At 73.6% G+C, this 55379-nt stretch carries 60 protein-coding genes (2 of these 60 running past the window's edge); 41 read left to right on the forward strand and 19 right to left on the reverse strand.

Features of this window, described 5'->3' with window-relative positions; genetic code table 11:
* The 5 genes from B5D80_RS05225 to B5D80_RS05245 form a co-directional block, all read left to right on the forward strand.
* Positions 1–593: the 3' portion of an FAD-dependent monooxygenase gene (locus B5D80_RS05225; protein WP_281253437.1), read on the forward strand. 823 nt of this gene lie to the left of the window's left edge; 593 of the gene's 1416 nt are visible here — the last part of the coding sequence; the start codon falls outside the window, past its left edge; the stop codon is at positions 591–593.
* 132 nt (positions 594–725) lie between these two features.
* Positions 726–2303, forward strand: coding sequence for a phenylacetate--CoA ligase family protein (locus B5D80_RS05230; protein ID WP_088642690.1), 1578 nt, complete (start codon positions 726–728; stop codon positions 2301–2303).
* A gap of 2 nt (positions 2304–2305) precedes the next feature.
* The gene (locus tag B5D80_RS05235) at positions 2306–2746 is read left to right on the forward strand and encodes a DUF4188 domain-containing protein (protein WP_088642613.1); all 441 of its coding nucleotides are present in this window, start codon (positions 2306–2308) and stop codon (positions 2744–2746) included.
* Positions 2743–3831, forward strand: a complete 1089-nt coding sequence (locus tag B5D80_RS05240) for a GNAT family N-acetyltransferase (protein WP_088642614.1) — start codon at positions 2743–2745, stop codon at positions 3829–3831. Before B5D80_RS05235 ends, B5D80_RS05240 begins: the two co-directional genes overlap by 4 nt.
* Positions 3831–4805 (forward strand): nitroreductase family protein, encoded by a 975-nt coding sequence (locus B5D80_RS05245; protein WP_088642615.1) that lies wholly within the window; start codon positions 3831–3833, stop codon positions 4803–4805. The genes B5D80_RS05240 and B5D80_RS05245 overlap by 1 nt, the downstream gene beginning before the upstream one ends.
* Positions 4806–4837: 32 nt before the next feature.
* Here the strand turns inward: B5D80_RS05245 and B5D80_RS05250 are convergent, their stop codons facing one another.
* Complete coding sequence (locus B5D80_RS05250) at positions 4838–5626, reverse strand: class I SAM-dependent methyltransferase (protein WP_158224139.1); 789 nt, start codon at positions 5624–5626, stop codon at positions 4838–4840.
* Positions 5627–5807: 181 nt separating this feature from the next.
* Between B5D80_RS05250 and B5D80_RS05255 the strand changes: the two genes are divergently transcribed.
* Genes B5D80_RS05255 through B5D80_RS05270 form a run of 4 tightly spaced genes read left to right on the forward strand, consistent with a single transcriptional unit; the run spans position 5808 to position 8784 of the window.
* Positions 5808–6851, forward strand: coding sequence for an aromatic ring-hydroxylating oxygenase subunit alpha (locus B5D80_RS05255; protein WP_088642617.1), 1044 nt, complete (start codon positions 5808–5810; stop codon positions 6849–6851).
* Positions 6848–7066 (forward strand): hypothetical protein, encoded by a 219-nt coding sequence (locus B5D80_RS05260; protein WP_088642618.1) that lies wholly within the window; start codon positions 6848–6850, stop codon positions 7064–7066. The genes B5D80_RS05255 and B5D80_RS05260 overlap by 4 nt, the downstream gene beginning before the upstream one ends.
* A complete protein-coding gene (locus B5D80_RS05265) occupies positions 7063–8001 on the forward strand; it encodes a PDR/VanB family oxidoreductase (RefSeq protein ID WP_088642619.1) in 939 nt (312 codons plus the stop codon). The genes B5D80_RS05260 and B5D80_RS05265 overlap by 4 nt, the downstream gene beginning before the upstream one ends.
* Positions 8002–8031: 30 nt before the next feature.
* Entirely contained in the window at positions 8032–8784 is a 753-nt protein-coding gene (locus tag B5D80_RS05270) for an IclR family transcriptional regulator (protein WP_088642620.1), read from the forward strand.
* Positions 8785–8789: 5 nt separating this feature from the next.
* On the opposite strand, the gene B5D80_RS05275 is transcribed toward B5D80_RS05270, so the two are convergent.
* Complete coding sequence (locus tag B5D80_RS05275; protein ID WP_088642621.1) at positions 8790–9254, reverse strand: MarR family winged helix-turn-helix transcriptional regulator; 465 nt, start codon at positions 9252–9254, stop codon at positions 8790–8792.
* Positions 9255–9336: 82 nt separating this feature from the next.
* Here B5D80_RS05275 and B5D80_RS05280 point away from each other — a divergent pair, with 82 nt between their 5' ends.
* The 4 genes from B5D80_RS05280 (at position 9337) to B5D80_RS05295 (ending at position 13258) form a co-directional block, all read left to right on the forward strand.
* On the forward strand, positions 9337–10263 hold the full coding sequence (locus B5D80_RS05280; RefSeq protein ID WP_088642622.1) for an SDR family oxidoreductase: 927 nt from the start codon (positions 9337–9339) through the stop codon (positions 10261–10263).
* A 61-nt stretch (positions 10264–10324) separates the two neighbouring features.
* Complete coding sequence (locus B5D80_RS05285; protein WP_088642623.1) at positions 10325–11227, forward strand: amidohydrolase family protein; 903 nt, start codon at positions 10325–10327, stop codon at positions 11225–11227.
* Positions 11224–11676 carry a MaoC family dehydratase gene (locus B5D80_RS05290; RefSeq protein WP_088642624.1) on the forward strand — a complete coding sequence of 151 codons (453 nt, stop codon included), beginning with the start codon at positions 11224–11226 and terminating at the stop codon, positions 11674–11676. The genes B5D80_RS05285 and B5D80_RS05290 overlap by 4 nt, the downstream gene beginning before the upstream one ends.
* 55 nt (positions 11677–11731) lie before the next feature.
* Positions 11732–13258, forward strand: coding sequence for an acyl-CoA synthetase (locus B5D80_RS05295; RefSeq protein ID WP_088642625.1), 1527 nt, complete (start codon positions 11732–11734; stop codon positions 13256–13258).
* Here the strand turns inward: B5D80_RS05295 and B5D80_RS05300 are convergent.
* From B5D80_RS05300 to B5D80_RS05325, 6 genes are all read right to left on the reverse strand, one after another.
* Positions 13221–14075, reverse strand: coding sequence for a PaaX family transcriptional regulator (locus B5D80_RS05300; protein ID WP_088642626.1), 855 nt, complete (start codon positions 14073–14075; stop codon positions 13221–13223). The genes B5D80_RS05295 and B5D80_RS05300 overlap by 38 nt on opposite strands.
* 30 nt (positions 14076–14105) lie before the next feature.
* Positions 14106–14918, reverse strand: coding sequence for an ABC transporter ATP-binding protein (locus B5D80_RS05305; RefSeq protein WP_204926584.1), 813 nt, complete (start codon positions 14916–14918; stop codon positions 14106–14108).
* Entirely contained in the window at positions 14911–15735 is an 825-nt protein-coding gene (locus tag B5D80_RS05310) for an ABC transporter permease (RefSeq protein WP_245854252.1), read from the reverse strand. Before B5D80_RS05310 ends, B5D80_RS05305 begins: the two co-directional genes overlap by 8 nt.
* Positions 15732–16532 carry an ABC transporter permease gene (locus B5D80_RS05315; RefSeq protein WP_425437164.1) on the reverse strand — a complete coding sequence of 267 codons (801 nt, stop codon included), beginning with the start codon at positions 16530–16532 and terminating at the stop codon, positions 15732–15734. The genes B5D80_RS05310 and B5D80_RS05315 overlap by 4 nt, the downstream gene beginning before the upstream one ends.
* A 63-nt stretch (positions 16533–16595) precedes the next feature.
* Complete coding sequence (locus tag B5D80_RS05320; RefSeq protein ID WP_245854256.1) at positions 16596–17558, reverse strand: ABC transporter substrate-binding protein; 963 nt, start codon at positions 17556–17558, stop codon at positions 16596–16598.
* A gap of 212 nt (positions 17559–17770) precedes the next feature.
* Positions 17771–18943: a 4-hydroxybenzoate 3-monooxygenase gene (locus tag B5D80_RS05325; protein ID WP_088642628.1), complete on the reverse strand. Its 1173-nt coding sequence runs from the start codon at positions 18941–18943 to the stop codon at positions 17771–17773.
* A 258-nt stretch (positions 18944–19201) separates the two neighbouring features.
* Here B5D80_RS05325 and B5D80_RS05330 point away from each other — a divergent pair, with 258 nt between their 5' ends.
* Genes B5D80_RS05330 through B5D80_RS05365 form a run of 8 tightly spaced genes read left to right on the forward strand, consistent with a single transcriptional unit; the run spans position 19202 to position 25388 of the window.
* Entirely contained in the window at positions 19202–20020 is an 819-nt protein-coding gene (locus B5D80_RS05330) for a CoA transferase subunit A (RefSeq protein ID WP_088642629.1), read from the forward strand.
* 34 nt (positions 20021–20054) lie between these two features.
* The gene (locus B5D80_RS05335; protein ID WP_245854258.1) at positions 20055–20840 is read left to right on the forward strand and encodes a CoA-transferase subunit beta; all 786 of its coding nucleotides are present in this window, start codon (positions 20055–20057) and stop codon (positions 20838–20840) included.
* Complete coding sequence (gene pcaH, locus B5D80_RS05340) at positions 20837–21580, forward strand: protocatechuate 3,4-dioxygenase subunit beta (protein ID WP_088642630.1); 744 nt, start codon at positions 20837–20839, stop codon at positions 21578–21580. Before B5D80_RS05335 ends, pcaH begins: the two co-directional genes overlap by 4 nt.
* Positions 21573–22145, forward strand: a complete 573-nt coding sequence (pcaG, locus tag B5D80_RS05345; RefSeq protein ID WP_088642631.1) for a protocatechuate 3,4-dioxygenase subunit alpha — start codon at positions 21573–21575, stop codon at positions 22143–22145. Before pcaH ends, pcaG begins: the two co-directional genes overlap by 8 nt.
* Positions 22120–23460: a 3-carboxy-cis,cis-muconate cycloisomerase gene (gene pcaB, locus B5D80_RS05350; RefSeq protein WP_088642632.1), complete on the forward strand. Its 1341-nt coding sequence runs from the start codon at positions 22120–22122 to the stop codon at positions 23458–23460. The genes pcaG and pcaB overlap by 26 nt, the downstream gene beginning before the upstream one ends.
* The gene (gene pcaD, locus B5D80_RS05355; protein WP_169733037.1) at positions 23457–24230 is read left to right on the forward strand and encodes a 3-oxoadipate enol-lactonase; all 774 of its coding nucleotides are present in this window, start codon (positions 23457–23459) and stop codon (positions 24228–24230) included. Before pcaB ends, pcaD begins: the two co-directional genes overlap by 4 nt.
* Positions 24230–24610: a 4-carboxymuconolactone decarboxylase gene (pcaC, locus tag B5D80_RS05360; protein ID WP_088642633.1), complete on the forward strand. Its 381-nt coding sequence runs from the start codon at positions 24230–24232 to the stop codon at positions 24608–24610. The genes pcaD and pcaC overlap by 1 nt, the downstream gene beginning before the upstream one ends.
* Before the next feature lies 1 nt (position 24611).
* Positions 24612–25388 carry an IclR family transcriptional regulator gene (locus tag B5D80_RS05365; RefSeq protein ID WP_088642634.1) on the forward strand — a complete coding sequence of 259 codons (777 nt, stop codon included), beginning with the start codon at positions 24612–24614 and terminating at the stop codon, positions 25386–25388.
* Positions 25389–25401: 13 nt separating this feature from the next.
* On the opposite strand, the gene B5D80_RS05370 is transcribed toward B5D80_RS05365, so the two are convergent.
* The 7 genes from B5D80_RS05370 to B5D80_RS05400 form a co-directional block, all read right to left on the reverse strand.
* Complete coding sequence (locus B5D80_RS05370) at positions 25402–25872, reverse strand: hypothetical protein (protein ID WP_088642635.1); 471 nt, start codon at positions 25870–25872, stop codon at positions 25402–25404.
* 85 nt (positions 25873–25957) lie between these two features.
* Positions 25958–27217, reverse strand: a complete 1260-nt coding sequence (locus B5D80_RS05375; protein ID WP_088642636.1) for a cellulose binding domain-containing protein — start codon at positions 27215–27217, stop codon at positions 25958–25960.
* A 229-nt stretch (positions 27218–27446) separates the two neighbouring features.
* A complete protein-coding gene (locus B5D80_RS05380; protein WP_088642637.1) occupies positions 27447–28406 on the reverse strand; it encodes a PaaX family transcriptional regulator in 960 nt (319 codons plus the stop codon).
* Between the two features lie 108 nt (positions 28407–28514).
* Entirely contained in the window at positions 28515–29306 is a 792-nt protein-coding gene (locus tag B5D80_RS05385; protein WP_088642638.1) for an ABC transporter ATP-binding protein, read from the reverse strand.
* Positions 29303–30097: an ABC transporter permease gene (locus tag B5D80_RS05390; protein ID WP_144081588.1), complete on the reverse strand. Its 795-nt coding sequence runs from the start codon at positions 30095–30097 to the stop codon at positions 29303–29305. The genes B5D80_RS05385 and B5D80_RS05390 overlap by 4 nt, the downstream gene beginning before the upstream one ends.
* 3 nt (positions 30098–30100) lie before the next feature.
* Entirely contained in the window at positions 30101–30886 is a 786-nt protein-coding gene (locus B5D80_RS05395; protein ID WP_088642640.1) for an ABC transporter permease, read from the reverse strand.
* Complete coding sequence (locus B5D80_RS05400; protein ID WP_158224140.1) at positions 30886–31983, reverse strand: ABC transporter substrate-binding protein; 1098 nt, start codon at positions 31981–31983, stop codon at positions 30886–30888. The genes B5D80_RS05395 and B5D80_RS05400 overlap by 1 nt, the downstream gene beginning before the upstream one ends.
* 576 nt (positions 31984–32559) lie before the next feature.
* Between B5D80_RS05400 and aceB the strand changes: the two genes are divergently transcribed.
* The 4 genes from aceB (at position 32560) to B5D80_RS05420 (ending at position 36995) form a co-directional block, all read left to right on the forward strand.
* Complete coding sequence (aceB, locus tag B5D80_RS05405) at positions 32560–34143, forward strand: malate synthase A (protein ID WP_088642696.1); 1584 nt, start codon at positions 32560–32562, stop codon at positions 34141–34143.
* Between the two features lie 73 nt (positions 34144–34216).
* Positions 34217–35161, forward strand: a complete 945-nt coding sequence (locus B5D80_RS05410; protein ID WP_144081589.1) for a TauD/TfdA family dioxygenase — start codon at positions 34217–34219, stop codon at positions 35159–35161.
* Positions 35162–35298: 137 nt separating this feature from the next.
* Positions 35299–36201: a hypothetical protein gene (locus B5D80_RS05415; protein ID WP_088642643.1), complete on the forward strand. Its 903-nt coding sequence runs from the start codon at positions 35299–35301 to the stop codon at positions 36199–36201.
* A 158-nt stretch (positions 36202–36359) separates the two neighbouring features.
* Positions 36360–36995, forward strand: a complete 636-nt coding sequence (locus B5D80_RS05420; protein WP_088642644.1) for a TetR/AcrR family transcriptional regulator — start codon at positions 36360–36362, stop codon at positions 36993–36995.
* Positions 36996–37022: 27 nt separating this feature from the next.
* Here the strand turns inward: B5D80_RS05420 and B5D80_RS05425 are convergent, their stop codons facing one another.
* The gene (locus B5D80_RS05425; protein WP_088642645.1) at positions 37023–38213 is read right to left on the reverse strand and encodes an acyl-CoA dehydrogenase family protein; all 1191 of its coding nucleotides are present in this window, start codon (positions 38211–38213) and stop codon (positions 37023–37025) included.
* A gap of 80 nt (positions 38214–38293) precedes the next feature.
* Here B5D80_RS05425 and B5D80_RS05430 point away from each other — a divergent pair, with 80 nt between their 5' ends.
* Genes B5D80_RS05430 through B5D80_RS05455 form a run of 6 tightly spaced genes read left to right on the forward strand, consistent with a single transcriptional unit; the run spans position 38294 to position 42965 of the window.
* Positions 38294–39265: a nuclear transport factor 2 family protein gene (locus B5D80_RS05430; RefSeq protein WP_088642646.1), complete on the forward strand. Its 972-nt coding sequence runs from the start codon at positions 38294–38296 to the stop codon at positions 39263–39265.
* A complete protein-coding gene (locus B5D80_RS05435) occupies positions 39262–40011 on the forward strand; it encodes a nitroreductase family protein (protein ID WP_088642647.1) in 750 nt (249 codons plus the stop codon). The genes B5D80_RS05430 and B5D80_RS05435 overlap by 4 nt, the downstream gene beginning before the upstream one ends.
* A complete protein-coding gene (locus tag B5D80_RS05440) occupies positions 40008–40718 on the forward strand; it encodes a nitroreductase family protein (protein ID WP_088642648.1) in 711 nt (236 codons plus the stop codon). The genes B5D80_RS05435 and B5D80_RS05440 overlap by 4 nt, the downstream gene beginning before the upstream one ends.
* Positions 40715–41671 (forward strand): zinc-binding dehydrogenase, encoded by a 957-nt coding sequence (locus B5D80_RS05445; RefSeq protein ID WP_088642649.1) that lies wholly within the window; start codon positions 40715–40717, stop codon positions 41669–41671. The genes B5D80_RS05440 and B5D80_RS05445 overlap by 4 nt, the downstream gene beginning before the upstream one ends.
* Positions 41668–42489, forward strand: coding sequence for an enoyl-CoA hydratase/isomerase family protein (locus tag B5D80_RS05450; protein ID WP_158224141.1), 822 nt, complete (start codon positions 41668–41670; stop codon positions 42487–42489). The genes B5D80_RS05445 and B5D80_RS05450 overlap by 4 nt, the downstream gene beginning before the upstream one ends.
* On the forward strand, positions 42477–42965 hold the full coding sequence (locus B5D80_RS05455; protein ID WP_088642650.1) for a MaoC family dehydratase: 489 nt from the start codon (positions 42477–42479) through the stop codon (positions 42963–42965). Before B5D80_RS05450 ends, B5D80_RS05455 begins: the two co-directional genes overlap by 13 nt.
* 85 nt (positions 42966–43050) lie before the next feature.
* Here the strand turns inward: B5D80_RS05455 and B5D80_RS05460 are convergent, their stop codons facing one another.
* From B5D80_RS05460 to B5D80_RS05470, 3 genes are read right to left on the reverse strand one after another with little or no spacing between them, the layout of a single operon-like run.
* Positions 43051–43563 carry a flavin reductase family protein gene (locus tag B5D80_RS05460; protein ID WP_088642651.1) on the reverse strand — a complete coding sequence of 171 codons (513 nt, stop codon included), beginning with the start codon at positions 43561–43563 and terminating at the stop codon, positions 43051–43053.
* Entirely contained in the window at positions 43560–44378 is an 819-nt protein-coding gene (locus B5D80_RS05465; protein WP_144081591.1) for a VOC family protein, read from the reverse strand. Before B5D80_RS05465 ends, B5D80_RS05460 begins: the two co-directional genes overlap by 4 nt.
* Complete coding sequence (locus B5D80_RS05470) at positions 44375–45112, reverse strand: enoyl-CoA hydratase/isomerase family protein (protein ID WP_158224142.1); 738 nt, start codon at positions 45110–45112, stop codon at positions 44375–44377. Before B5D80_RS05470 ends, B5D80_RS05465 begins: the two co-directional genes overlap by 4 nt.
* Positions 45113–45303: 191 nt before the next feature.
* Here B5D80_RS05470 and B5D80_RS05475 point away from each other — a divergent pair, with 191 nt between their 5' ends.
* The 10 genes in view from B5D80_RS05475 to B5D80_RS05520 are tightly spaced (at most 31 nt apart) and all read left to right on the forward strand, a layout consistent with a single transcriptional unit that may run on beyond the window.
* Positions 45304–46827, forward strand: coding sequence for an ABC transporter substrate-binding protein (locus tag B5D80_RS05475; protein ID WP_144081592.1), 1524 nt, complete (start codon positions 45304–45306; stop codon positions 46825–46827).
* Between the two features lie 2 nt (positions 46828–46829).
* Positions 46830–47675 carry an ABC transporter ATP-binding protein gene (locus tag B5D80_RS05480; protein ID WP_088642655.1) on the forward strand — a complete coding sequence of 282 codons (846 nt, stop codon included), beginning with the start codon at positions 46830–46832 and terminating at the stop codon, positions 47673–47675.
* Entirely contained in the window at positions 47672–48595 is a 924-nt protein-coding gene (locus tag B5D80_RS05485; protein WP_088642656.1) for an ABC transporter permease, read from the forward strand. Before B5D80_RS05480 ends, B5D80_RS05485 begins: the two co-directional genes overlap by 4 nt.
* Before the next feature lie 2 nt (positions 48596–48597).
* The gene (locus B5D80_RS05490) at positions 48598–49488 is read left to right on the forward strand and encodes an ABC transporter permease (protein WP_088642657.1); all 891 of its coding nucleotides are present in this window, start codon (positions 48598–48600) and stop codon (positions 49486–49488) included.
* On the forward strand, positions 49485–50276 hold the full coding sequence (locus B5D80_RS05495; RefSeq protein WP_088642658.1) for an ABC transporter ATP-binding protein: 792 nt from the start codon (positions 49485–49487) through the stop codon (positions 50274–50276). The genes B5D80_RS05490 and B5D80_RS05495 overlap by 4 nt, the downstream gene beginning before the upstream one ends.
* A 17-nt stretch (positions 50277–50293) precedes the next feature.
* Positions 50294–51706, forward strand: a complete 1413-nt coding sequence (locus tag B5D80_RS05500) for an OB-fold domain-containing protein (protein ID WP_144081593.1) — start codon at positions 50294–50296, stop codon at positions 51704–51706.
* Complete coding sequence (locus B5D80_RS05505; RefSeq protein WP_088642660.1) at positions 51696–52880, forward strand: acetyl-CoA acetyltransferase; 1185 nt, start codon at positions 51696–51698, stop codon at positions 52878–52880. The genes B5D80_RS05500 and B5D80_RS05505 overlap by 11 nt, the downstream gene beginning before the upstream one ends.
* The gene (locus B5D80_RS05510) at positions 52877–53797 is read left to right on the forward strand and encodes an SDR family NAD(P)-dependent oxidoreductase (protein ID WP_088642661.1); all 921 of its coding nucleotides are present in this window, start codon (positions 52877–52879) and stop codon (positions 53795–53797) included. The genes B5D80_RS05505 and B5D80_RS05510 overlap by 4 nt, the downstream gene beginning before the upstream one ends.
* Before the next feature lie 31 nt (positions 53798–53828).
* Positions 53829–54323 carry a VOC family protein gene (locus B5D80_RS05515; protein WP_067309619.1) on the forward strand — a complete coding sequence of 165 codons (495 nt, stop codon included), beginning with the start codon at positions 53829–53831 and terminating at the stop codon, positions 54321–54323.
* A protein-coding gene (locus B5D80_RS05520) for a class I adenylate-forming enzyme family protein (protein ID WP_088642662.1) crosses the window boundary here: on the forward strand, positions 54323–55379 show its 5' portion. The gene runs 467 nt beyond the window's last position; the window shows 1057 of its 1524 coding nt (coding positions 1–1057); the start codon lies at positions 54323–54325; its stop codon lies off the right edge, out of view. The genes B5D80_RS05515 and B5D80_RS05520 overlap by 1 nt, the downstream gene beginning before the upstream one ends.

A 55379-nucleotide genomic window follows, 5' to 3' on the forward strand; every position in this document is an offset into this window, starting at 1 on the left:
CGCACATCCATCCGCCCATCGGCGGGCAGGGCCTCAACCTCGGCGTGCAGGACGCGGTCAACCTCGGCTGGAAACTGGCCGGCCAGGTCCGGGGCTGGGCGCCGGCCACCCTGCTGGACACCTACCAGGACGAACGCCGCCCGGTCGCCGCGGACGTGCTGGACAACACCCGCGCCCAGACGGAACTGCTCTCCGACGGACCGGGCGCGCAGGCCGTACGCCGGCTGCTCACCGAACTGGTGGCCTTCGACGCGGTGAACCGCCACCTGACCGAGAAGATCACCGCGATCGGCGTCCGCTACGACCTCGGCCCGGGACCCGACCTGCTCGGCCGGCGGCTGCGGGACATCGAGGTGCGAGCGGGTCGCCTCTACGACCGGCTGCGCCACGGCCGGGGCCTGCTGCTGGACCGCACCGGTCGGCTCGGCGTCGCCGGCTGGGCCGACCGGGTCGACCACCTCACCGACCCCACGGCGGCCCTGGACGCCCCGTGCGTCCTGCTGCGCCCCGACGGTCACGTCGCCTGGGTCGGCGACGACCAGGCCGACCTGGACGACCACCTGACCCGCTGGTTCGGCCGGCCCACCGGCTGACCGCTGCCGGCCCGCCCGTGCCGGGAACACCCGGCACGAGCGGGCCGGGGCGGCCGACCGAGTAGGAATACTCAGGTACCCACCGCATCCGGCCTCAGGACCCGGCGCGCCGGCCCGGACAGAGTGGTCGGCATGGCCGAGCTACCGCACCGACCCGTCGCCCTGCGTACCGTCGAATCGCCGTTACCGGCCGTGGTGGCGCACGGCCGGCAGGTCGGCCTGGGGGCCCTCGGCCGCGCGGTGGCCGCGCTGGGCCGGCTCGCCGCCCGGCACCCCGCCGGCTGGCGCTGGACGGCCCGGCGGCACCACCCGGCGCTGGACGCGTTGGCCGCCGCGCACGCCCGCGCGGTGTGCGCCCGGGCCGCCCGGCAGGTCCCCGCCTACCGCGCCTTCCTGCAGGCCCGCCCGGCGGGCGTACGCCGCCGGCTCACCGACTTCCCCGAGACCGACAAACGCAGCTACGTGCTGGCGCACGACGCCGCCGCCCGGTGCCGGCACGGGCGGCTGCCCACCCGGGGGGTGGTCGTCGACGAGTCCGCCGGCTCGGCCGGGCAGCCGTTCAACTGGCCGCGCGGCGCACGGGAACTGCACGCCGTGCACCGGGACATCGCCGGCTACACCGGACTGGTCTTCCCGATGCGCCGGCCGTTCGTCATCAACGCCTACTCGATGGGGGCCTGGGCGACCGGGACGACCACCGGCGCGGCGATGGCCCGGATCGCGGTGGTGAAGAACACCGGCCCCGACCTCGGGAAGATCATCGACACTCTGCGGGAGTTCGGCCCCGACTTCGACTACCTGGTGACCGCCTACCCGCCGTTCCTCAAGCACCTGCGCGACCGGCTCGACGCCGAGGGTTTCCCCTGGTCGCGGTACCGCGTCGCGGCCAGCTGCGGCGGGGAGGCGATGACCGAGGCGCTGCGCGACTACCTGGAGCAACGCTTCACCCTCGTCCGGTCGGCGTACGGGGCGTCGGACCTGAGCATCGGCATCGGCGCGGAGACCCGGTTCACCGTGTGGCTGCGCCGCCGTCTGCAGACCGACCGGGGGCTGCGCGACGCCCTGCTCGGCACCGACGAGCAACGGCTGCCGATGGTGTTCCAGTACAACCCGTTCGCCACCTACCTGGAGACCAACGAGCGACGGGAACTGCTCTGCACGGTCACCGGGGACGTGCTCCAGCCCCGGCTGCGCTACAACGTCGGGGACGAGGCGCTGCTCGTGTCGTACCAGCGGGCCGTCGAGCTGGTCTGCGCCGACCCGGTACGCCGGGCCGAGCTGCGCACCGCGCTCGCCGCCGAACGGATGACCCTGCCGCTGCTGCTGCTGTTCGGCCGCAGCGACTCCACCATCTCCTACCTCGGCGCGAACCTCTACCCGCAGGACGTCGAGTACGGCCTCTACGTCGGCAACCCGTACGCCGCCGAGATCAGCCGGTTCTGCCTGGCCCTCGTCGAGGACGCGACGCTGGAGAGCCGACCGGTGATCCACCTCGAACTGCGCCGCCCGCTGACCGCCCCGCAACGCGCCGCGCTCGCCGACGCGTGCCGCCTCGGCGTCCGCCGCCACCTGACCTCCGTCTCCCGCGACTTCGCGCAGTCCCTGGTGGAGGACTCCACCGCCGGTGACCTGCGGGTCGAGCTGCACGAGCCCGGCACCGGCCCGTTCGCCGGCCAACAGAAGATCAAGAACAGCTACCTGGTGAGGTGACCATGCGTACCCGTGACTTCTCCCGTGCCCCCGCGCAGGCCCGCGCCGGCGCCATGTTCATCGGCGGCACCCGCTACACCAACCCGCTGGTGCTGCTGCGGCTCGCCCCCTCCTGGTTCCGGATGCTGCGCGACATGCGCCGGATGAACGGCTACTGCTGGCACACCGTCTACTGGCAGTTCCCGCTGACCCTCGGCACCATCGCGTTCTTCACCGACCGCGACGCGATGCTGCGCTTCGCCCGCACCCGGCACCATCGCCGGCTGATGGTCTGGCTGACCGACGGCACCCGCAACGCCACCGCCGGCTTCATCCGGCTCTACACCGCCAGCCCCGACGGCTACTCCAACGGCACCTGGCGGGCCGAGGGCCCCGAGATGGGTCACATCGACACCTTCACCCCGCTGGGCGCGGAGACGACCGGGCCGGCGGTACGCCGATGAGCCCCGCCCGGCACCGGTTCACCCGGGTCACCGACCGGCGCGGCCTGCGGCAGTTCCTGGCCTTCGGCGACCGGCTCTACGCCGGCGAACCCCGCCACGTGCCCACCGGCCGTCAGCAGATCCGCCGCTGGTGGCGCGACGGCGTACCGCTGTACCTGCTGCGCGACGCCGCCGGCACGGTCGTCGGCCGGACCACCCTGCACACCGACGCGGACTTCGACGCCAAGCTCGGCCGCCGCTGCCAGCTCTTCGGGCTCACCGAGTTCACCGAGCCGGCGGCGAAGCCGCTGTTCGACGCGATCACCGCGCACGCCGGCACCGACCGGGACCTGCTGTTCGGCCCGGTGGCGCTGCTACCCAACCAGGCCGGCGGCGTGATCACCTCCGGGCACGCCGAGCGGGGCTTCGTCGACAGCGCCTGGAACCCGCCGTGGTACCCGACCGCCTACGAGGCGTACGGGTTCGTCCGCCGGTTCGAGGCCGACACCTGGATCTGCCCCGTGCCCGCCCCGCCGGAGCCGGTCCCGCCGGTGCACGTCGACCCGGACGGCGCGCGGATCGCACTGCACCGGGGCGACGTACGCCGCCTCGACGAACAGCTCGACCTGCTGCGCGGGATGCTCAACGCCTCCTTCGCCCAGCTCGGCTACTACACGCCGATCTCCGCCGCTCAGCTACGGCGGCAGACCGACGGGCTGGCGTACCTGCTGGACGAGTCGCTGCTGCTCTACCTGACCCGCGACGGCGAGCCGGTAGCGTTCGTGCTCTGCGTACCCGACATCAGCGAGTTCCTGATCACCGTCCGGGGCGACCTGCACCTGCTCAACCAGGCCCGGTTGCTCGCCGCCCGCCGCCGCTACCGCCGGGAGGCGGTGCTGATCGTCAAGGGGGTGCTCCCGCAGCACCAGGGACGCGGCTACCAGCGGCTGCTCTCCACCCACCTGCACCGCAACCTGTACGACGGGGGTTACACCACACTGCGCAGCACCTACGTCGAGCGGGACAACGCCGCCTCGGCCGCCCAGTACCGCCGCCTCGGCGGTCGCCCGCTGCACGGGTACACCTTCTACGCCAGGGAGCGCTGATGGACCACGACGCGTTCCGCGCCCTCGAACCGTGGTGCTGGCGGGCACCGAGCGCGCACAACACCCAGCCGTGGCGGCTGCGCTACGAACCCGACGCGATCCGGATCGGCTGGGACCCCGCCCACACCCTGCCCGTCGGCGACCCCACCGGCCGGGACCTGCGGCTGTCCCTCGGCGCGTTCGTCGAAACCTGCCTGGTCGTCGCGGCCGACGCCGGCCTGCGGCTGGAGTACGTCGCCGACCACGACGAACAGCACAGGTGGGTGGGTTCGCTGCGGCCCGCGCCCGAGCGTTACCCGACGCCGTTCCGCACCAGCGACGTGTGGGACCGCCGGACCGATCGGGGCACCCTCACCGGGGCGGTGGACCCGGAGACCCTGACCGCGCTGGAGGCGGTCGCCCGCCCGGCCGGCGGCGCCGTGCGGGCCGTGCCGGACGCCGGCCGGCTCGGCACCCTGCTGCGCACCGCCGACCGCCGGCAGTACGCCGACCCGGCGGTCGTCGCCGAACTGCGGCAATGGCTGCGGCTGGACCCGACACATCCGGGTTACCACGCCGACGGGCTGACCGACAGGTGCCTCGTCCTGTCGCGTCCCGCCGCCGTCGGGCTGCGCGCGGCACTGGCCGGGTACCCGGTGCTGCGCCCGCTGGGCCTGCCGCGACTGCTCGCCGCCGCCGGGGGCGACCCCCTCGCCCTCGGCGGCACCGTGCTGGTCCTGATCGCCCCGGACCACCTCGACCCGCCCGGCCAGGTCGAGTTCGGACGGGTGCTGCTGCGGGCCTGGCTGACCCTGCACACGGCGGGCCTGGCCGCCCACCCGCTGAGCCAGCTCATCGACGTCCCCGCCACTCGGGCGGCGCTCGGTGCGCTGCTCGACGTCGCGCCGCAGCGCCTGCTGCACGTCACCCGGGTCGGCCGGCCCACCCGCCCCGCACCCCGCTCGGCCCGCCGGGTCGCTGCCGGTCGGGCCTGACCGGCCCGGAGGTCGGCGGCGGCCCGACGTGGTCAGGCCGGATTGGCCGGGGCGCGACCGCTGATCTGCACGAAGGGGAAGCCGTTGACGACCACCCGGGGGTCGTCGAGGGCGGCCATCGTCGCGGTGAGGTCGGCGTCGGTCACCCCGTGGGTCAGCAGGGCGGCCCGGAGCTGGGGAATGCCGGCCCGCAGCAACCGGCAGCCCGGGTCGCCGCCCCGCCACTGGTCTGCTGTGGTGCCCGACCGCACGTCGGTCAGCCCCGCGTCGACGAAGACGGCGGGGGCCCGCCGCGCCCACCCCGTGTCGAGGCCCCGCGCGGTCAGCGTCGCCACGTGGGCGGCCAGGTAACGGATCAGCAGGTCGGCGGTTGCCGCGTCGGGTGCGTCGGCGACGAAGTCGGCGGGCGGGTGGGCGAACTCGCCGATCAGCAGCGCGCCGCCGGGCCGCAGCGCGGCGACCATCCGCCGCAGCGCCTCCTCCCGGCGGGGCAGGTGGCCGAGGACCAGCCGGGCGTGCACCAGGTCGAAGGTGCCGGGTGGTTGGTCGGTGACGATGTCCTCGCGGCGCACGACGAGGCCGGGCCGGGCCGGGATGTGCTGCGGGGCGATGTCCGTGGCGACCACCTCGGCGGCCCGTCCGGCCAGCCAGAGCGCGATGCTGCCGGCCCCGGCGGCCACCTCCAGGCAGCGTCGGCCGGTCAACTCGCCGAGTTCGGTGAGGGCGGCCCGGGTCGGTCCGTCCAGCAGGCCCGCCAGCGCGTCGTGGTGCGCGGTGGCCTGGTCGCTGGCGTTGTCGAAGGAGTAGCCCTGCGTGTCCACCCGGCCATCGTGCCGCACGACCCGCAGCCGCGGCGCCCCGGTCGGGCGACGTCCGCCGCGTTCCCGGTCGGCGGTGTGCCGCCACCCGTCTTCCACTGGACGGAAGGCGTGGTCCCCGGCGGCGGCCCCGGACGCGATGATTCGTCTCCGTCGATGGTCAGCCCGCGAGGAGGTCGTGCGGATGGAGTTCGCCCGGGACCAGTGGTACGTGGCGGCCCACGGCGTCGAGGTCGGCCGGGACCTGCTCGCCCGTACCGTGCTCGGTGAGCCGTTGGTGCTCTACCGCACCGGCGCGGGGGAGGCGGTGGCGCTCGCCGACCGGTGCGTGCACCGGCGTTTCCCGCTGTCGCAGAGCCGCCTCGACGGCGACACCGTCGTCTGCGGCTACCACGGCTTCACCTACGACCCCACCGGAGCCTGCGTCTTCGTCCCCGGCCAGCAGCGGATTCCGCGTACCGCGCGGGTCGCGGCGTACCCGGTGGTGGAGCAGGACTCCCTCGTCTGGGTGTGGATCGGCGACCGGGAGCGCGCCGACCCGGCCACGATCCCCCGCGCGCCGTGGCTGGCCGACCCCCGGTACGCGGTGGTCCGCGGCATGGCCCCGCTGGACGCCCGCTACGGCCTGCTGGTGGACAACCTGATGGACCTGTCCCACGAGACCTACCTGCACGGCGGCTACATCGGCACGCCGGAGGTGGCGGACACCCCGATCACCACCGAGGTGGACGAGGACCGGGGTGTGGTGCACGTCAGCCGGCACATGGACGACGCCGAGTGCCCGCCGTTCTACGCCCGCTCGACAGGCATCCAGGGCCGGATCACCCGCTGGCAGGACATCGAGTACCACCCGCCGTGCCTCTACCTGCTGCACAGCCGGATCGCCCCGCAGGGGGTCTATCCACCCGCCGAGGGCGAGGACAGCGCCGCCTTCCACGCCGAGATCGTCTACGCCATCACCCCGTCGACCGCGCACAGCACGTACGACTTCTGGGCGGTGGCGCGGGACTTCGCGGTCGACGACGAGTCGGTCAGCGCGTACCTGCACCAGAGCAACCACACGGTGGTGATGCAGGACGTCGCGGCGTTGAACGTCCTGGAGCGGGTGATCGCCGCCGAACCGGAGCGGTACCAGGAGCTGAGCATCAACATCGACACCGGTGGGCTGGCCGCCCGGCGGCTGCTGGCCCGGCTGGTCGGGTCGGGGACGGTGGGAGCGCCCCGGTGAGCCCCGGGGCCGACGCACCAGGCGGGGGCCGGGTCTACCGGGTCCACTGGGTGCCGGGCACCGACACCCTGCGCGGCATCTGCCACTGCGGCGCGCAGCGGCTCGCCGAGGAGCCGGTCGCGTTGTGGCAGTGGCTGCTCGACCATCCGCGGGGCCACCACCTCCCGACCGTGCCGGCGGCCGACCCGACCGGTCGACAGGCGGTGCCGGCGTGACCGCGACGGACCTGGTGGTGGTCACCCGGCAGCAGGTGGCCACCGGGGTCGTCGAGTTCGGCCTGGCCCGCGCCGACGGCGCGGCGCTGCCCGGCTGGGAGCCGGGCGCGCACGTCGACCTGGAACTGGGCCCGGGGCTGCTGCGGCAGTACTCCCTGTGCGGTGACCCGGCCGACCGGTCCGTCCTGCGGATCGCGGTGCAGCGGGAGGCGGCGGGGCGCGGCGGCTCCCGGGCGGCGCACGAGCGGCTCACCGTCGGCGGCACCGTCCGGGTGCACGGCCCCCGTAACACGTTCCCGCTGGTCGCGGCCCGGCACTACCGTTTCGTCGCCGGTGGCATCGGGATCACCCCGATCGTGCCGATGGTCGCCGCCGCCGACGCCGCGGGTGCGGACTGGCACCTGTCGTACGGCGGACGGACCCGCGCCGCGATGGCGTACGCCACCGCGCTGCGCGACCGGTACGGCGACCGGGTCGACCTGTACCCGCAGGACGAGACGGGACTGCTCGACCTGGCCGGGCTGCTGGCCGGGCCCGGCGACGGGCCGGTCTACTGCTGCGGCCCGGAATCGCTGGTGCGGGCGGTGGAGGAACACTGCCGGGACTGGCCGCCCGGCCGCCTGCACGTCGAGCGGTTCGCCCCCCGGGACGACACCACCTTCCCGGACACGGCGATCGAGGTGGAACTCGCGCTGTCCGGGCGGACGGTGACCGTGCCGCCGGGGGTGCCGATCCTGCGGGCGGTGGAGGAGGCCGGGGTGCCGGTCCTGTCGTCCTGCCGGGAGGGCACCTGCGGCACCTGCGAGACACCGGTGCTGGCCGGGGTGCCGGAGCACCGCGACAGTCTGCTGTCCGCGCAGGACCGCGCCGCCGGGGACACCATGCTGATCTGTGTCTCGCGGGCCCGTACCCCCCGGCTCGTCCTGGAGCTGTGACCGGCCGGCGCGGGCGGGGAGGATGGTGGGATGCGCGGGCAGCCGGGGCGGACGGTGACCAGCCGGGTGCTGGCGCTGCTCGACGCGTTCAGCCCGGCCAGTCCGGCCCTGACGCTCAGCGAACTGGCCCGCCGGGCCGGGCTGCCGCTGTCCACCGTGCACCGCCGGGTGGCGGAACTGCTCGCCTGGGGCGCGTTGGAGCGCGGCGGGGACGGGCGGTACCGGATCGGCCTGCGGCTGTGGGAGGTGGGTTCGCTCGCGCCCCGGGGCCTGGGGCTGCGCGAGGTGGCCCTGCCGGTGATGGAGGACCTGTACGAGGTGACGCACGAGAACGTGCAGCTCGCCGTCCGGCAGGGGCTGGAACTGGTGTTCATCGAACGGATCGCCGGCCGGCGGGCGGTGCCGGTGCGCACCCGGGTGGGCGGCCGGTTCGCGCTGCACGCCACCGGGGTCGGGCTGGTGCTGCTCGCCCACGCCCCGGCCGAGGTGCAGGAACGGGTGCTGGCCGGGCCGCTGGAGCGCTACACCGCGTTGACCGTCACCGATCCGGGGCGGTTGCGCCGCTGCCTGGCCGAGGTGCGCCGGGTCGGGTACGCGGTCAGCGACCGTCAGGTCACCATGGACGCCCTGTCGGTGGCCGCGCCGGTGCGGGCCCCGGAGGGGGTGGTGGCGGCGCTGTCGCTGGTGGTCGCCCACGACCGGGCGGACCCGGTGGCGCTGGCCCCGCTGGTCCAGGCGGCGGGCCGGGTGCTGTCCCGGGCCCTGGGCGGCACGCCCCGGTGAGGGGTTCAGTCGGGGAAGGCCAGCAGCCGCAGCAGCCGGGCCAGCCGGGCCCGGTCCTGTGCCGGCACGACGGACAGCGAGTCGATCCCCACGGCGCGGACGGCGTCGCGGGCGCGGGCGAACAGGGCCCGGCCGGCGTCGGTGGCGACGAGGACGTTGGCCCGCCGGTCGGCGGGGTCGGCGTGCCGCTCGACGAGGTGCCGCTGTTCCAGCCCGTCGACGAGGGCGACGACCTGGCTCGGGTCGAGCCGCAGGAACTCGGCGAGTTCCCGCTGGGTCGGGCGGACGTCGTCGGCGGCCAGCGCGAGCACCGAGTAGGAGCGGGCCTTCAGGCCGTGGGTGGCCAGGGCGGCGTTCGCCGCGGCGAGGGCGAGCGCGTTGGCGCGGGCCAGCAGGAAGCTCAGGTCACCGGCGAGCGCGCTGTCCCGCAGCCGGTCGCGGCCGGTCGACCGGGTCCGTTCGGCGGGCATGGCGACGATGGTAGCAAGCTTCCTGAATAATTGACATTCTCAATGGTTCGTGCTCAGATCGCATCGACGGAAGGGAGTGCCCATGTCACTGGACGGCAAAGTCGCCATCGTCACCGGCTCCGGGCGCGGCCTCGGCCTGGCCTACGCCCAGGAGTTGGCGCGGCGGGGCGCCCACGTCGTGGTCAACGACGTCGACGCCGATGCCACGGCCGAGGCGGTGGCCACGATCGAGGCGTCCGGCGGGCGGGCCGTCGGGGTGACCGCGCCGGTGGGCCCGACCGAGACCGCCAAGGAACTGGTCGACACCGCCCTCGCCGCGTTCGGCCGGCTCGACGCCCTGGTCACCAACGCCGGGGTCCTGCGCGACACCGTGCTGTGGAAGATGAGCGACGACGACTTCGACACCGTCGTCACCGTGCACCTGCGCGGCACCTTCACCACCGTGCGCGAGGCGGTGCGGCACATGCGGCAGGCCGGCGAGGGCGGCCGGATCATCTGCATCGGCTCGCCCACCGGCCAGCGGGGCACCTTCGGCCAGACCAACTACGCGGCGGCCAAGGCGGGCATCGTCGGCATGGTCCGCACCTGGGCGCTGGAGCTGAAGCGGGCCGGCATCACCGCCAACACCGTCGTCCCGGTCGCCGCGACCGCGATGACCGCCACCGTCCCCTACTTCGCCGCCGCCGTCCGCGCCGAGGCCGACGGTGAGCCGATGCCCGCGTTCTTCCGGCACGACCTCGGCTTCGGCACCGTCGACGACGTGGCCGGCCTGGTCGCCTTCCTCGCCTCCGACGCGGCGGCCAAGGTCACCGGGCAGGTGATCGGGGTCGGCGGCGACCGCCTGCAGATCTGGACCCACCCGGAGGCGGCACTGACCGCCTACCGCGAGGGCGGCTGGACCTACGACGCGCTGGTGGAGGCCTGGCCGACGACGTTCGACGGGGCCACGCAGAGCGTCGGCGAACGCTTCCCCGAACTGCCCGCCCGGTTCCAGCCGGCGACCCCCTGACCCGGCCGACCGACGAGACCGCCCGACCCGCCGGACCGGACCGCCCGACGGAGGCCGCCTGATGTACCAGTCCGCGATCGACCTCGACGCCGTCACCGCGATCGACATGCACGTGCACATCGAGGTCGACGACCACGGCCACGCCTCGCTGCCCGAACCGCTGGTGGCCGCCGTGTCGAAGTACTTCCGCACCGACGGGCCCCGACCCGCCGTCGACGCGGTGGCCCGGTACTACCGCGAACGGCAGATGGCCGCCGTCGTCTTCACCGTCGACGCGGGCACCCAACTGCGGCACCCGCCGCTGTCCAGCGCCGAGATCGCCCGCGCCGCCGCCGAACACGCCGACGTGCTCATCCCCTTCGGGTCGGTCGACCCGCGCACCGGCGCGGCGGCCCTCGACCTCGCCGCCCGGCTGATCGAGCAGGAGGGGGTACGCGGGTTCAAGTTCCACCCCACCGTGCAGGGCTTCGACCCCGGCCACGAGGCGTACGCCCCGCTGTGGGCCCTGATCGAGCGCGCCGGCCTGCCGGCGATCTTCCACACCGGACAGACCGGCATCGGCGCGGGCCTGCCCGGCGGGTACGGCCTGCGGCTCGGACTGTCCAACCCGATGCTGCTCGACCCGGTCGCCGCCGACTTCCCCGACCTGCAGATCGTCATGGCCCACCCGTCGGTGCCCTGGCAGGACGAGGCGCTGTCGGTGGCCACCCACAAGCCCAACACCTGGATCGACCTGTCCGGCTGGAGCCCGAAGTACTTCCCGGCCGCGCTGGTGCGCCACGCCAACTCGGTGCTGAGGCACCGGGTGCTGTTCGGCACCGACTACCCGCTGCTGACCCCCGACCGGTGGCTGCGCGACGTGGCGGCCACCGACCTGAGGCCGGAGGTGCTCCCGGGCATCCTCAAGGACAACGCGGCCCGGCTGCTGGGCCTCGGCCCGCACCGACGAGAGGAGTCGCCATGACGACGACCATCACCTACGACCAGCTCGCCGACCTCGCCGGCACCGACCTGGGGCACACCGGCTACCGGACGGTCACCCAGGACCAGGTGAACCTGTTCGCCGACGCCACCGACGACCACCAGTGGATCCACGTCGACCCGCAGCGGGCGGCGGCCGGCCCGTTCGGCGCGCCGATCGCCCACGGTTTCCTCACCCTGTCGCTGGCGGTGCCGTTCTGGACCGAGCTGCTGGAGGTCAAGGGCGTGTCCACCAAGGTGAACTACGGCCTCGACCGGGTGCGCTTCCCCGCACCGGTCGTGGTCGGCGCGCGGGTACGGATGCGGGCCACCGTCGTCGAGGTGGCCGAGGTGCGGGGCGGCTACCAGCTCACCGTCGACCAGACCGTCGAGATCGAGGGCGGCACCAAGCCGGCGGTGGTCGCCCGCGGGTTGTACCGCTTCCACGCCTGAGACCCCGGGCGTCCGGCCAGGTCATCATCCCACCTCCACCACCAGGAGACCGCTGATGCACCAGCACGGAATCGACGCCTGGGTCACCCGGCGTCGGCTCAGGTCCCCGGACCGGGTCGCCCTCGTGCACGGCGCGGGCGCGACCGTCACCTACGCGCAGTTCGCCGACGCCGTGGACCGGGTCGCGGCGGTGCTGCGGGAGCACGGTGTCGGCACCGGCGACACCGTCGCCTACCTGGGCGAGAACAGCCCGGAGTTCCTCCAGGTGATGTTCGGGGCGGTGCGGCTCGGTGCCGTGTTCGTGCCGGTCAACACCCGGCTCGCGCCCCCCGAGATCGGCCACGTGCTGACCGACTGCGCGGCCCGGGTGCTGATCCACGACCCGGACTTCGCGGTGCCGGTGGCCGCCGCGCTGCCGACCGCCCGGCCCCCACTGGTCCTGGTCACCGGCGAGGGCACCCCGGACCGGCCGGGCCTGGCGACGCTGACCCGCGACGCCGACCCGGCACGGGCCGGGCACGCCGACCCCGGCCCCACCGACCCGGCGGCGATCGTCTACACCTCGGGCACCACCGGCCGGGCCAAGGGCGCGGTGCTCACCCACGGCAACCTGACCTGGGTGGCGCTCAACTGCGTGGTCGACTACGACGTCGTCTCCACCGACGTGGCGCTGATGATCTCGCCGTTGTTCCACGTCGCCTCGCTGGGGATGGGCGCGCTGCCCGTCATCCTCAAGGGAGCCACGATGGTCATCGAGCGCGGTTTCGAGCCGGGCCGGGCGCTCGCGCAGATCGCCAGGCACCGGGTCACCATGCTCAGCGGCGTGCCGACCACCTACCAACTGCTGGCCGACCACCCCGACTGGGCCTCGACCGACCTGTCCACGCTGACGAAGCTCACCTGCGGCGGGTCCGCCGTGCCGACCCGCGTCCTCGACGCGTACGAGGCGCGCGGCCTGTCGTTCTCCCAGGGGTACGGGATGACCGAGGCGTCGCCGGGCGCGACCGCCCTGCCGCCTGCGATGACCCGGGCCAAGCAGGGCAGCGTCGGCCTGCCGCACTTCTTCACCGACGTCCGGGTCACCGACCCGACAGGTGCGGTGCTGCCCGCCGGTGCGGTCGGTCAGATCGAGGTGGCCGGGCCCAACGTCTTCCCCGGCTACCACGGCCTGCCGGAGGCGACCGCCGAGGCGTTCACCGCCGACGGCTGGTTCCGCTCCGGCGACCTGGGCCGCCTGGACGACGAGGGCTACCTCTACGTCTCCGGCCGGCTCAAGGACATGATCATCTCGGGTGGCGAGAACATCTACCCGGCCGAACTCGAACTGCTGCTCGGCGAGATCGACGGGGTGGTGTCGGCGGCCGTGATCGGGGTGCCTGACGACCGCTGGGGGGAGGTGCCGTGGGCGGTGCTGACGGTCCGGTCGGGGGCGTCGGTGGACACCGGCACCGTCCGGGCCCACCTCGACGGCCGGGTCGCCCGCTACAAGCTGCCGAAGAACGTGGTCGTCGTGGACGAGCTGCCGCGCACCGCGTCGGGGAAGGTCAGGAAGGCCGAGCTGCGGGCGCGGTTCGCCGGCTGACCGTGGGCCGGTGGGTGACCAGGGCGGCGAACTCCGCCGCGGACGCCTCGGCCAGCGCCCGGTGCGCCAGGCGGTAGGTCTGCGCCGACCGGGCGGCCGGCCAGTGCGCGTCCATGAACTCGGCCGGCAGCCTCGGGTCGGCCCGCAGCAGCGCCAGCCAGTCCGCCACCAGCATGGTGCGCCGGGTCAACGCGCCCGCCGCCGCCGTGCTCGCGGCCGGGTCGGCCCACCTGTCGATGAACGCCAGGTGCTCGCGCCGGATCGCCTCGATGTCCCAGGCGGAGCGGACGCTGTCGCCGATCGGGAAGCCGGCGAGTTCGCGGGCGTGGAAGGCGACCACGGGGTGCGGGGCGAGATCCTGGCGCAGCGGCTCCAACGACCCGGCGAGGTCGACCTCGCCGGGGGCCAGCCACAGCCCGTCGCGGATCGGCGCGAAGCCCTCCCAGGTCAGCGTGGAGCGCAGCCGGTGCCGCAGCGTCCGCTGCTCCTCCGGGATCGAGAAGGTGACGAGCGTCCAGCCGCTGCCCTGCGGGTCGAACGGCCGGGGCCCGCGCACCCGGTACGTCGCCTCACGCAGCACCGCCGCCCCGTGCTCGGTCAGCGAGAACAGCGTCTCCCGACCGCTGCGGCCCCGGGCGAGGACGCCGCTGCGCACCAGCCGGTCGAGGGTGGCCCGGGTCGCCGGCGCGGCGACCCCCGCCCCCTCCAGCACGGTGATCAGGACGCTGGCCCGGATCGGCCCGGTGTCGCCGTCGACGACGTGTTCGCCGAAGAAGGCGAGCACCAGCTGCTTGGGCTGTCGCCTAGCCACAGTCATCCCCTCCGACACCTCCGACGCCCGGCGCGCTCACGGCGCGGGTCGCGGGGCCACATTCTGCCCGCGTCTGGCCCGCTGGATCTCGCCGTAGACGTGCGTGCGCAGCTCGGTGAACCGGGGCAGGGCGCGGGTGGTGATCTGGTCCCGGTCGGCCGGCAGGTCGATCACCAGGTCCTCGCGTACCCGGGTCGGGGCGTGGGACAGCACCAGCACCCGCTGCCCGAGGTAGACCGACTCGTCGATGTCGTGGGTGACGAACAGCACCGAGATCCCGCGTCGGGCGTGCAGCTCCCGCACCAGGTCCTCCAGGTCGGCCCGGGTCTGCGCGTCCACCGCCGCGAACGGCTCGTCCATGATCAGGACCTCCGGCTGGTACGCGACGGCCCGCGCGATCGCCACCCGCTGCTGCATCCCGCCGGAGAGCTGCCACGGGTGGCTGCGGGCGGCGTGCGCCAGGCCCACCGCGTCGAGCGCGTCGGCGACCAGGGTGTGCCGCTGCGCGCGGGACAGCCGCTTGTGCCGCAGCGGCAGCTCGACGTTGCCGCGTACGGTCAGCCACGGGTAGAGGCTGCGGCCGTACTCCTGGAACACCACGGCCATCGCGGGGCTGGGGCCGGTCACCGGCGCGCCGTGCATCTCGACGGTGCCGCCGGTCGGGCGCAGCAGCCCGGCGAGGCACTTCAGCAGGGTGGTCTTGCCGCACCCGGACGGCCCGACGATGCAGACGAGTTCGCCGGCGTCCATCGTGAAGCTGAGGTCCCCGATCGCCTCGACGTCGCCGGTGCGGGCCCGGTAGACCTTGTTCAGCTGCGTCACCCGCAGCAGGGTGCCCCGGTCAGACACGGTTGACCTCCCTGGTTCCGTGGTACCAGCGCAGCACGCGCCGCTCGACGACCCCGAAGACGACGGCGAGCAGCACGCCGACCCCGCCGAGCAGCAGGATGCCGCTCCACATCTCGGCGACGAGGTAGTTGCGTTGGAAGTAGGCGATCCGGTAGCCCAGCCCGGCCGACGAGGCGAACATCTCGGAGATGACCATCAGGATGAGCGCGACCGAGAGGGCCTGCCGCGCCCCGGCCATGATCCGGGGGCTGGCGGCGGGGAGCACCAGGAACCACAGCCGCTCCCACCGGGTGACCCGGAACGACAGCGCGGTCTGCGTCAGCACGCTGTCGGTGCCCCGGACCCCCTCGACCGTGTTGAGCAGGATCGGCCAGACCGCGCCGGAGACGATCACCACGACCTTCATGGTGTCGGTGATGCCGAGCAGGAGCATCGCCACCGGGATCAGCACCGGCGGCGGGACGGCCCGGAGGAACTCCAGCAGCGGTTCGAGCAGCTCACGCAGCCACGGGGTCAGGCCGATGACGGTGCCGGCGGCGACGCCGAGCACGACCGACGCGGCGACCCCGAGGCCGAGCCGGTAGAGGCTGGGCAGCACGTCCTGGACGAACGCGGGCCCGATCCAGGTGTCGACGAAGGCGTCGGCGATCGTCACCGGGTCGGGGAGGAACCGGTTAGTCGCCCTCGTCGCCACCAGGCCCCAGAGCACCAGCAGCAGCATCGGCAGTCCGAGCGCGTGCAGCAGGCCCGTCACGGCCCGCGTGCCGGCCCGGCGGCGGCGCGGCGCGGCGACGACCCGGCCCGGGTACGCGGTCACAGCGCCCGCTCCCCACGGACGGACTCGTGCCAGGACAGCGTCCGCCGTTCGACGAACCGGAAGACGAGGTTCACCGCCAGCCCGAGCAGGCCGGTGACCACGACGAGGGCGTACAGGCCGACCGCGTCGCCGCCGGAGCGGGACAGCTCGATCATGCGGCCGAGGCCGGGGTTGCCGATCACCATCTCGGCGGTGATGGCCAGGATGAGCGCCACCGCCGCCGCGAGCCGCAGACCCGTCATCAGGTACGGCAGGGTGGTCGGCAGGACGAGGTGCGTCCACTGCTCGCGGCGGCGCAGGCCGAAGCTGCGCGCGGTGTCCCGGGCGACCGCGTCGACGTCCGCTACCCCGTAGATCACCTGCACGAACACCTGCCAGAACGACGCGTAGACGATGATGACCAGGGCGGCCTGCCGCTGGATGCCGAACATCAGCACGGCGAGCGGGATGAGCGCGACCGACGGGATGGGGCGCAGGAACTCGACCATCGTGTGGGTCGTACGGCGCAGGAACGGCACCAGGCCGACGAGGGTGCCGAGGGCGACGGCGGCGAGGGTCGCCACGGTCAGCCCGATCGCCCAGGAGGTCATGGTGCTGCCGAGTCGCCGCCAGAACGCCAGGTCGACGAGCTGTTCGGCGAGCCGGGCCAGCACGTCCGTCACGTACGGCAGGTACTGCGGGTCGATCAGGCCCAGCGCCGGGATCGCCTGCCAGCCGACGAGGAAGCCGGCCAGGCCGGTGACGCCCAGCAGCGCCCTGCGCAACGCGGGTGGCCGTCGGGTGGTGGGCACGGGCATGTCACCTCCGGGGGCGTGGTCGGTGTCGCCCGGCGGCCCGGCCGCCGGGCGACACCGGGCCGGCTACTGCTGGCGGACGAGCCGGTCGAGGTCGGGCTGCCGGTCGAGCACCCGGTACCTGCCGGCGAGTTCGGCGAGCGTCTGGAGGCTGGCCCGGTCGACGTCCCAGCCGAACGCCGGCAGCCTGACCGACTCCGCCACCGGCGGCGGCAGTTGGAGGTTGTCCTTGATGGCCTGTCGCAGGGCCGGCGCGTTGGCCGGGTCCTGCGCCCACTGGAGGGTCTGCTTCATCGCCGCGGAGAAGTCCTCGACCAGCTCGGCGTCCTTGTCGAGGCGGGCGGTGGTGGTGATGGTGGTCAGGGTGGCCAGGCCGGGCACCACCGCCTGGTAGGGCGCCACCACGAACCTGTCGCCCCGGCTCCTCAGCTGGGTGACGAAGGGTTCCGGCACCCAGGCGGCGTCGATGTTGCCCGCCGCGAGCTGGGCCGGGGCGTCCGGGAAGGCCACCTCGACGAACTTGACCTTCCTGGGGTCGCCGCCGTCCTTCTCCACCGCCGCCATGATCGTGACGTCGCCGGCCGCGCCCAGGCTGTTGACCGCGACCCGCTTGCCGGCGAGGTCGGCCGGCCTGGTGACACCGGACTTCGCCGAGGCCACCACGGCGTTGATGTCGTCGCCCTGGGCGTACGAGGAGGCGTAGTTGCCGATGATGACGACGCCCAGGTTCTGCAGGTCGGCGCGGAACGGACCGAACGGCTGGCCGATGGCGAAGTCGATGTCGCCGTTCATCAGCGCCGGGATGGCCTGCGCGCCGCCCTGGGCGGGCAGCACCTCGACCTGGAGCCCGCGCTCGGCGAACAGGCCCGCCTTGATGCCGCCCCACAGCGCGGCGGTCTCGGTGATCGGCAGCGCGGCGACCCGGACCTTGCGCAGGTCGCCGGAGGTCGGCGCGGACGGGGTGGACGCGTCGGAGTCGGTACATCCGGTGAGGGCGATCGCGGTGACGGCGATCAACCCGAGAGCCATGACCTTCTTCATTGACGAGGCCCTTCCTGGGCGGGGGTGGTGGGGTGCGTCGGAAGTCGGCGGGATGCCTCGGACCTGCGGGGGGAACCAACCGCTGCGTGGGGGCGCACGCCGCTGTGGTGGCCATGGTCGGCCACCCCGACATCGAAAGTCAAGAATTTCTGACGCCCGTCATGAATAAGTTGAACGACGCTGCGTCGTGGTGGTGTCGCTCAGACCTCGGGCAGGCCCACGTAGTTCTCGGCCAGGCTCGTCGCGTACGCCCGGGAGGTGGCGGCGTACCGCAGCGTCGCGGTCTGCAACTTCGCCTCGTACGGGTCGTCGTGCGCCAGCCGGTGCAGCATCGAGGTCATCCACCAGGAGAAGTGCTGGGCCCGCCAGACCCGGCGCAGCGCGGTGGTGGAGTAGCCCGCCAGCAGGTCGGCGCGGCCGTGGGAGTACCAGGCGGCGAACGCCTCGCCGAGCAGCGCGACGTCGGCCAGCGCCAGGTTCATGCCCTTGGCCCCGGTCGGCGGGACGATGTGCACGGCGTCCCCGGCCAGGTACAACCGCTCCCACTGCATCGGCTCCACCACGAAACTGCGCATCGGCGTGATCGACTTCTCCAGCACCGGGCCCTCGGTGAGCGACCAGCCCGGCACCGTCTCCAGCCGGACCCGCAGCTCCGCCCAGATCCGCTCGTCCGGCCACGCGGCGATGTCCTCGTCGGGGGCGACCTGGAGGTAGAGCCGGGAGACCTGCGGCGAGCGCATGCTGTAGAGGGCGAAACCCCGCTCGTGGTGGGCGTAGACGAGTTCCTCCACGGCCGGCGCGGCGGCGGCGAGCACCCCCAGCCAGGCGAACGGGTACGCCCGCTCGTAGCTGGTCAGCACCCCGTCGGGCACCGCGCCCCGGCTCACCCCGTGGAACCCGTCGCAGCCGGCCACGAAGTCGCAGCGCAGTTGCTCGTCGCGGCCGTCGCGTCGGTAGTGGACCACCGGGTCGGGGGAGTCGAGCCCGTCCAGCCGGGTCACCTCGGCGTCGAACAGGATCGTGCCGCCGGCCGCGAGGCGCGCGGCGATCAGGTCCTTGACCACCTCCTGCTGCCCGTAGACGGTGATCGCCCGCCCGGTCAGCTCGGTCATCGGCACCCGGTGCGACTCCCCGGCGAAGCGCAGCTCGATGCCCTCGTGCCGCAGCCCCTCGCGGAGCAGCCGCTCGCCGAGGCCGGTGCGGCAGAGCAGGTCGACCGAACCCTGTTCGAGCACCCCGGCGCGCAGCCGGTGCTCGACGTGCTCGCGGCTGCGGCTCTCCAGCACCACCGAGGAGACGCCCTGCCGGTGCAGCAGGTGCGACAGCATGAGGCCCGCCGGCCCGGCGCCGACGATGCCGACCTGGGTTCGCATCCCGGTCCGTCCTTCCTGGACGCCGGCCCGACACCGGGGCCCGGCGGCGGGCCACCGACTGCGTTCGCTTGGCGAACGGGTGTTCTCTCATTGAACGTTGGCACGCGGCCCGGCTCCCGTCAACGTCCTGCCCGGACGGTGGTCGTCCCGACGCCGGGCCCGATGCGGACATTGACGGATGTCGCCGCCCGTCGTACGTTCGACATGAGCACGATGGTCCGCATGGCGAACACCGGTCCGAGGTGAGGCGGGAGGCCCGTGGCAACGCTCGTCCCGCTGGCGCAGGCCGTGGCGGAACTGGTCCGCGACGGCGACGTGGTGGCCCTGGAAGGCTTCACCCACCTCATCCCGTTCGCCGCCGGTCACGAGATCATCCGCCAGCGACGGCAGGAGCTGACCCTGGTCCGGATGACCCCCGACGTCATCTACGACCAGCTCATCGGTGCCGGGTGCGCCCGCCGGCTGGTGTTCTCCTGGGGCGGCAACCCCGGCGTGGGATCACTGCACCGGTTCCGCGACGCCGTGCAGCACTCCTGGCCGCGCCCGCTGGAGCTGGAGGAACACAGCCACGCCGGGATGGCCAACCGCTACGTGGCAGGCGCGTCCGGCCTGCCGTTCGCCGTGCTGCGCGGCTACACCGGCACCGACCTGCCCCGGCACACCGCCAACGTCAGCTCGGTCGACTGCCCCTTCACCGGCGAGACCCTCACCGCCGTGGCGGCCCTGCGCCCCGACGTGACAGTGGTGCACGCCCAACGCGCCGACCGGGCCGGCAACGTGCAGTTGTGGGGCATCACCGGCGTGCAGAAGGAGGCGGTGCTCGCCGCCCACCGGTCGCTGGTCACCGTCGAGGAGGTCGTGCCCGAGCTGACCCCCGTCCCCGGGCAGGTCGTGCTGCCCGGCTGGGCGGTCACCGCCGTGGCCGAGGTGCCCGGCGGCGCCCACCCCTCCTACGCCCAGGGCTACTCGGTCCGGGACAACGACTTCTACCGGGCCTGGGACGCCGTCAGCCGGGACCGCGACACCTTCCGCGCCTGGCTCGACCGGCACGTGCACCGGGCCGGGGCGGCGGCATGAGCGCGCCGCCCGACCCCCGCCCCGGGAGGCGGACGTGAGCGGCCCGCCCCCGCCCGCCGGGTGGACCGCCGACGAGATGATGACCGTCGCCGCCGCCCGGCAGCTCCGCGACGGCGTCGCCTGCTTCGTCGGGATCGGACTGCCCAGCACCGCGGCGAACCTCGCCCGCGCCACCCACGCCCCGGACCTGGTGCTCGTCTACGAGTCCGGCTGCCTCGGCGCGAAACCGGACCGGCTGCCGCTGTCCATCGGCGACGGCGTCCTCGCCGACACCGCCGACGCGGTCGTGTCGGTGCCCGAGGTGTTCAACTACTGGCTCCAGCCCGGCCGGATCGACGTCGGCTTCCTCGGCGCGGCGCAACTCGACAGGTACGGCAACCTCAACACCACTGTCGTCGGCGACGACTACGCCGCCCCGGCCGTCCGGCTGCCCGGCGCGGGCGGGGCCCCCGAGATCGCCGCCTCCTGCCGCGAGGTCGTGGTGATCGTCAGGCAGAACCCGCGCACCTTCACCAGCCGCGTCGACTTCGTCACCTCGGTCGGCTACGGCACGGGCCCGGGGGACCGGGAACGGCTGGGCCTACGCGGCGGCGGCCCCCGACTGGTGATCACCGACCTCGGCGTCCTGGAACCCGACCCGGTGAGCTGTGAGCTGACCCTGACCCGGCTGCACCCCGGCGTGACCCGCGAGCAGGCCCGCGCCGCCACCGGCTGGGAGCTCGCCGTCGCCGAGCCGCTGACCACGAACGACCCGCCCACGGCACACGAGTTGGCGGTGCTGCGCGCGTTGCAGGCCACGGCCGAGGGGAGCCGACCATGACCGAGGACACCACCGGCCGCGGGCTGCCACTGCCGGTGTACCGGCGCGACGACGTCGACGCCCACCCGCCGCTGTTCAGCCCCGGCTACCGGTCGACCGTGACGCGGGCCCCCAGGCAACCACTGGCCCACCTGCCGCAGCGGCTGACCGAGGTCACCGGCCCGCTGCTGGGCGAGGGACGCCTCGGCGACCTCGACCACGACCTGACCCGCCAGCACGACGGGTCACCACAGGGGCAGCGGATCATCGTGCACGGCCGGGTCCGCGACGGCGACGGCCGGCCGGTGCCGCGTACGCTCGTCGAGATCTGGCAGGCCAACGCCGCCGGACGCTACCGCCACGCGCGCGACACCTGGCCGGCCCCGATCGACCCGCACTTCGACGGGGTGGGCCGGACGCTCACCGACGACCAGGGGCGCTACCGGTTCGTCACCGTGCAACCGGGGGCCTACCCCTGGCGCAACCACGACAACGCCTGGCGGCCGGCGCACATCCACTTCTCCCTGTTCGGCCGGGCGTTCACCCAGCGGCTGGTGACCCAGATGTACTTCCCCGGCGACCCGCTGTTCTTCCAGGACCCGGTGCTGCACTCGGTGCGCGACCCGATGGCCCGGCAACGGCTGGTCGCCCGCTACGACCACGCCGCCACGCAGCCCGAGTGGGCGCTGGCCTACGCGTTCGACATCGTGCTGCGGGGCCGGGAGGACACCCCCTTCGAGGACGGCGACGACGATGAGTGACCGGCTGGGCGTCACCCCGGCGCAGACCGTCGGGCCGTACCTGAGCATCGGCCTGCACTGGCCCGACGGCCCGTACGTCGTCCCCGAGGGCACCCCCGGCGCGTTCTGGATCCGGGGCCGGATCGTCGACGGCACCGGGGAACCCGTGGTCGACGCGCTGGTGGAGAGCTGGCAGGCCGACCCGGACGGCCGGTTCGACCACCCGGACGACCCGCGCGGGGCCCGGCCGCCGCGGCTCGCGGGATTCCGGGGGTTCGGCCGCAGCGAGACCGACGACCAGGGGTGCTACCGGCTGCTGACGGTCCGGCCGGGGCCGCTGCCCGACCCGGACGGCGGCACCGAGGCCCCGCACCTGACCCTGTCGGTGCTCGGCCGGGGGCTGCTGCACCGCCTGGTGACCCGGCTCTACCTCCCCGACGAGCCGGCGGCCAACGCCGTCGACCCGGTGCTGAACAGCGTGGAGGCCGAGCGCCGGGGCACGCTGCTGGCCAGCGCCGCCCCGGACGGGTTCCGCTTCGACATCCACCTGCAGGGCGACCGTGAGACCGTCTTCTTCGCCGTCTGACGGCCTGCTCTCCGGCCTGTCCGGCAGCCCGGAGGTGGACGCGGAACTCGACGATCACGCCCTGCTGCGGGCGCTGCTCGACGCGGAGGCCGCGCTCGCCCGGGCCGGGGCCGACGCCGGCGTCGTGCCCGCCCCGGCGGCCGACGCGATCGTCACCGCGTGCCACCCCGACCGGTACGACCCGGCGGCGCTGGGCCGGGCCGCCGACGCCGCCGGTAACCCGGTCGTCCCCCTCGTGCGGGAGGTGACCGCCGCCGTGCCCGCCCCGGCCCGACCCTGGGTGCACCTCGGGGCGACCAGCCAGGACATCCTGGACACCGGGCTGAGCCTGCTGGCCGTCCGGGCGCTCGGCGCGCTGCGCCGGCACCTCGACGCCGCCGTCGACGCCGCCGCCCGGCTCGCCGACACCCACCGGGACACCGTGCTGGTCGCCCGGACCCTCGGCCAGCAGGCGGCACCCACCACCTTCGGGCTCAAGGCCGCCGGCTGGCTGACCGGCCTGGCACAGGCCGGCGACCGGCTCCGGCAGGCCGGCGACGGGCAGCCCGCACAACTCGGCGGCGCGGTCGGCACCCTCGCCGCGCTCGGCCCGGCCGGCCCCGACGTCGCCGCCCGGTTCGCCGCCCACCTGGGGCTGCCCGCGAGCGCGCTGCCCTGGCACACCCGACGGCAGCCCCGCCTCGATCTGGCCGCCGCCCTCGGTGGTCTGCTCGTGGCCACCGGCAAGATCGCGCTCGACGTCGGCCTGCTCGCCCAGACCGAGGTCGGTGAGGTCGCCGAGGGCGGTGCCGGGCGGGGCAGTTCCTCGGCCATGCCGCACAAACGCAACCCGGTCGACGCGATCCTGGTCGGGGCCGCCGCCCGCCGCGGCCCCGGCCTCGTCGCCACCCTGTTCGCCGCGGCGGTGCAGGAGCACGAACGGGCCGCCGGCGGCTGGCACGCCGAGTGGGAGCCGCTGCGGGACCTGCTGCACCTGGCCGGGGGTGCCAGCGCCCGGTGCGCCCGGCTGCTCGCCGGGCTGCGGGTCGACCCCGCCCGGATGCGGGCGAACCTCGACGCCACCGGCGGGCGGGTGCTCGCCGAGGCCGTCGCCGCCCGGCTGGCCCCCGCCGTCGGCCGCGACGTCGCGCACGACCTGGTCGCCCGCGCCGCCGCCGCACCCGCGTTCCGCGCCGCGCTGCTCGCCGACCCCGAGATCCGCGCCCACCTGTCCGGGACGGAGGTCGACGAGGCGCTCGACCCGGACCGGTGGCTCGGCTCGGCCGGCCGGTTCGTCGACGCGGCGCTGGCCGCCGCCCGGGGCGCGGGGCCGTGACCTCCCGGCTGCACCTGAGGGTCGACGGCCCGCCCACCGCGCCGGTGCTGCTGCTCGGCGGTTCCCTCGGCACCACCGGCGCGATGTGGGAACCCCAGGTCGCGGCGCTGGCCGAAGGGTTCCGGGTGATCCGGTACGACCACCTGGGCCACGGCCGCTCGGCGACGCCGGCCGGGCCGTACACGGTGGATCTGCTGGGCCGGGAGGTGCTGCGGACGCTTGACCACCTCGGCGTGCCGTGGGTCCACTACGCCGGGCTGTCCCTCGGCGGCATGGTCGGCATGTGGCTCGCCGTCCACGCGCCCGACCGGGTGCGCCGGCTCGCCCTGCTGTGCACCTCGGCCCGGCTCGGCCCGCCCGAACCCTGGCGGCAACGGGCGGCCACGGTCCGCGCCGCCGGCCTGCCGGCGATCGCCGACGCGGTGGTGGCCCGCTGGTTCACCCCGACCTTCGCCGCCGCCCACCCGGAGCTGGTGGCCGGCTACCGCGCCATGCTGACCGCGACCTCCCCGGCCGGCTACGCGGCGTGCTGCGAGGCGATCGCCGCCCTGGATCTGCGCCCCGACCTGGGCCGGATCGGCGTACCGACGCTTGTCGTCGCGGGCGCGGACGACCCGGCGATCCCCGTCGGGCACGCCCGGGAGATCGTCGACCTGGTCCCCGGGGCGCGGCTGGTCGTCCTCGACGCGGCGGCCCACCTGGCCAACGTCGAGCGGCCCGGGCCGGTGGGCCGACTCCTGCGGGAACACTTCGAACAGGCGGGTGGCTGATGGACGACCGGGAACGGCACGAGGCCGGCATGACCGTACGCCGGCAGGTGCTCGGTGACGCGCACGTCGACCGCGCGGTCGCCGGCACCGACGCGTTCACCGCCGACTTCCAGGACTTCATCACCCGCTACGCCTGGGGCGAGGTGTGGACCCGGCCCGGCCTCGACCGGCGTACCCGTAGCTGCATCACCCTCGCGGTGCTCGCCGCCCTGCGTCACGAGGAGGAACTGGCGATGCACGTGCGGGCCGCACTGGGCAACGGGCTGACCGAACAGGAGGTGGCGGAGGTCCTGCTCCAGGTGGGCGTCTACGCTGGCGTACCGGCGGCGAACCGGGCGTTCACGGTGGCCCGGGAGGCGCTGCGGCGGGAGGCTGGGTGAGGTGGGCGGTCAGACGGCACGGTCACCGGAGTTCGTGCAGTCGCTGGAGCGCGGGCTCGCGGTGATCAGGGCGTTCGACGCCGAGCATCCGCAGCTCACCCTGAGCGACGTGGCCCGCCGTACCGGGCTGACCCGGGCCGCGGCCCGCCGGTTCCTGCTCACCCTGGTCGAGCTGGGGTACGTGCACACCGACGGCCGGCTGTTCTCGCTGCGGGCGCGGATCCTCGCCCTCGGCTACGCCTACCTGTCCGGCCTGGGCCTGCCCGAGATCGCCCAACCGCACATGGAGGCGCTGGTCGCGCAGGTGCACGAGTCGTGCTCGGTGTCGGTGCTCGACGGCGACGAGGTGGTCTACGTCGCCCGGGTGCCCACCCGACGGATCATGACGGTGGGGATCAGCGTCGGCACCCGGTTCCCCGCGTACGCCACGTCGATGGGGCGGGTGCTGCTCGCCGCGCAACCGGCGGACCGGTTGGACGACTACCTCGCCACCGCGCGGTTGCACCAGTTGACCAGGCGCACCGTCACCGATCCGGCGAAGCTGCGTGCCGTCCTGACGAAGATCGCCGCCCAGGGGTACGCGATCGTGGACCAGGAACTGGAGGAGGGGTTGCGGTCGCTGGCCGCGCCGATCCACGGCCCGCACGGGTCGGTGGTGGCGGCGGTGAACCTGTCCGCGCACGCCTCGCGGGGGTCGTTCGAGCTGATCCGGCGCGAGTTGCTCCCGCCGCTGCTGGCCACCGCCAGGCGGATCGAGGAGGATCTGCGCGGCGCGTGAGGGCCCGGCGTCCTCACTGGACCCGGTAGAGCCGGCTCGCCGGGTCCACGACGGCGGTCAGCAGCCGGCCGGGCACGAGTCCCGGGTCGTCGGGCCGGACCGTGTCCGCCTCGAAGGGGGCGAAGCCGGGCCCGCTGATCCGCAGGTGCAGGTCGAGTTCCGGGCTCTCCCCGCCGAGGTGGTGCGCCACGGTGAGGATCTCGGCGGTGGCGGCGACCCCGGTGGCGTCGAGCCGGCGGGCGTCGCTGCGGGACCGGTCGACCACCCGCCAGCCGAAGACACCGAAGCCGACCCCGACGATCGTGGTGAACACCCCGCCGGCGACGAGCCCCCAGCGCTCCCCGGGTGACACCGGCAGGTCGCCTGTCACGTCGGCGGCGAGCAGGACCGGGCCGGGCAGGCAGATGGCCACGAAGAGCAGCCGGCACAGCAGCGCGCCGACCGGCCCGATGCGGGTCTCCGCCTCCCGGGGTGCGCTGGTCATGCCGGCACCCTAGAGCACGGTGCGGCGGGCCGGTACCTCGTACCAGCCCGCCGCACCTGCGACCCGCCGTGCGGCGGCGCGACGGTCAGCTTCCGGTGCAGGTGGCGGTGGTTCCGGTGCCGGTGCCGGTGCCCTGGAACCCGAAGCTGGTGCTCTGCCCGGCACCGAGCCGTCCGTTGTAGCTCTGGTTGGTGACGGTGATGGTGCCGCTGGTGCCGGTGGCGACCCCGTTCCACACCGAGCTGACCGCTGCGCCGCCCGGCAGGGTCAGGGTGACCCGCCAGCCGGTGAGCGCGGCGGACCCGGCGGTGACGCTGACGTTGGCGACGAACCCGCCGTTCCACTGGTCCTGCACGGCGTAGACGGCGGTGCAGCCGGTGTCGCCGGGCGGGGCGGTGGTGGGCGGTGGCGTCGTCGGCGGTGGGGTGGTCGGCGGCGGGGTGGTGGGCGGGGGAGTGGTCGGCGGTGGGGTGGTGGGGGGCGGGGTGGTCGGCGGCGGGCCGTCGAGCGTCAGGTTCTTCTGCTGGACGGTCCACTGGGTGCGGCACAGCCCGCAGTTCGCGCCGACGAAGTTGCCGCCGGCGGTGGTGTCGCCCTTGAGCCGCCACTTGAGGTAGAGCACCGCCACCCGGCCGAACTCGCCGCCGTTGGGCTGGTCGTAGGTGCCGCCGTGCCCGACGTTCAGGTTGCCCATGAAGGCGGGCAGCCCGGCGGGCAGCTTGCCCCAGTCGTCCATGGCGTTGGGGTAGGCGATGTCGCTGGGCCCGCCGACGAAGTAGGCGATCGGCTTGGTGAGCCGCCGGAGCTGGTAGTCGTCGGCGTCGTTGAGCAGGCCGCTGCTGAAGATTCCGGTGGTGGTCACCCGGGGGTCGTTGGAGACGGCGTACGCCTCCAGGCCACCGCAGGAGAAGCCGGCGACGGCGACCTTGCCGGTGTCGATCCGGTTGTAGTACTTGCTGCCCTGGCGGGAGTTCTCCGCCACCGCCCAGTCGATGGACTGGGTGAGCATCTGCGAGTTGGTGGAACCGGAGGCGTTCGGGCCGCCGTTGGCGATGGCCAGGAAGCCGTGCGAGGCGATCTCGCGCAGGAAGTTGCCCTGCGAGAGGCCGTTGGCCGAGCAGCCGCCGTTGCCCCACACGAGGATCGGCAGGCGCTCGGTCGGCAGCGTCTGGGGTCGGAAGATGGTGTGGTTGGGCAGGCTGGTCGAGGTCTCGTAGTCGGCGGGGTAGGGCCCCGAGCCGCCGACTGCGGCATCGGCCGGCGTCGCGCCGAGTGCCATCAGCACGGCGGCTGCCGGCACGAGCGCGGCGGTCAGGCCCGCGTAGAGCTTCGATCTCCTTGGCATGCACCCTCCTGCGGGTGTCGGCGGTGGCACCCCTGCGGTGGCGGGTCTGCCGCCGGGCCCGACCAGGGTGGTCAGCACCGGCGACGGGGCGGGCCGACGTGGACGCGTCGACCGCCCGGCCGCAGTCCCCACAGGCGGTCGCGGTATGCAGTTACTATCACCGGGGTAACGAAAAGTGTCAATGTGTTGCCCGTCTGGCGGGCCGGGTGCGACGCCCGTGCGGCAACGGTCAGCCGGTGCGGTGCGGGACGCCCGCCGGCGCCGGTCGAGCCTGGTCGCCCGGGGCGTCGAAGTGGGTGATCCACCGGGCGGCGTCCGGCCAGTGCGGGGTGGTCACCTCGACCAGCCGGGTCCGGGCGAGCACACCGAGCCGGGAGTGGACGTCGAGGAAGGTCTCCCGGGCCTGACCACGGGGCCAGGGCTGCGGCAGCAGGTGCGCGGGCAGATCCGGGTCGGTGTCGGCGAACCGACGCCAGGAGTCCATCGCGGAGGTCCGCGCCACCAGCGCGGTGGCCGGATCGACAGTGCCCCGACGGGCCGCCGCCCGCAACGGCGCGAACCGCGCGACGAAGGCCGCGTAGCCGGCGGCGAGACCGGTCAGGTCGTACGCGGCGGCCGGGCCGTGCGGCCCGGCCTCCTCGTCGAACCGGACGTGCAGCACCGACCAGCGGGCCCCCTCGACGGGGTGCAGCAGCGCCGAGAGTTCCGCCCGGACCGGCGCGGCGTGGACCCCCGGCCTGATCCACACGCTGTCGTAGAGGCCCACGAAGCCGTGGCCGGTCAACGCCCGGCGCACCGCGTGCCGGACCGCCCGACCGGGGCCGGGGACCGAGAAGGAGACCAGCACCCAGTCGCCGGTCCAGTGCGGCGGCTGCGCGCCGAAGGTCAGGAAGTGCCGCATCCGGGTACGGTGTCTGGCGATCGCCGCGGGCGTGAGGTGGTAGACCGGCGGCCGGGTGCTGCCCCGGGTGGCGATGAGACCCCGCTTGACCAGCCGGGACAGCGCGGCGCGGGCGCTGGGTTCGGTGACTCCGAACTCCCGCAGCATCGCGACGACCGCCGTCGACGGCAGGTCGGCGTCCGCGGAGTCGAGGTACTCGCCGAGCAGCGTGGCCAGCAGGTGCTGCGGGCTCGACCCGAGCGGGGCCCGGGGGGTGCGGACGTCGTGGACGGGCTGTTCGGCGTTCACCCCGTCAGATTGTCGCACCACCGTACGGCCGGTGCCGCCGACCGGGCCGCCCGCGGGCCGCCGGGCCGCCCGTCGGCAGGACGGCCCCGGCGGCCCGCGGCGGGTCGGTCAGTGGCCCATGACCAGGTCCATCACCTCGCTGCGCAGCTTGCCGAAGAGCGGCTCCTGCTTGGTGAGGATCTGGTCGCGGTCGCGGGGCAGCGGCACGTCCACGGTCGCCTTCACCGTCGACGGGCCCCCGCTCAGCACCACCACCCGGTCGGAGAGGTAGACGGCCTCGTCGATGTCGTGGGTGATGAACAGGACCGACTTGTTCCACTCCCGCCACACCCGCAGGGTGAGGTCCTCCAGGCTGATCCGGGTCTGCGCGTCGACCGAGGCGAACGGCTCGTCCATCAGCAGGATCTTCGGCTTGTTGATCAGCGCGCGGGCGATGGCGACCCGCTGCTGCATGCCGCCGGAGAGCTGCCACGGGTACTTGCCGATCACCGAGCGGGGCAGCCCGACGGCCGCAAGCAGGCTGTCCACCGCGCTGGCCACGGTGGCCCGGCTCGCCCCGGTGCGGCGCAGCGGCAGCCCGATGTTGCGTTCGACGGTGAGCCAGGGGAACAGCGAGCGGCTGTAGTCCTGGAACACGATCGCCATGTCCTCCGACGGACCGTCGCCGATGGTCTCGCCGAACGACCGGACCTCGCCGGTGCTGGGCCGCATCAGCCCCGAGATGCAGTTGAGCAGCGTGGTCTTGCCGCTGCCGGAGGGCCCGACGATGGACACGAACTCGCCCGCGTGCACCTCCAGGTCCACCTGTTCGATCGCCAGGTGGTCGACCCCGTTCGTGGTGTACGTCTTGGACAGTCCCGCCACGACCAGCGCGGCCGAGGTGTTCTCCGGGTCGCTCATGCCGATCTCCCTACCGTCGGTCGCCCGCGGAGCGCCCACCGCTCGTACAGGCCGAAGAGTGCGTTGAACAGGATGCCGATCGCGCACGCCATCACCACCCCGGCGAACATCCGGGGGGTGTCGAACTTCTGCTGCTGGAGCAGGATCTGGTAGCCGACCCCCGAGGTGGAGGCGTACAGCTCCGAGCTGACCATCAGGACCACCGCGATGCCCAGGCTGACCCGCGCGCCGGCCAGGATGCGCGGCAGCGCCGCCGGGAGCACGACGAACCGGAAGCGGTCCACCCGCCGCAACCCGATGGCACGGGCGCTGTTGAGGGCCAGCCGGTCGACGTTGGCCACCCCGTCCATCGTGTTGAACACGACCGGCCAGATCGAGCCGAACGCGATGACGAAGATCGGCATCCGGTCGTTGATCCCGAGCAGCACGATCGCGATCGGGATGAGCACCACCGCGGGGGTGGCGACGCCGAGGCGCACCACCGGCGCGCACAGCCACTCCAGGCGTCGGCTGCGGCCCAGCGCCACGCCGACCAGGGTGCCCACCGACACCGCCAGGGCGTAGCCGACGAGCAGCCGGAACATGCTCGCGCCGACGTCGGCGACGAACGCGTCGGAGGCGAACAGCCGGTGCGCCGGCCCGCTCCACCACAGGTCGACGAACGCGCCGGCGACCCGGCTCGGCGGTGGGGTGAACGACGAGTCCCGCCAGCGCAGCAGCACCTCGGCCACGAGCACCAGGGCGAGCACGAGCCAGGTGTAGGACACCACTCGGATGAGGAACCTGCGCACTGTCTACTCCTGCCCGGACGGACGCCAGCGGATGACGCGTCGCTCGGTGAGCTGGGCGGCGATGTTGAGCACCATGCCGGTGATGCTGACCGCGAGCACCCCGGCGTAGACCGCGTCGGCCCGCTGCGCCTCCTGGTAGCTGACGAGCACCGTGCCGACGCCGGTGGTGGCCCCGAGCAGTTCGGCGCTGAGGGTCACCACGAAGGCGATGCCGGTGGCGATCCGGATGCCGGTCACGACGTACGGCAGGGTGGTGGGCAGCAGCACCCGGCGCATCGTCTCGACCCGGCCGAACTTCAGCGCCTGGGCCACCCGCAGCGCCAGCGGTTCGACGCTGCGTACCCCGTAGATGGTGTTGACCAGGACGATCCAGAAGACCGAGAAGGTCACCACCGAGATCTTCATCTGCGGGCCCAGCCCGACCAGGACGATCGCCGCCGGGATCAGTGTCACCACCGGCATCGCCCGGCCGATGTCGATCACCAGGGAGCTGGCCCGGGCCAGCGGTTCGAGATAGCCGATCAGCAGGCCCAGCGGGATGCTGACGACCACCGCGAGACCGAGGCTGACCGCCCAGGTGGCCAGCGTGTCGAGGTACTCCCGGACGAAGTCGGCGTCGCCGAGCAGGCTGGCGAACGCCCGCCCGACGGCGACCGGGCCGGGCAGCCCGGAGGCGGGCACCACCCCGGCGGCGGCGACGGCGGCCCAGCCGGCGACCACCAGGCCGAGGCCCGCCACCCCCCAGAGCATCGGCTCGCCGCGCCGCAGCGCGATGCGGACGGCGCCCATCAAGCCGACTCGTGGACGAGGCCGGAGGTGTCGACCCTGGTGCTGATCGCGCCGAACTCGTGGGCGAGGTCGGCCATCTTCTGCAACGCCGCCCGGTCCACCTCGCTGGACAGCTCCTCGAACTGGCTGGCCCGGATCGCCTCGACTGTCGTCTTGCCGAAGTCGGCCGCCATCTGCTGCCACTCCGCCTCGTTGGCCGGGTCCTTGATCTGGCGCAGCGACTCGTCCATGGCGGCCCGGAACTTCGCGATCCGGTCGGCGTTGCCGGCGACGAACTTCTCCGAGGCGACGTAGTCGGCGTAGTTGATCCGTCCCTGCACGTCGGCGTACGGTTCGCCGAGCCAGACCGCGCCGCCCTCGCGGACCAGGGTCTGCCCGATCGCCCCGCTGGCGTTGATCGCGTCCACCGCGCCGCCCTTCAACGAGGTGGCCATCTGGGCGCTCGGGATGTTCACGTACTTGATCTTCTTGTCGTCGCAGCCGGCCTTGCGGACGGCGGCGCTGGTGTAGACCTGGCCGGGACCGTTGAGTTCGGTGACCCCGACGGTCTTGCCGACCAGGTCACAGTAGGCCTTCGCGCCGCTCTTCGTACTGGCGAAGACGCCCCGGCTGCGGGTCGGATCGGGTGGGGTGGGATTGAAGTACGCACCCATGACGATCTTGACCTTGACCCCCTGCGAGGCGGCCACGATCGCCCCCCAGCCGCCGGAGAAGGCCAGGTCGACCTGGCCGGAGTCGGCCGCGGCGACGGCGGACGAGGCGGACGCGAGGGTGACCGGCTCCACGGCGATGCCGTGCTTGGCGAAGAGACCCTTCTTCAACGCCCAGACCAGGGTGATCTCGTTGGGGAAGCCGATCTGGGTGACCTTCAGCGGCTCGCCCAGCGAGGCGTCGGCGGGGGCGCCCGACCCGCCGTCGGAGAAGCAGCCGGACAGGGCGAGCGCACTGACGGCGACCAGCGCGACGCCCAGCCGTCCGCGCCGGAACAGTCCACTGTCCCGGCGGCGGTGCGGGGTGCGGTCGTGCTCGCGACGGGGTCCGTCGGCGGCCCGATCTCCCGGGGTGCGCGCCTTCGAGTCCACAGAGAAGAAAACCATGGGGATGTCCTCCAGTGAGTTGACAGGCATCCCGAGGGCGTGTCCGCCTCGGCCGGCGCGGACACCAGGGCCGCGGACGCCGCAGGTTGGCCGGCGGTGATCCGCGATCGCTGACGGGACCTGATGGGGGATGAGGAGGGTGCGGCGGTACCCGACCGGTGTCGCCGATCGGACGTGGTGGGTGACGCGGGCCGGAGTCGTCAGGACTTCACGACGGGCGGCGGGATGACCGGCGCCTCGGTCACGGGCACGAGGAAGGGTGACGGCCGTGCCGACGGTGGAGCTGCGTTGACGGGTGACCGGAATCCTCTATGCGAGATGACATCTTGTCAAGTGATGCACGGTGCTCCCTGGTCCGCGTTCGCGCACCTCGCGGCCGGTGTCGTGCCGTGGTGGCGACCGTGGGGTGGGGTTGACAGCACCTGCATCATGGGTAAATCTATCGCTATCCGAGATGGCGTCTCTCTTTTTGATACAGACTGCCCCGGTTGACGACCCGCACGAGCATCACCGCGACCCGGGCGCAGGAAACTGGCGAACGAACAGCGAGGTTCAGCCGTGACCAACCAGCAGGACGTGGACGTGACGATCACCGGCCGGGCCGTGCCGGGATCCGACCGGATACTGACCCCGGAGGCGGTGGCCTTCCTCGCCGGACTGCACCGCCGCTTCGGGGCCCGCCGCGACGAACTCATGGCGCTGCGCGTCGCCCGACAGGCCGAACTGGACGCCGGGGCCGTGCTCGACTTCCTCCCCGGGACCGCGCACGTGCGCGACGGGGACTGGCGGGTCGCGCCCCCGGCCCCCGGCCTCGTGGACCGTCGCGTCGAGATCACCGGCCCCACCGACCGCAAGATGACGATCAACGCGCTGAACTCCGGCGCCAAGGTCTGGCTCGCCGACTTCGAGGACGCCATCACCCCCACCTGGGAAAACGTCATCTCGGGTCAACTCAACCTCGTCGACGCGCTGGACCGCACCATCGACTTCAGCACCCCCGACGGCAGGTCCTACGCCCTCGGCGACGACCTCGCGACCATCGTCGTGCGGCCCCGCGGATGGCACCTGGACGAGAAGCACCTGCGCGTCGACGGGCAGCCGGTGGCCGGCGCGCTCGTCGACTTCGGGCTCTACTTCTTCCACTGCGCCCGGCGGCAACTCGACGCCGGCCGGGGCCCCTACTTCTATCTGCCCAAACTGGAGAGCCACCGGGAAGCCCGACTGTGGAACGACATCTTCGTCTGGGCCCAGCGGGAGCGCGGCATCCCACAGGGCACCGTCCGGGCCACCGTGCTGATCGAGACGATCCCGGCGGCGTTCGAGATGGACGAGATCCTCTACGAACTGCGGGAGCACTCGGCCGGGCTGAACGCCGGCCGGTGGGACTACCTGTTCAGCATCATCAAGAAGCACCGCAACCGGGGGGCCGACTTCGTCCTGCCCGACCGCAACTCGGTCACCATGACCGCGCCGTTCATGCAGGCGTACTGCGAGTTGCTGGTGCGGACCTGCCACCGGCGCGGCGCCCACGCCATCGGCGGCATGGCGGCCTTCATCCCCAGCCGCCGCGACGACCAGGTCAACGCCACCGCCCTGGCCAAGGTCCGCGAGGACAAGACCCGCGAGGCGACGATCGGGTTCGACGGGTCGTGGGTGGCGCACCCGGACCTCGTCCCGCTGTGCCGGGAGGTCTTCGACGGTTTCCTGGCCGACGCGCCGCACCAGCTCGACCGCACCCGCGACGACGTCACGGTCGACGCCGCCGCGCTGCTCGACGTCCGGTCCGCCGGCGGGCAGGTCACCGAGGCCGGCCTGCGCAACAACGTCAGCGCCGCGCTCCAGTACCTCGCGGCCTGGCTCGGCGGCCTGGGCGCGGTCGCGATCTTCAACCTGATGGAGGACGCCGCCACCGCCGAGATCGCCCGCTCCCAGGTGTGGCAGTGGGTGCACCACGGCGTGCCGCTCGCCGACGGGCGTCCGATCACCCGGGACCTGGTCGAGCAGGTGGTCGACGAGGAGATCGGAAGGATCGCCGCCGACCGGGGCCCGGCGTTCGACGCCACCGGCTACACCGCCGCCCGGGACCTCTTCGTCGAGGTGAGCCTGGCCGACGAGTTCGTCGAGTTCCTCACCCTGCCCGCCTACGCACGGATGTCGTGAACAGTCATCGAGGAAAGGATCTGACGTGGTCGAAATCGTTGGTGGCCCCGCGGCGTGGCGGGGTCCGGACATCGTGGACCGTCCGGAATGGAAGACCGAGCTGACCGACGCGCACGTCGCCGAACTCATGGCGGCCCTGGCCGCCGTGGACCGGCCCGGCATCGGGCTGCGGGACGTCACCAAGGAGGACTTCGTGCTGCCCACGCTCGCCCCGGTGCTCGCGGGCGTGGTCGACGAACTGGTCGACGGTCGCGGCTTCGTCCTGGTGCGCGGGGTGCCGGTCGAGCGGCTGACCGAACGGCAGGCCGAGCTGATGTACTGGGGCATCGGGCTGCACGTGGGCATCCCGATCCACCAGAAGACCGAGGACGACCTGCTCATCCACATCCGGGACCAGGGCGTCGACCGCAACGACCCGCTGGTGCGCGGCTTCCAGACCAGCGCCCGACTCGACTACCACGCCGACTCCTCCGACGTGGTCGGGCTGCTGTGCATCCGCCCCGCCATGTCCGGTGGGGTCAGCACGATCGTCAGCGCGGTAGCGGTCCACGACGAGATCGTCCGCCGCCGCCCCGACCTGGCCGAGGTGCTGTACGCCGACTGGTGGCACGACCGCCGCTCGGGCAACGGCCCGGAGAGCTTCTTCCAGTGCCCGATCTTCGGCCGCAACGACGACGGCAAGCTGTTCGCGCACTACGGCCGGGCGTACATCGAGTCGGCCCCCCGGGGCGAGGGTGTGCCCGACCTGACCCCCGCCCAGATCGAGGCGATGGACCTGCTCGACGAACTCGACAACTCCGACGAGTTCGTGCTCAACATGAACTTCGCCCCCGGCGACATCCAGTTCCTCAACAACTACACCATCATGCACGCGCGCACCGACTACCAGGACCACCCGGAGCCGGAACGCAAGCGGGACCTGATCCGGCTGTGGCTGGTCATCGACCGTGACCTCGGCCTGCCGCCGGCCTTCGACGCCGGGGGCATCGTGCCCCGCGCGGTCGCCCTGGCCCGCTGACCCCGCCGCCCACCACGGCCGGCCCGGCGCATCCGGCGGCCGGCCGTGGCGGGCGGGCCCCCGCGACCGCCGGCCCACCCGACCCGGCGTCGGTCGGCCTCGCGGCGGCCCGTGCGGCCCGTGACATGATGACGCCCATGGGGAAGCAGCAGGACGTCGACCGGCCCGACCGTCACGGTGGGGCGGGTGCCCGCCCGCCCACGACGATGGACGGCGACGTCGACGCCCGGCTCCGCCTCGCGCAGGACCCGGGCACCACCCACCTGACCCTGATCGACCTGGCCGCCGACCCGTCGCCGGTGGTCCGGCGGGCGGTCGCCACCCGGGCCGACGCGCCCGCCCAGGCGTTGCGCCCGCTCACCCGTGACCGTGACCGCGACGTGCGGGAGGCCGTGGCGCGTAATCCCGCCACCTCGATCGCCAACCTGCTGCGCCTGGTCAGGGACGCCGACCGGTGGGTCCGTTGGGCGGTCGCCGGCAACCCGGCCTGCGACGCGTCGGTACGCCGGGCGATGGCGCAGACCGCCGACAAGGAACTGCGGGGCCTGCTCGCCGAGTCGCGTGACCTGGAGCCGGAGCTGGCCGTGCGGCTGGTCGACGACGTCTCACCCGAGGTGCGGGAACGCCTCGCCGCCCACACCCACGACTCCGACGTGATGACCACACTGCTGGCCGACCGCACGGCCCGGGTACGCAAGGGGCTGGCGCGCAATCCGCGGACCACCGCCGAGCACCGTCGCGCGCTCGCCCAGGACCCGGTGCCGGACGTCCGCGCCGCGCTGGTGTCCGCCGTCGCGCTCGACGAGGCCGATCTGCGTCCCCTGGTCGAGGACCGGTCGGCGCAGGTGCGGATGGCGGTGGCGACGTCGGAACTCGTTCCGGCGCACCTGCGGCAGGCGCTCACCGACGACCCGGACGAGCTGGTCGCGGGCGCGGTCCGGCAGTTCCGCCCGGGTGCGGCGACCTCCCCGGTGGTACGCGCGCCGCGCGTCGGCCACCGCACCGCCGGGCCGGGCCGGTCGGACGACGCCCGGCGCTGAGCCCGTACCCCGCGCACGACGGGTGTCGCCGCAGGGGCTTCCCCTCGGGTCGAGGGTGCGCGACACTTCTCGGGCGGATCGATCGGGGTGGCTCCCTTCGTTTCCTTCCGACCGGACGGTAGCATTGTCTGGCTGTATCGCGGACAGGGAGGCCATTGATGGCGCGTGCGACGTCCCGCCCGGAGTCGACCCGACGCCGGCAACGCTGGCCCGACGGGTACGACCCGGAGAACACCCGCAACTCGTTGATCACGAGTGCGTTGGGCCTGATCGAGCAACGGGGCTTCGACCGCACCTCGGTGCAGGAGATCGCCGACCAGGCGCAGCTCACCAAGGGTGCCTTCTACCACCACTTCGCCAGCAAGGACGACCTGCTGCGGCACATCCAGGAGGAGTACCTGGAGGCGCAGCTCGCCGCCATCCAGAAGATCGAGACCGACAGCGACGACCCGACCGTGCGGGTACGCGAGCTGATCCGGTTCAGCCTCACCAGCGTGGCCGAGTACCGGGCCCACGTGACGATCTTCTACCAGGAGCGGCGGTACCTCTCCGGTGACCTGTTCGCCGAGGTGACCCGCAAGCGGGGCCTGGTGGAGGCCGCGTTCGCCGGGATGATCGCCGACGGGGTCGCCCGGGGGGCGTTCCGCGCGGACGTCGACCCGCGCATCGCCACCTTCGGGCTGGTCGGCATGTGTGCCTGGGCGTACCAGTGGCTCAACGTCGGCGGACCGCTCAGCGTCGACGAGGTGGCCCGCCAGTTCAGCGCGATGGTGCTGGAGGGCCTGACCGCCTGAGTCCCGCCGGGGCCCTCGCCCCGCCCGTCAGTCCTTGAGGAGTTGGCGGGCCATGACGATGCGTTGGACCTGGTTGGTGCCTTCGTAGATTTGGGTGATCTTGGCGTCGCGCATCATGCGTTCGACGGGGTAGTCGCGGGTGTAGCCGTAGCCGCCGAGGAGTTGGACGGCGTCGGTGGTGATGTCCATGGCGGCGTCGGAGGCGAAGCACTTGGCGGCGGCGCCGAAGTAGGTGAGGTCGGCGTCGCCGCGTTCGGACTTGCCGGCCGCGGTGTAGGTGAGCTGGCGGGCGGCTTCGAGTTTCATGCCCATGTCGGCGAGCATGAACTGGACGCCCTGGAATTCGGCGACGGGTTTGCCGAACTGTTGGCGTTCCTGGACGTAGCCCTTGGCGTAGTCGAGGGCGCCCTGGGCGATGCCGACGGCTTGGGCGGCGATGGTGACCCGGGTGTGGTCGAGGGTGCGCATCGCGGTGGCGAAGCCGGTCCCCGGCTCCCCGATGATCCGGTCGGCCGGAATCCGCACGTTGTCGAGGTACACCTCGCGGGTGGGGGAGCCTTTGATGCCGAGTTTCTTCTCGGGTGCGCCGAAGCTGACTCCGGGGTCGGACTTCTCGACGACGAAGGCGGAGATGCCGCGGGAGCGGGCGGTGGGGTCGGTGACGGCGAACACGGTGTAGTACTCGGAGACTCCGGCGTTGGTGATCCACCGTTTGACGCCGTTGAGGACCCAGTGGTCGCCGTCGCGGACGGCCCGGGTGGTCATGGAGGCCGCGTCGCTGCCGGCCTCGGGTTCGGACAGGCAGTACGAGAACATCGCCTCACCCGCCGCCACCGGCGTCAGATAGCGCCGCTTCAACTCCTCCGACCCCGCCAGCAGCAACGGCATCGTGCCCAGCTTGTTGCCGGCGGGGATGAGGGCCGTCGAGGCGCAGGCACGGGCGACCTCCTCGATGACGATCGCGGTGGCCAGGGCGTCCGCGCCGGCCCCGCCGTACTCGACGGGGATGTGCGGGGCATGGAAGTCGGCGGCACGCAGCGCGTCGTAGCCGCGGCGGGGAAATTCGCCGGTCTCGTCGGCCTCGGCCGCGTGCGGGGCCACCTTGGCGGCACAGACCTCGCGGACGGCCTCGCGGACCGCCTCGTGCTCCTCGGGCAACCGGTACGCCTCGAACACCACAGACCTCCTCGCCGGAACCGCCGGCCAGCAAAATACCATCCGGTCGGTATGTTAGGCACCCCTTGAGTTGTCCGGGCCGGAGGTGTTAGATACCCACCAGTCGGAATGTGGGAGGCCGGATGACCCGCGCGGTCCGGGCAGGCATGGACTTCGTCTCCGCGCTCGACCGGGGCAGCCTCGGCGGTCTCGCCCGGTTGTGCGCCCCCGACGCGACCTGGTGGGTGGACACCGGCCCGGACCGTCGCGGCGGCGATCCGGATCTCGCGCCGCACGGCAGCGGACGCTTCCCCCTGCACGGCCTGATGCGGATGGACGACAAGCTGGCGCTGATGCGGTCCCTCGGCCCGCACGCGTTCCCCACCGGCTGCCGGCAGATCCCCCGCCGGATCGTCGCCGGGGACGACACCTGCGTCATCGAGGTCGAGGGATACGGCGTCCACGCCAGCGGACGCGAGTACGCCAACCGCTACGGCTTCGTCGTCGACGTGGACCCGACCGGCGCGATCGTCGCCGTGCGGGAGTACCTCGACACCGCCCACGCGCAGCACGTCGTGGGCGACGACGCGCCCGTACCCCGCAGCAGCCTCGACGACCCCCCGCACCACGACCCGCCCGACCCGGTCGACGTGCCCCCGGCGCTGGCGACCGCGCTGGCGATGTGGCCGGCCCTCGCCCGGGGCGACCTCGACGCCTTCGGCGCGCTGTTCACCGCCGACGCCACCTGGTGGACCGACTCCGGCCGCCGCCGCGACCTCGGCCGGCACCACGGCCGGGGCGACCTCGACGCCAACGGGCCGTTGCACGGCCGGGTCGCGATGAGCGGGAAACTCGCCGCGATGCGGGCCCGACTGGCCGGCGGGACCTACGCGTCCCCCGGGATCGCGGTCACCGCCGACCGGTGGATCGTCGACGACACCCTGGTCGCCGTCGAGGCCCACGGACACGCCGTCCTCGGCGACGGTGCCCGCTACCAGAACCGCTACCTCTGGATCGTCGACGTCCGACCCGGCGGCATCGCCGGGGTCCGCGAGTACTGCGACACCCTGCACGTCACCGACCTGCTGGGCGTCGCACCGGAGGCCGACCGATGACCCTGCCGTTCACCGACCTCAACCACGTGCTGACCACCACCCGGTCGGTCCGGCTCCGCCTCGACTACGACCGCCCGGTGCCCCTCGACCTCGTCGGCGAGTGCCTCCAACTCGCCGTCCAGGCGCCCACCGGCGGCGGCGCCGAGGACTGGCGCTGGCTCGTCGTCGGCGACCCGGCGCTCAAGGCCGAGCTGGCGACGCTCTACCACGCCGCCTACCGCACCCACGTGCACGAACCGCTGCACAGCGCGGCGGGCACCGGCAACGACCTGGTCCGGGGCCGCCTCGGCGGCGTCGACGCGGACGGCACGGTCAGCGCCCGCACCGCCCGTATCCTCGCCGGAGCCGAACACCTCGCGCAGCACATCGGGCGGGCCCCGTACCTGGTCATCCCGTGCGCCACCCGGCCCGACCCGACCACCGGCGGCCCCGGCACCAACTCCGCCCTCTACGGGTCGCTCTATCCGGCGATCTGGCAGTTCAACCTGGCGCTGCGGGCGCGCGGACTCGGCACCGTCATCACCACCCTGCACCTGCACCACGCCGCCGCCGTCGCCACGCTGCTCGGCATCCCCGACGGCGCGGTGCAGATCACCATGCTGCCTGTCGCGTACACCCTCGGCACCGACTTCAGGGTCGCCGCCCGCCGACCCGTACGCAGCGTCAGCTACCTCGACCGGTGGGGAACCCCGTTGCCCTACCGGGACAAGCCCGTCGACCGCCTCACCGGAGAGGACCACCGATGACCGGCGCAGTGATCACCGACATCGACGAGGTACTGACCACCACCCGCGCGGTGCGCCACCGGCTGGACTTCGACCGGCCCGTCGGCCGCGCCGTCGTCGAGGAGTGCCTGCGCCTCGCCCAACAGGCACCGATGGGCTCCAACCTGGAGGACTGGCGGATCGTCGCGGTCGACGACCCGGCACTCAAGCGGGAACTGTCCACCCTGTACACCGAGATCTGGCACGACACCGTCGCCCGTCCGCTGGCCGACGGCGAGGCCGCCACCACCACCCGGTTGTCGCCCGGCGTCCGGGCCGACCCGCAGGCCCAGGCCCGCCAGCAGCGGGTCCTCGCCGCCGTCAAGCACCTCGTCGACCACCTGGCGCAGGTGCCCGTCCTGGTCGTGCTGTGCAGCACCAAACCGGTCCCGCAACGGCCCGTCGGCGGCACCGCCTCCGGCTACTACGGGTCGATCTTCCCGTTCGCCTGGTCGTTCCAGCTCGCCCTGCGCTCCCGGGGCCTCGGCTCGGTGCTGGCCACCGCCCTGGCCCACCGGGCCACCCGGGTACGCGAGGTGCTCGGCCTGCCCGACGACTGGCGACCGGTCACCCTCGTCCCGGTCGCCTACACCCGGGGCCTGGACTTCCGCCCCGCCGCCCGCGCCGACCTCGCCGACGTGGCGTTCTGGAACGGGCCCACCGAGCCGGCCGGATCGGCGGCCCGGTGAGAGCCGCCCACGTCCGCACCCCGAGCGCCGCCGACCCGGTCGGCGCGCTGCACGTCGGCGACCTGGCCGCCCCGACGGCACCCCCCGGCTGGGTCGACGTCGACGTGCGGGCCGGCGCGCTGAACATGCACGACCTGTGGACGCTGCGCGGCGTCGGCACCACCGGGCACGACGGACCCCGGGTCATCGGCAGCGACGCGGCAGGTGTCGCCGCAGGCCGCGAGGTGATCGTCTACCCGGTGCTGCCCACCGCGCCCGACGGCCGGACCGTCCCGCACGCCACCCTGCTACCCGACGCCGGCCACGGCGTGCTCGCCGAACGGATCGTCGTCCCGGCGGCCCACCTCGTCGCCAAACCCGCCGGACTGAGCTGGGCCGAGGCCGCCAGCCTCCCGACCGCCTGGCTCACCGCGTACCGGATGCTGTTCACCCGGGCGGCGGTCGGTCCCGGGCGGACCGTGCTGGTGCAGGGCGCGGGCGGCGGGGTGGCGACCGCCGCGATCAGCCTCGCCGTGGCCGCCGGCGCCACCGTCATGGTCACCTCCCGGTCGGCGGCCAAACGGGAACGGGCCCTCGCCCTCGGTGCGGCCGTCGCCCTGGACAGTGGCGCGCGGACCCCGGAACTCGCCGACATCGTGGTGGAGACCGTCGGCGCGGCCACCTTCGACCACTCGACCCGCTGCACCCGGGCCGGCGGCACCATCGTGGTGTGCGGCGGCACCAGCGGCTTCACCGCCGAGCTGGACCTGCCGCGGCTGTTCGCCCGGGAGATCAGCGTGCACGGCGCGACCATGGGCACCCTCGACGAGTTCGTGGCGCTGGTCGGGTTCGTCGACACCCACCGTATCCGGCCGGTCGTCGACAGCGTCGTCGACCTCGCCGACATCCGCACCCAGGCGGCCCGGATGCTGGCCGGCACCGCGTTCGGCAAGCTCTGCGTGAGCCTGACGTGACCTCCGTGGTGCTGACCCGGCGCGGGGCCGCCCTCTGGGCGCGCATCGACCGGCCCGGGTCCGGCAACGCCTGCGACAGCACGGTGCTGACCGGTCTCGAACGGTGGCTGGCCGGCGCGGCCGACCCGGCGGTACGGGTGCTCGTGCTCACCGGCACCGGCCGCAGCTTCTGCGCCGGAGCCGACCTCGCCGAGGCCACCGGTCTGCTCGGCGACCTGCCCGCGCTGCTGGCCCACCTCGACCGGGGCCGCCGTCTCGTCCGCGCCCTCCGGGCCGCCCCGGTGCCCACCGTCGCCGCGGTCAACGGGGCGGCCTTCGGCGGCGGCCTCGAACTGCTGCTCGGCTGCGACATCGCGGTCGCCGCCGACAGCGCCCGGATCGGCGACCGGCACCTCGCCGCCGGTCAGGTCCCCGGCTGGGGGGCAAGCGTCCTGCTGCCCCGCGCCGTCGGGCCGGCGCTCGCCCGCCGCCTGCTGCTCACGGGGGAGACCTGGTCGGCCGAGGAATCCGAGCGTCGGGGACTGGTCAGCGCCGCCGTCGCCGACGACCGGCTCGTCGGGCACGTCGACGCGCTGGCCGACGCGGTCGCGGCCCGCGACCCGGCGGCGGTCCGCCGGATGCTCACCGTCGCCCGCCCGCCGGTGGCCGAGGCGGACTGGGACCGGGAGTGGGAGGCCCTCACCGCGCACGTCACGGCCCAGGCGACGGCCCGTGCCGCAGCCGCGTCCCCGCCCGACCGGCACACCCCCGGGGCACCCACCCGACCCGACACCCTGGACCCACCACCCGGAACGGAGCACCCCCCATGCGCACCATGAGACGGACCACCGTCGACACCCCTTCCGACCTGCTGGGGCTGGTCGGCACGGAACTGGGCGTCAGCGCGCCGCAGGTGGTGACCCAGCGGCAGGTCGACCAGTTCGCCGACGTCACCGGGGACCACCAGTGGATCCACGTCGACGTCGAACGGGCCCGGTCCGGGCCGTTCGGCGGCACCGTCGTGCACGGGTTCCTCACCCTGGCCCTCGTCCCCCGGCTGCTCGCCGACATCCTGGAGGTGCGGACCTTCTCGATGGGCGTCAACTACGGCCTCGACCGGGTCCGGTTCGTCCGGCCGCTGCCGCCGGGGGTCGAGATCCAGGGCACCGCGACCCTCGTCGCGGCCACCGCGATCACCGCGCCCGGCCCGCAGGCCACCCCCGGGGTGCAGGCCACGGCGTCGGTGGCGGTGGAGTTCGCCGAGTCGTCGCAGCCCTGCTGCGTGGCGGAGATCGTGTTCCGCTACTACGCCTGAGCCCGGGGAGCGTCGCCGCCCCGCCCGGCGTCGGCCGTGACCCGGCCGACGCCGGGCCGGCGGTCACCCGGCCCGGCGTCGGTGGTCACTCGGTCGTCCGCGACGGGGTGACGAACCGGCCCCGGTAGAACGACAGCGCCGGCACGTCGGTCGGCTTCAGGTGGACCCGGTCGACGTCGATCAGGACGATCACGTGGTCGCCGCTGGTGATCACCTCGTCGCGCCGTCCGGCCAGGATCGCCGGGGTGTCGGGCAGCAGCGGGACGCCGTCGGGGCCGGGCACCCAGGACACCCCGTCGAGCCGTTGCTCCCCGGACAGCCCGGAGGTGGCGAACCGCCGGGCCACGTCCTCCTGGTCCTGGCTGAGGATGTGGACGGCGATCCGGTCGGCGTCCATCAGCACCGGGAAGCTCGACGAGAAGCTGGTGACGCAGAACAGCACCTTCGCCGGGTGCAGCGAGACCGAGGTGAACGAGTTCACGGTCAGCGCGGCGACCGCGCCCCCGGCGGTCACCGCCGTCACCGCCGTCACGCCGGTGGGGAAGTGCCCGCACACCTGGCGGAACTCGGCGGAGTCGAACAGGGGCTCGGCCATCATCGGTTCACCGCCGGGTCGCAGGAGTCGTGGTCGGGCCGCAGCCCGGTGTCGAGCTGGATCAGGCACAGGGTGTGCCCACCCGGGTCCTTCACCAGGTGCAGCCGGCCGTGCGGGGTGTCGACCGGCCCGACGGTGGGCTTGCCGCCCAGGGCGGTCACCCGGGCCAGCGCGTCGTCGAGCGAGGCGACGGCGAAGTAGGTGACCCACGTCGACGGGATGGGGTTCGGCCAGGCGTTGTCGAGTTCGAGGACCCCGGCGACCGGCACGTCGGCGAGCATCAGCACCGTGTAGGGCCGGGCCGTCGGCGAGTCGTCGCGCTGCTGGGTGGTGTAGCCGAACAACGTGCGGTAGTAGGCCACCGCCTCGGCCGGCTCACCGGTGTCCAGCTCGTTCCAGCACAGCGCCCCGACGGAGTTGACCGCCTGGACGCCGACGCGCGACTCACCCTGGTAGAGGCCGAAGGCAGCGCCGAACGGGTCGATCACCGCGGCGCCGGTGCCCGCCGCCGGCAGGTAGCGCGGCGGCGCGACCAGTTCGCCGCCGAGCGCCACCGCCTGCCGGGCGGACGCGGCGATGTCGTCGACGGCGAAGTAGGTGAGCCAGCCCCGGGGGCGGTCGCCGTGCAGGGCGGCGGCGTCGGAGATCCCGGCGACGTCCCGCCCGTCGATGCTGCACATCCGGTAGGTGGTGCCGCCGAGGCGTTCGGCGCGGACCGTCCAGCCGAGCAGCGCGGCGTAGAAGGTCTCGGCCTGTGCCGGGTCGGGTGTGCACAGCTCCACCCAGACCGCCTCGCCGGGCTGGAATCGTGGTCTCATCCGGTTGTCCCCCTGGTGGCCGGGCCCGCGACGATCGTGCGGGCCGAGATGTCGTACGCCTGGTCGGCGGTTCCGGTGGCCAGGCTCGACTCGACGACCCCGACCACCGCCCGCAGGGTCGCCCCCGGCACGGCCAGCAGGGCGTCGACGAGGTCGTCGACCGCCGCGTCCAGCTCGTCGTCGGGGACCACCCGGGCCACCAGGCCCCAGTCGCGCAGTTGCCCGGCGGTCGCCTCCGCCACCCCGGTGAGCAGGTGGTAGGCGTGCGGCCGGGGCACCGACCGGGCGATGGTGTGGCCGACCCCGGCGGGGGCGAAGCCGTAGCGCGCCTCCGGCAGGGACAGCCGGGCGTCGGCGGCGGCGACCGGCAGGTGTACGGCGCTGAGCAGGCCGACGCCGAACCCGATGATCCGTCCCCGGACGGCGGCGACGACGGGCACCGGGAGCCGGCGGATGCGCGCCACCGCGGTGTCGCTGGCGCGCAGGTCGGCGGCGACCTCCTCGCGGGTGGCCCCGGCCAGCGCGGTGAAGGAGGAGGTGTCCCAGCCGGCGCAGAAGTGTCGCCCGGCCATGTCCAGGCGGATGACCGCGCAGGTGCCGTCGGCGGCGGCGGTCTCCAGGGTGTCGACGAGCCGGTGCAGTGTCGTGGTGTCGAAACAGTTGCCGCGCGCCGCGTTGTCGTAGCGGACCCGGGCGAGGCGGCCGTCGTGCCCATGGGTGAGGGTGATGGTCACCGCGGTATCATACAAACCGGTCGGTATGAACACAACGGTGCTGGCCGGTGGGCCTTTGTCACGCGAATGTCACGAGCGAGATACCCGGTCGACCCGTTGACTTGATACCGGCTGGTCGGTACTTTGTGGCGAACGTCACCGCCGCCTCACGCGGAGACATGACGGGTCCATCGCAGTGAAGGACACCCATGATGATCATGAAATCCCTGCGCTCCCGGCGCTTCCTGGCATTGGCCGCCGCGCTGACCGTCGCGAGCGCCGGCCTCACCGGGTGCGGCGGCTCCGACTCCGACAACTCCGGCGCGTCGGGCACGGGCCCGATCCGGGCGCTGCTCGCCGCCCAGCCGGCGACCCTCGACCCGATCGTCGGCGCGCGCTCCGCCCAGATCGTCTGGGCGACGATGCTCGAACCCCTGATCAACACCGGCAGCGACCTCGCGCCGACCGACACCGGCCTGGTCACCAGCTGGACCCGTACCGACGCCACGACCTGGACGTTCAAGGTCCGGCCCGACATCAGCTTCAGCAACGGCGAGAAGGCCGACGCGGCGGCGGTCGCCAACACCATCATGCTCACCCGCGACAGCGCGGCCTCGCAGCTCAAGTCGTACTTCGGCAACGTCACCGCGATCGAGGCGCCCGACGCCACCACGGTCGTGGTCAAGACCAAGACCCCGCAGTACGACATCCCCGACCTGCTCACCACCGTCTACCTGGTGCCGCCGAAGTACTACCAGGAGAAGGGCTCGGAGGGCTTCGCCGCCGCACCCGTCGGCACCGGCCCGTACGTCTGGTCGGGCGCGAACGCCGGCCGCGACATCTCGGTCAAGCGCAACCCCGACTACTGGGGCACCAAGGCGACCAACGAGGGCGTCACCTTCACCTGGGCCAACGAGGCCGCCCAGCGGCTCGCGCTGATCCAGAGCAAGAGCGTGGACGTCTCCTTCGACCTGCCGCCGGCCCAGGCCAGCGCCGCCAAGGCCGCCGGGGTCGAGGTGGTCAGCACCGAGACCGCCATGAAGATCATCGCCTTCCTCGACTCCACGAAGGCACCGTTCGACGACCCGAAGCTGCGCGAGGCGGCGGCCCTGGCCATCGACCGCGACGCCATCGTCAAGGGCATCTTCGACGGTCAGGCGGTCGCCGACGCCGGGCTGCTCAACGTCAAGCCCGGTCAGCAGCCGACGCAGAGCGTGACCGCCGACGCCGCCAAGGCCAAGGAACTCCTCGGCGGGGCGACCCCGACCGTGCAGATCACCTACCCGGCGGCCCAGTACACCAACATCGAAGAGGTGTCCCAGGCCGTCGGGGGCAGCCTGGAGAAGGCCGGCTTCAAGGTCAGCTACGTGCCGCTGGACTACGGCACGCTGGTCAAGCGGATCGTCGGCCGCCAGGTGCCCGGTCTGTCGATCTTCGCCGGGGTGCCGAACGTCGCCGTGCCCGACTACTTCGTCAGCGGCTTCATGAAGACGAAGTCGATCACCGGCAACTGCCCCGACCCGCAGATCGACACCCTGGCCCAGCAGGCGCTGGAACAGAACGACGCCCAGCAGGCCGCCCCGCTCTACGAGCAGCTCAACACGATCGGCGTGGTCCAGAAGCACTGCTACGTGCCGCTGTACCGGCAGGTGTTCAACTACGCGACCGGCCCCGGCGTCTCCGGCGTGGTGTTCGGCCCGCTGAACACCGTGGACTTCACGAAGACGACCCGCTGACGATGTCCGAGGTAACGGAGACGGGGGTGCCGGGCGACCTCGCCCGGCACCCCCGCACCCCGGAGTCGGACACCCCCGTGCTGGAGGTCGACGACCTCGTCGTCGAGCACCGCGACGGCGGCACCGGCACGCTGTTCCGCGCGGTCGACCAGGTGTCGCTGCGCATCGCGGCCGGCGAGAGCGTCGCCGTCGTCGGCGAGTCCGGCTCCGGCAAGACCACCCTCGCGATGGCGGCCACCGGGCTGGGCCCACGCGGCCGGGGCGACATCCGGCTGCTCGGCCACTCGCTCTCGGCGGTCAGCCGCACCCAACTGCGTCGGCTGCGCCCCGAGGTGCAGGTGGTCTTCCAGGACCCGCACGGCTCGCTCGACCCCCGCCAGTCGGTCCGCTCCGGGCTGCGGGAACTGCGGGCGCTGCAACCCGAACGGACCTCCTGGATCGACGACGCCGACCTGCTCGGCCGGGTCCGGCTCGCCCCGGACCTGCTCGACCGCTACCCCCACCAGCTCTCCGGGGGACAGGCGCAGCGGGTCTGCATCGCCCGCGCGCTGCTGATGCGTCCCCGCCTGATCGTCGCCGACGAGCCGACCTCCGGCCTCGACGTCTCCGTCCAGGCCGACGTGCTGGCCCTGCTGCGCCAGATCCGTGCCACCACCGGCGCGGCGCTGCTGATGATCAGTCACGACCTGGCCGTGGTCCGCTCGCTCTGCGACGTCGTGCACGTGATGTACCGGGGCCGGGTCGTCGAGGCGGGACCCTGCGACCGGGTCTTCGGCACCCCCGAGAACGACTACACCCGCGAACTGCTCGCCGCGATGCCCGGCGCGCGCTGGAGGTCCCGCCGATGAAGGCCAGCACCGTACGCCGCGTCGGCGGCCGGCTCGCGTCGCTGTTCGCCTCGCTGCTCATCGCGCTCAGCCTGGCGTTCCTGCTCGGCCGGCTCTCCGGCGACCCGACCGCCACCATCCTCGGCCCGATGGCCCCGCCCGAACAACGCGAGGCGCTGCGCCACCAGCTCGGCCTGGACCTGCCCGTCGTCGTGCAGTACCTCGACTACCTCAAGGGCGTGTTCACCGGCGACCTCGGCCAGTCGTTGCAGTTCTACCAGTCCAACACCTCGATGATCGCCGACCGGCTGCCGTACACCCTGCAACTGGTCGGCGCGGGCATGGCCCTCGCCCTGCTGGTCGGCGTGCCGCTCGGGGTGCTCGCGGCCACCCGGGAGGGCACCTGGTGGGACCGGGGAGCCTCCACCCTCGCCCTGCTCGGCCAGTCCGTGCCGGTCTTCTGGTTCGGCATGATGCTGGTGGTGCTGTTCGCCGTCAAACTCGGCTGGCTGCCCGCCGGCCAGTCCGGCAGCCCGAGACACCTGATCCTGCCCGCACTGACCATGTCGGTCTACCCGATGGCGCACATCGCCCGGCTCACCCGCGCCTCGATGAGCGACGCGCTGGCCGAGCCCTACATCGACTCCGCCCGCGCCCGGGGCATCAGCACCCGCCGGGTGGTGTGGCGGCACGCCTTCACCAACGCGATGATGCCGATCCTGACCATCGTGGTGCTCCAGACCGGCATCCTGCTCTCCGGCGCGGTCGCCGTCGAGTACGTCTACTCCTGGCCCGGTCTCGGCCAGCTCGCGTTGCAGGCCATCCAGTTCCGCGACTTCCCGCTGGTGCAGGCGATCGTGGTGTTCGGCGCGCTGGTGTTCGTGCTGCTGAACCTGCTCGTCGACGTCCTGCACTCGATCGTCGACCCGAGGGTGCGGTGAGCATGAGCCAACTCGAACTCGACCCGGTCACCGCCCCGGTTTCGCCACCGCGCCGGGCCGGCCGCCGGGCGCGTACGTCGGCGTTCTGGCTGGCCCTGCCGCTGGCGGTGGCCGCCGTCGCGGTGTTCGTGCTGCCGCTGACCGGGCTGCTGCCCGACGGCGGCCAGAACCTCGACGCGACCCGCCAGCCGCCCGCGTTCCTGGCCGGCGGCAGCTGGGCGCACCCCCTCGGCACCGACAAGCTCGGCCAGGACCTGCTCACCCAGTTCGTCTCCGCCGGCCGGCTCACCATCGTGATCGGCCTGGTCGGCGCGCTCGTCGCGATCGGCCCCGGCACGCTGCTCGGCCTGCTGGCCGGCTACTTCCGGGGCTGGGTCGACCGGGTCATCTCGATCCTCATCGACGCCCAGCTCGCCCTGCCGTTCATCCTGGTCGCCCTCGCCATCATCGCCAACCGGGGCAGCTCCCTGCCGGTGCTGTTCCTGGTGCTGGCGCTCACCGGCTGGGCGGTGTGCGCCCGGGTCACCCGCGCGGCGACCCTGGCCATCCGGGAACGCCAGTTCGTCGTCGGCCTGCGCGCCGCCGGCGCGTCCGAGCCCCGGATCGTCTTCCGGCACATCCTGCCCAACCTCGCCGGCACCATCGTCGCGCTCGGCACCCTCCAGGTCGGCACCGCGATCCTGGTCGAGAGCGCGCTGAGCTTCCTCGGCCTGGGCGTGGTGCCGCCGATGAACAGCTGGGGCTCGATGCTCGCCTCCGGCCAGGACGAACTGAGCCAGGCCTGGTGGATCGCCTTCTTCCCCGGCCTCGCCATCACCGTGCTGGTGCTGCTGGTGAACCTGCTCGGCGACGCGCTGCTCACCCACCACGACCCACGGAAGAGGCGGCGATGAGCGTACTGCTGAAGCTCTCCGGGCTGTCCATCACCGCCCGGCTCGCCGACGGCGAGCTGACCCTGCTCGACGACGTCGACCTGGAGATCCGCCGGGGCCAGATCGTCGGCGTCGTCGGCGAGTCCGGCAGCGGCAAGACCACCCTCGCCCGCGCCGTCGTCGGGCTGCTCGACCGCAACGTCCGGGTCGACCGGGGCACCGTCACCGTCGGCGACGAACAGGTGGTGGCCCCCGGCGTCGACCGCACCGCGCGGGTCCGGGGCAGCGCCGTCGGCATGGTCTTCCAGGACGCGTCCCGGTCGCTGAACCCGCTGCTGAAGGTCCGCACCCAGCTCGCCGAGGTGCTGCGCCGGCACGTGCGGGACATCACCCGCGCCGAGGTGGAACGCCGCTCGGTGGAGGTGCTGGCCCAGATGCGCATCGACGACCCCGGCCGGGTGCTGGCCAGCTACCCGCACCAGCTCTCCGGCGGCCTGCGCCAGCGGGTCGCCATCGGGCTCGCCGTCGTCACCCGCCCCGCGCTGGTGATCGCCGACGAGTGCACCACCGCCCTGGACGTCACCACCCAGACCAAGGTCGTCGACCTGTTCCGCACCCTCGTCGACGAACTCGGCATCGGCCTGCTCTTCGTCACCCACGACCTGATGCTCGCCAGCGACCTGTGCGACCGGATCGCGGTGATGAGCGGCGGGCGGGTCGTCGAACAGGGCGACGCCCTGACCGTGCTGGACCGACCGCAGCAGGAGTACACCCGACGCCTGCTCGCCGCCATCCCCTCGTGGAGCTGAAGGAGAACCCGCGACCCATGCCCGAGCAACCAGGCATCGACGCCTACGCGGCCTACCTCCCGGCGTACGCGCTCGACGACACCAGGCTCGACCCGACCGGCCCGGCCCGCGACGGTGGCCGCACCCGCGGCGTAGCCGGCTACGACGAGGACGCCGTCACCATGGCCGTCGAGGCGCTGCGGCACGTCGCCGCCGACACCCCGGCCGGGCGGCACCTGCTGCTGGCCACCACCAGCGCACCGTACGAGACGAAGACCTCCGCCGGGGTGGTCCACGAGGCGCTGGGCCTCGACCCCGGGGTCACCGCCCTCGACCTGCGCGGCCACCGGGCCGGCGCGTCCGCCCTGGACCTGGTCCTGCGGGGCGTCGCCACGGCGGCCCTGGCCGACGTGCGTACCACCCGCCCCGGGGCCCCCGACGAGCTGGCCCAGGGCGACGCCGCCGCGGCGTTCGCCGGGGGCGGCCGGGCCGCCGTGCTCCTCGCCCGCGCCGGCCACACCACCGAACTGCTCGACCGCTGGCGGCTGCCCGGGGAACGGCACGACCGGGTCTGGGACGAACGGTTCACCGCCGAGATCCTCGTCGCCGCCGGCCTCGACGCCGCCCGCCGGGCCCTGGCGCAGGCGTCGCTCGACGCCGTCGACGAGGTCGTCGTGTCGTCGTCGAACCCGCGTGCGGCGGCGGCGCTGCGCAAGGCGCTCGGCGGCACCGGAGGGGACGCGAGCGTCGAACGGGCCACCGGCTTCACCGGCGTCGCCCACCCCGGCCTGCTGCTCGCCGCCGCCCTCGACGAGGCCGAACCCGGGCAGACCATCCTGCTGCTGTCGGCCACCGAGGGCGCCGACGCGTTCGTGCTGCGGGTCGGTGACGACGTCCGCGCCGCCCGGGGCGGGCCGACGGTCCGCGCCCAGCTCGCCGCCCGGCAGCGCCTCGGCTACGGCCGCTACCTGCGCTGGCGGGGCCTGCTCGACGTGCAGGGCCCGGCCCGACCGGCCTCCCCGGCCCCGGCCGCCCCGCCCATGCACCGCCGGGCCGGCTGGAAGTACCGGCTGGAGGGCAGCCGGTGCGACGCCTGCGGCCGGGTCACCACACCCCCCGGTCGGGTCTGCGCCTCCTGCGGCGTCGCCGGGTCGGGTGCCACCGCGGTGTCGCTGCGCGACCGCACCGCCAGGGTGGTCTCGGTGACCCGCGACCACCTGACCACCATGCCGGAACCGGAGGTCGCGATCGTCGTCGCCGACGTCGACGGCGGCGGCCGGCTCAGCGCGTACGTCACCGACGTGGCACCCGGTGACGTGCGGGTGGGCATGCCGGTGACCCCGGTGTTCCGCCGGCTCTGGACCACCGACTCGATCCACAACTACTTCTGGAAGCTCCGCCCGGCACCCGCCGACGCCGCGCCAGGGAAGGACACCGCCGATGGCCAGTAGGCGCACCACCCACGACGTCGCGATCGTCGCGATGGGCTGCACCCCGTTCCGGGACCACTGGAACTCCTCCGCCGACGACCTGCTCGTCGACGCCGTGCAGGAGTGCGTCGGGTCGCTGCCCGACGTCACCCTCGACGACGTCGACGCGTTCTGGGTCGGCACCCAGGGCTCGGGCATGTCCGGGCAGACCCTGGCCCGCCCGCTGCGGCTGACCGGCAAGCCGGTGACCCGGGTGGAGAACTACTGCGCCACCGGCTCGGAGGCGTTCCGCAACGCCGCCTTCGCCGTCGCCTCCGGCGCGTACGACATGGTCATGGCGACCGGGGTGGAGAAGCTCAAGGACTCCTCCTACTCCGGACTGTCGGCGGTGTTCCCGCCCGCCGACGGCACCGACGTCGACTGGACCGCGCCGGCCGGGTTCTCCCTGCTCGCCCCCGCCTACCAGGCGGCGCACGGGATCGACGAGGGGGAGATGCGCGCCGCGATGACCCGGGTCGCGGTGAAGAACCACGCCAACGGGGCCCGCAACGACCGCGCCCAGTTCCGCCGGGCGGTCACCGCCGAGACGGTGGAACGGTCCCCGCGCATCGCCGGGCAGCTCGGCGTCATGGACTGCTCAGGCGTCTCCGACGGCGCGGCGGCGGCGATCCTGGTTCGCGCCGAGGACGCCCACCGGTACACCGACAGACCGGTCTACCTGCGCGGGATGAGCTTCGTCGCCGGCTCCGGGGCCGGGCTGGCCGCCGACGGCTACGACTTCACCACCTTCCCCGAGGTGGTCACCGCCGCCCGCGAGGCGTACGAGCAGGCCGGCGTGACCGACCCGGCGGCGCAGATCTCGCTGGCCGAGGTGCACGACTGTTTCACCCCGACGGAGGTGGTGCTGATGGAGGACCTGGGTTTCTCCGCCCGCGGCAAGGCGTGGCGGGACATCCTCGACGGCCGCTACGACCTCGACGGGGCGTTGCCGGTCAACACCGACGGCGGGCTCAAGTCGTTCGGCCACCCGATCGGCGCGACCGGGCTGCGGATGATGTTCGAGTGTTTCACCCAGCTCCGCGGGGAGGCCGGACCCCGGCAGGTGCCCGACGCGCGGCTGGCGGTGGCCCAGAACCTCGGCGGGCAGCCTGGTTCCTGCGTCGCGTTCGTGGCGGTCCTGGGGAACGAGCGATGAGCGCCCGGGTCACCCTCGACGGCCGGGTCGTCGTCGTCACCGGCGCGGGCAACGGCATCGGCCGGGCGCATGCGCTGACCCTCGCCGCGCGTGGCGCGTCGGTGGTCGTCAACGACCTCGGCGGGACGGTCGACGGCTCCGGTTCCTCGGGCGCGGCGCAACAGGTCGTCGCCGAGATCCGCGCGGCCGGCGGCACCGCCGTCGCCTCGACCGACTCGGTGGCCACCGCCGCCGGGGGCGCGGACCTGGTCGGCCGGGCGATCGACACGTACGGCCGGCTCGACGCGGTCATCCACAACGCCGGCATCCTGCGGGACCGGACGCTGGCCAAGATGTCCGACGAGGACGTCAGCGCGGTGCTCGACGTGCACCTGGCCGGGGCGTTCCACGTGCTGCGGCCCGCCTGGCCGCACCTGGTCGCCCAGGGCTACGGCCGGATCGTGCTGACCAGTTCGTCGTCCGGCCTGTTCGGCAACTTCGGCCAGGCCAACTACGGCGCGGCCAAGGCCGGCCTGATCGGGCTGATGAACGTGCTCGCGCTGGAGGGGGCCCGCCGGGGCATCCTGGTCAACGCGATCGCGCCGACGGCGGCGACCCGGATGACCGAGAACCTGCTCGGCGAGCTGACCGACCGGTTCGACCCGCAGCACGTGGCGGCGGTGGCGACCTTCCTCGCCTCCGAGCAGTGCCAGCTCAACCGGCACATCCTCACCGTCGGCGGCGGCCGGGTCGGGCGGATCTTCCTGGGCGTCACCCCCGGCTGGTACGGCGGGCCCACCCCGGCCTCGCCCGACGACATCCTCGGCGCGGTGGACGACATCTGCCGGCTCGACGACTTCATCGTGCCGGACAGCGGCGCGGACGAGGTCACCCTGATCCAACGGGTCCTCGGCGGGCCGTCCGGACCGTCCGCCTGATCCGGCGCGAACCAACAGGAAGGCAGGCATCATGCCGGTCAGCGAAGTGCACCACGTGGCGATGACCGTCTCGGACGTCGACCGCGCCGCGGACTTCTACGAGCGGGCCCTGGGCTACCGCCGGACGCTGCGGACCGACGTCGGCGGGCCGGGGATCGAGGTGTCGCTGGGGTTGCCCGCCGGCACCACCGGCCGGGTCCAGTACCTCCAGGGGCCCAGCCGGGTCGGCCAGCTCGAACTCATCGAGTGGAACGGCGTGAAGACCCGCACCGCCACCGCCGGTCACCTGGAGCTGGGCACCTTCCTGCTCAGCTTCGAGGTGCCCCTGGACGAGCTGGACGACCTGCACCGGCGGCTGACCGAGCTGGGCGCGCAGTGCCTGTCCGCGCCGAACCGGGTGCTGCTGGACAACTACGGGTACATCACCGCGTTCGCCGCCCGGGACCTCGACGGCAACCTGCTGGAGTTCGTGTCGTTGCCGTCCCGGGAGGAGATCCTGGCCCGGCGGCGGGGGAGCGGCGACTGATGGGCGGCAGCAACTTCACCGAGACGCTGCGCCGGCAGGCGTTGCGCCGCGCCGACGCCGAGGCCCTGGTCGACGGGGCGGCCCGCTGGACGTACGCGGAACTCGACGCCGACGTGGACCGGCACGCCGCGGCCCTGCGCGACGCCGGCATCGCCGACGGCGACCTGGTCGGGGTGCTCGGGCGCAACACCGCCACCTACGTCGTCGAGCTACTGGCGCTGAGCCGGCTCGGCGCGGTCTCGGTGCCGCTGAACTGGCGGCTGCACGCCAACGAGCAGGCGTACGTCATCGACCAGGCGGGCGTCACCGGACTGCTCTACGACGACGACTTCGCCGCCGACGCCGCCCGGCTGGCGGCCACGACCGGGCTGCGCACGCTGGTCGCCAACGGCGACACGGTCGTCGGTGCCGCGCGACGGCTGGCCGACCTGCTCGCCGGGCAGCCTCCGGGCGTGCGGGTCGCCGACGCCGACAAGGGCCCCGCCGACGTGCACCGGCTGCTCTACACCTCGGGCACCACGGCCCGCCCCAAGGGGGTGGTGCACACCTGCGGGAACCTCACCGCGAACCACTTCGCGCAGGTCCTCGAACTGGAGTTGACCGCCGCCGACCGGATCCTCGTCTCCGCGCCGCTGTTCCACGTCAGCGGGCTGGAGGCGCCGGGCCTGGCGACGTTCGTGGCCGGCGCGACGATGGTGCTCACCCCGACGTTCAAGCCGGCCGACATCGCCCGGATCGCCGCGCAGGAGCGGATCACCGGCATGGTGCTGGCCGCCCAGATCCTGTTCGGACTGCTCGACCTGGACGACCCGCCGGATCTCGGAAAGCTGCGTTACCTGCTGTTCGCCGGGGTCGCGCCGAGCGTGCGGCAGGAGGTCAAGCGGCGGCTGCCGCACGTGCGGCTGATCGACACGTTCGGCATGACCGAGCTGTGCAACGGGGTCTGCTACCTCGACGCCGCCCACGAGCAGAGCAAGCTCGGTGCGCTCGGCGCGCCGTTCCCCGGGGTGCAGATCCGGATCGTCGACGAGCACTTCCGGCCGGTCGGCCCGGACG

It is taken from the genome of Micromonospora wenchangensis, from assembly GCF_002210435.1.
In the GTDB taxonomy this organism is placed as follows: domain Bacteria; phylum Actinomycetota; class Actinomycetes; order Mycobacteriales; family Micromonosporaceae; genus Micromonospora; species Micromonospora wenchangensis.

Coding starts and splice junctions, on each gene's coding strand:
- B5D80_RS05385 (WP_088642638.1), bottom strand. CDS start 29,306: ATGAGCGACCCGGAGAACACCTCGGCCGCGCTGGTCGTGGCGGGACTG.
- pcaG (WP_088642631.1), top strand. CDS start 21,573: ATGAGTGACCGGCTGGGCGTCACCCCGGCGCAGACCGTCGGGCCGTAC.
- B5D80_RS05230 (WP_088642690.1), top strand. CDS start 726: ATGGCCGAGCTACCGCACCGACCCGTCGCCCTGCGTACCGTCGAATCG.
- B5D80_RS05515 (WP_067309619.1), top strand. CDS start 53,829: ATGCCGGTCAGCGAAGTGCACCACGTGGCGATGACCGTCTCGGACGTC.
- B5D80_RS05480 (WP_088642655.1), top strand. CDS start 46,830: ATGTCCGAGGTAACGGAGACGGGGGTGCCGGGCGACCTCGCCCGGCAC.
- B5D80_RS05505 (WP_088642660.1), top strand. CDS start 51,696: ATGGCCAGTAGGCGCACCACCCACGACGTCGCGATCGTCGCGATGGGC.
- B5D80_RS05435 (WP_088642647.1), top strand. CDS start 39,262: ATGACCCTGCCGTTCACCGACCTCAACCACGTGCTGACCACCACCCGG.
- B5D80_RS05460 (WP_088642651.1), bottom strand. CDS start 43,563: ATGATGGCCGAGCCCCTGTTCGACTCCGCCGAGTTCCGCCAGGTGTGC.
- B5D80_RS05315 (WP_425437164.1), bottom strand. CDS start 16,532: ATGCCCGTGCCCACCACCCGACGGCCACCCGCGTTGCGCAGGGCGCTG.
- B5D80_RS05400 (WP_158224140.1), bottom strand. CDS start 31,983: ATGGTTTTCTTCTCTGTGGACTCGAAGGCGCGCACCCCGGGAGATCGG.
- B5D80_RS05240 (WP_088642614.1), top strand. CDS start 2,743: ATGAGCCCCGCCCGGCACCGGTTCACCCGGGTCACCGACCGGCGCGGC.
- B5D80_RS05475 (WP_144081592.1), top strand. CDS start 45,304: ATGATCATGAAATCCCTGCGCTCCCGGCGCTTCCTGGCATTGGCCGCC.
- B5D80_RS05280 (WP_088642622.1), top strand. CDS start 9,337: ATGTCACTGGACGGCAAAGTCGCCATCGTCACCGGCTCCGGGCGCGGC.
- B5D80_RS05490 (WP_088642657.1), top strand. CDS start 48,598: ATGAGCCAACTCGAACTCGACCCGGTCACCGCCCCGGTTTCGCCACCG.
- B5D80_RS05245 (WP_088642615.1), top strand. CDS start 3,831: ATGGACCACGACGCGTTCCGCGCCCTCGAACCGTGGTGCTGGCGGGCA.
- B5D80_RS05395 (WP_088642640.1), bottom strand. CDS start 30,886: ATGGGCGCCGTCCGCATCGCGCTGCGGCGCGGCGAGCCGATGCTCTGG.
- B5D80_RS05420 (WP_088642644.1), top strand. CDS start 36,360: ATGGCGCGTGCGACGTCCCGCCCGGAGTCGACCCGACGCCGGCAACGC.
- B5D80_RS05415 (WP_088642643.1), top strand. CDS start 35,299: ATGGGGAAGCAGCAGGACGTCGACCGGCCCGACCGTCACGGTGGGGCG.
- B5D80_RS05500 (WP_144081593.1), top strand. CDS start 50,294: ATGCCCGAGCAACCAGGCATCGACGCCTACGCGGCCTACCTCCCGGCG.
- B5D80_RS05275 (WP_088642621.1), bottom strand. CDS start 9,254: ATGCCCGCCGAACGGACCCGGTCGACCGGCCGCGACCGGCTGCGGGAC.
- pcaH (WP_088642630.1), top strand. CDS start 20,837: ATGACCGAGGACACCACCGGCCGCGGGCTGCCACTGCCGGTGTACCGG.
- B5D80_RS05510 (WP_088642661.1), top strand. CDS start 52,877: ATGAGCGCCCGGGTCACCCTCGACGGCCGGGTCGTCGTCGTCACCGGC.
- B5D80_RS05440 (WP_088642648.1), top strand. CDS start 40,008: ATGACCGGCGCAGTGATCACCGACATCGACGAGGTACTGACCACCACC.
- B5D80_RS05325 (WP_088642628.1), bottom strand. CDS start 18,943: ATGCGAACCCAGGTCGGCATCGTCGGCGCCGGGCCGGCGGGCCTCATG.
- B5D80_RS05430 (WP_088642646.1), top strand. CDS start 38,294: ATGACCCGCGCGGTCCGGGCAGGCATGGACTTCGTCTCCGCGCTCGAC.
- B5D80_RS05295 (WP_088642625.1), top strand. CDS start 11,732: ATGCACCAGCACGGAATCGACGCCTGGGTCACCCGGCGTCGGCTCAGG.
- B5D80_RS05290 (WP_088642624.1), top strand. CDS start 11,224: ATGACGACGACCATCACCTACGACCAGCTCGCCGACCTCGCCGGCACC.
- B5D80_RS05375 (WP_088642636.1), bottom strand. CDS start 27,217: ATGCCAAGGAGATCGAAGCTCTACGCGGGCCTGACCGCCGCGCTCGTG.
- B5D80_RS05320 (WP_245854256.1), bottom strand. CDS start 17,558: ATGGCTCTCGGGTTGATCGCCGTCACCGCGATCGCCCTCACCGGATGT.
- B5D80_RS05465 (WP_144081591.1), bottom strand. CDS start 44,378: ATGAGACCACGATTCCAGCCCGGCGAGGCGGTCTGGGTGGAGCTGTGC.
- B5D80_RS05285 (WP_088642623.1), top strand. CDS start 10,325: ATGTACCAGTCCGCGATCGACCTCGACGCCGTCACCGCGATCGACATG.
- B5D80_RS05485 (WP_088642656.1), top strand. CDS start 47,672: ATGAAGGCCAGCACCGTACGCCGCGTCGGCGGCCGGCTCGCGTCGCTG.
- B5D80_RS05270 (WP_088642620.1), top strand. CDS start 8,032: ATGCGCGGGCAGCCGGGGCGGACGGTGACCAGCCGGGTGCTGGCGCTG.
- B5D80_RS05495 (WP_088642658.1), top strand. CDS start 49,485: ATGAGCGTACTGCTGAAGCTCTCCGGGCTGTCCATCACCGCCCGGCTC.
- B5D80_RS05455 (WP_088642650.1), top strand. CDS start 42,477: ATGCGCACCATGAGACGGACCACCGTCGACACCCCTTCCGACCTGCTG.
- B5D80_RS05370 (WP_088642635.1), bottom strand. CDS start 25,872: ATGACCAGCGCACCCCGGGAGGCGGAGACCCGCATCGGGCCGGTCGGC.
- B5D80_RS05300 (WP_088642626.1), bottom strand. CDS start 14,075: ATGACTGTGGCTAGGCGACAGCCCAAGCAGCTGGTGCTCGCCTTCTTC.
- B5D80_RS05255 (WP_088642617.1), top strand. CDS start 5,808: ATGGAGTTCGCCCGGGACCAGTGGTACGTGGCGGCCCACGGCGTCGAG.
- B5D80_RS05425 (WP_088642645.1), bottom strand. CDS start 38,213: ATGGTATTTTGCTGGCCGGCGGTTCCGGCGAGGAGGTCTGTGGTGTTC.
- pcaC (WP_088642633.1), top strand. CDS start 24,230: ATGGACGACCGGGAACGGCACGAGGCCGGCATGACCGTACGCCGGCAG.
- B5D80_RS05235 (WP_088642613.1), top strand. CDS start 2,306: ATGCGTACCCGTGACTTCTCCCGTGCCCCCGCGCAGGCCCGCGCCGGC.